The sequence below is a fragment of the Pseudoselenomonas ruminantium genome, from assembly GCF_900142515.1.
Lineage (GTDB): Bacteria > Bacillota > Negativicutes > Selenomonadales > Selenomonadaceae > Selenomonas_A > Selenomonas_A ruminantium_D.
In genome coordinates, this window is sequence record NZ_FRBC01000008.1 from 57,672 (window position 1) to 104,419 (window position 46,748).

The window sequence follows — 46,748 nt, forward strand, 5'->3', positions numbered from 1 at the left end:
CTATCTGGATGCCAATCCCCTGCTGGACGGTATCACCTTCAGTGGCGGCGAACCCTTTCTCCAGCCCTCCCCCCTTATCAAGCTTGCCCGTGAGGCTCACGCCCGCGGGCTTGACGTGTGGAGTTATACGGGCTTTACGCTGGAAGATTTGCTGGCCAGAAAAAATCCAGCCATCGATACCCTTTTGAAAGAAATCGATGTACTGGTAGATGGCCGTTATGAAGAAAAACTTCGGGATCTGACCCTGAACTTCCGCGGCTCCGCCAATCAACGAGTCATTGACATGAATGCCTATCGCAAAACAGGCATCATAAAAACCTTATATTAAAAAATCCGGCCAGTCATTTGGACTGGCCGGATTTTTTCTGTTCATTTCACAACTAAAACCGGGCATTTCGCCTGCTCCACGATATACTGGCTGACGCTGCCCAACAGCACACCTTTCACAATCCCCAGTCCCCGGCTGCCCATAATGATGAGGTCAATGTCATTCGAAGATGCAAAATCCAAAATCACCACCGCAGGTGATCCTGTTTCGGAATAAGCTTCCTTTTCTATCCCTGAGGGCACCATTTCCATGGCACGATCCAAAATCACATTCCCAGCCTTCGTGACCGCCTCCAGAATCGCATCCGACAAGCAGGCATTGATGGCCAGCTGGTTGATGTTAGCGACATAGAGAAAGTTCAGCCTCGCCTCACAGATTTCCGCCATGGCAATAGCCTCCGCTACTGCGCGGTCCGAACCTTCCGAGCCATCTACCGGCACAAGAATATTTTTCATCATCATGATTACCCCCTCAAGATCATTTAACCACCATCACAGCTGTCTGGGCCCGCTCTACTAATTCCTGACTGACACTGCCGGCAAAAAAGCCTTCCACGACTCCTAAGCCCCGGCCTCCGGTCACGATAAGATCCGGCAGGCTTTCCTCAGCAAACTGCAGGATTTCCTCTGCAGGCATCCCCGTGCGACGATGATATTCATATTGGAAATCATCCGGCATGCACCGCTTGATCATGGCTTGTGTCGCCACTTCATCACTGCGCACATCCCCAACAACATCATCTGGCAGCCAGCTTTCGTCCTGCGCATCCGTTTCGCTGGTAAAATACGTCACATGCAAAACATCCAGTTTCGCACCCATTTCTTCAGCCAGATTGGCCGCAAACTTCAACGCACGGCTAGACGTATCTGACGCATCCACAGGCACCAAAATACGGGATAACTTCATCTGAACATACCTCCCCGTAATACGATATACCTAATATTTCGCGCCCGCCCCAACAAAATCCTGCCCCGGACGCAGAAAATACATTGACATTCCCCAACGGATAATGATACACTAAATAGAACATTTTATTAGAAATAAATGCATAAAAATCAACTATGTGTAAACTGAGAGTATAAAAGGAGGCCCCCTCATGTCCAAGGAAAAAGCCAGCCGCCCCAATAATGCCGAAATCGTTGCCCAGACCACCATCGCGGGCGTCTATCAAGCCGCCCGCAATCTCGAAGGCATCGCCAGAAAAACCCGCCTGATTGAAAGTGATTTTTTCTCAGAACTGTCCGGCAACAAAGTCTTCCTGAAACCAGAAAACCTCCAGCACACAGGCGCATTCAAGCTGCGCGGTGCTTACAATAAGATCAGCCAGCTCTCCCCTGAAGAACGTGCCAAAGGCGTTATCACCTCCTCGGCCGGCAACCATGCCCAAGGCGTGGCCTTCGCCGCCCAAAAACTCGGCGTAAAGGCCGTCATCTGCATGCCTGCCACCACGCCAATCCTGAAAGTCGAAGGCACCAAAGCCTTGGGGGCCGAAGTGGTACTGCATGGCGACGGCTTTGACGATGCTTATGCCTACAGCCTCGAACTGCAGAAGCAGCATGGCTATGTCTACATCCATCCCTTCAACGATTTGCAGGTGCTCTTGGGGCAGGGCACTACGGCCCTTGAAATCATCGATGCCTGCAAGGACATTGATGCCATCCTCGTGCCCATCGGCGGCGGCGGCTTTGCTTCCGGCGTGGCACTGGCTACCAAACTCGTCAATCCCGATATCAAGGTCATCGGCGTGGAACCAGAAAACGCTGCCTGCATGAAGGCCGCCCTCACCAAAGGAAAAATCACCACGCTCAAATCTGCCGACACCGTAGCAGACGGCTGCGCCGTAAAGACGGCAGGTACGCTGACCTACGAATTCTGCAAGAAATACCTCGACGATATCATCACCGTATCCGAAATGGAAATCATGGGTGCCCTGCTGTCCCTGATCGAAAAGCATAAACTGATTGCTGAAGGCGCCGGCGTGCTTTCCCTCGCCGCCCTGTCCAAACTGCCCTTCAAGGGCAAAAAAGTAGCCGCCATCGTCAGCGGCGGCAATATCGATATCTCCACGATCTCGGCCTTGATTGAAAAAGCCAAGATTGCCCGTGGCCGGGTATTCTGCTTCGGCATCCTCCTGCCGGACAAACCAGGTCAGCTCCTGAACGTCTCCCGCATCCTAGCCGAGGAAAACGCCAACGTCATCGAGCTCAACCACAACCAGTCCAAAGTCACCAACAGCTTCAAAAAGGTCGTCCTCGAAGTCACCTGCGAAACCAACAACGAAGAACACGTGCAACGCATCATCAAGGCACTGCATGACAACGGATATGAGCTGGAACGAATCTACTAAAACTCCGATTCGTATTACGCCTCACCCCATGAAAAAGCACTGCACCAGCCCAGCCACACCAAACACAATGAATATCGCCGCCGACACTTTCTGCATGGTCGGGGGCGATATTTTTTTCTGCAGGTAATTGCCAGCCACCAGCCCCATGCCGTCCGCCACAATCATACCGACTACGGCACCAATGAAGACCATGAGCCAGCTATTCATCTCCGAAGCCAGCGCCACTGCCGCCAGCTGGGTCTTATCCCCCATTTCTCCAATGATAAAGGTCAATGCTACGGTCATCACCGGGCCGAAACGGCTGGTCTGGCATTCTTCCTCTTCATCATCGGTTTCACCTTTCAGCGACCAAAGACCAAAGCAAATGAAAAGGATAGAGGCCACAATCGCCATCTTCTCCGCAGGCAGGAAACTGCCAATGGTGGCCCCCAGCAGTACCGCCAGCGCATGCACCACGATAATCCCCAGCGTCATGCCCACAAACACCCGGCGGCTGTCATATCGCCCCGCCAGTGCCATCACGAGGAACTGTGTCTTATCTCCCATCTCGGCAAAGAATATCAACAAAAACGCCGCCCAAAAAGCCTCCATGAAAATCCACTCCTAAACTTTTACACAATTGATAGGTCTAATTATAGCGCCGTTGCTGAGATTTTGTCGATAGGGTTTTACAGCATTTCGCAGGACTCTAAAGGGGTAACTCTTGAAACGCCAGTTATTTACTGACTTGTCCAAGAGTTACCCCTTTTGTTTTTTACAGGCTCTTATTCTTCTTCGCTATCGCTGTTTTCCACTGGGGAGCCATTAGCCCCCTTACCAGTCTCTGTGTTGTCTGCTGCTACAGACACAGTTGTCACAGCATTTTGTGCACTACTTTCCGTCTTCGTAGCAGCTCCCATCTGCTCGGCAGCCGTCCGGGAAATCTCCTGCTGCTCTGCTTCTGGCATATCCCTGAAGTTTTCAACCATTATATTTTGCACCAGTTCCACCGTAGATTTCTGCTCCGCCTTCACCGGTTCTGCAGCGGGTTCACCCGTCGGCTGGTCAGCAGGACTGTCTACCGGATCGTCAACAGGTTTATCGGCAGGATTCTCCGCGGGGGTATCTGCGGGGGTATCTGCCGGAGTATCCGCAGGATTCCCGCCCGGGTTATCCGTCGGCGTGTCGGTCGGATTATCCACGGGGTTATCCGACGGCGTAACAATCGGCGTATCCGTCGGTTGCTCAGGAACAGGCTCAGAAATCGGTTCAGGCACAGTCACTGCATACTTGGCGCCCCAGATACTTTCCATCGTGGTGCTCAGTTCTGCAGATGTTTTCTCTGTGCCACAAGCTACAATACCATTGACCGTTGTACTACCAGTTTCCGTGTAGACTACATTACTGTAACCACTATTCCCCGTCCCCATAGCATATAGTACATTATTCAATGTAAGGTTCAATTCCTTTCCTGGATGACGATAAACCGTACCTATAATGGCACCATTGTTGCCATAAGGAGCTTCTACCTTACCATTGTTAAAGACATTCGTCAGTACTGTTGCTTTATTGTCATAAGCATCTATCGAGCCAACAATACCACCGGCATCCCCATAATATACCGTTTTCGATGTCTTAGTCTCCATATCGTAATCTTGTCTAGTGGATCCTGTAGCTTTTACTGTTCCCATATTATAGGCATTCTCTATCGTGCAGTCTCCTGCGCCCCACACTATACCAGCAGCATATTCCTGCCCTTCGATATTGCCATAATTCTTCACATTGACCAGCCTGCTCTTCGCAGGAGTAACACTCAAAATTCCCGCAGCATCCACGCCGTATACATTCGCCCTGTTTGTCACATTGCGGATAGTTACGAAATTCTGTACCGAGTCATTATCATAGATAGTCGCATACGGACCTACGCCGATAACACCACCAAGATAGAATGACCCTTTAACCGTACCAGAAACCTCAACATTGGATACCGTACCAGCTACCATATCACCAGCCAAAGCGCCAACTGCCCCACCATTTTCGATATAAACATCGGTCAGATTGAGATTTTTCACCGTTCCATAAAGCATCGTTTGCGTTGCACTATCGCCATTGCCAATCCGGCCAAACAAGCCAACATAAGTCATCACTTTCTGATATGTACTACCATCCATAGGCGACGTAGCATTCATCTTTAAATTGGTCATATTTAAATTAGCAATGCGATATCCCAGACCATTGAAATATCCTGTGAATATGCCATTATCTTTGCTACTATTATCCCCCAGGGGTACCATATCTACCCCCTGCAAGTCAATGTCTTCACTAAGCAGATAATTACCTGTCCCTCCTACCTCAGACAGATTCGCTTTTTTTAGCAAGGTTGCCCCAGCAACAGTTGCGCCCGTATTAATTTTATTGGATGTAAAATTATCTGCCACGCCGCCGATAATGACTTTTTCTGCGCCAGTGATGGTATTGACGCTTTTATCCAATACATCCGTGTTTTGCAGCACCACTTCCCCAGCGTTGACGGTCAGAGAGTTGGCCGAGCTCACCGTACAGAGTGCCACGGAGATATCGCTGCCGTCAGTAACGCCGTTAGCCTTGAGTATGCCCGTGCTGACAAAATCGCTTTTCACGGCATCCGTGATATTGTCCAATGGGGTAGTCGAAGCAGTCATAGAAGCCGCATTGACGGTGGCAGAAGCACCGAACACAACGCCATTGGGGTTGACGAGGAAGATATTCCCCCCCACATTATTGATGGTACCCATGATATTGGAGATATCCGGCCCGGAGACCAGATTCAGATAATTCTTGCCGTCAAAGTTGACCACTTCGCCCTTGTCGATACTGAAGGACTTCCAATTAATGATATTATTAGCTGCCGTGCCCGTGATATCCATGTTCGTCTCAGCAGTCAGAGCAATCCTGGCCGTGTCGCTGACGCCACCCTGCGGCATTGCCTGCACTAGGGGAATGATGGAGAACATGCCCACACCCAGTGTCAGGGCAATCTTATATCCCAGTTTTTTCATCGATACTGACTTCTTCATAAATAAACCGTATCCTTTCATCTTGCATTTCCTTTATTACCAAAGTTTTCCCAACATGAACCAGACCCGCTGTTTTGCCTGCGCATCCCGGCTGACATTGTCCCCCAAACCAATCCGGCGAGCATAATCCACGCGGACAAAGAAATCATTGGGGCGTGTCCAGGCCAGTCCCAGACCCCAACCTTTGAGCGTGGTATCACGCAAGGCAGCGGCATCTTCCTTGCTGCTGACATGTCCGATATCAAAATAAGTGGACAAAGCCAGCCCCTGCACACCGGGAATATGGTACCGTACTTCTGCTGTGGCCTGATAGCCATTATCCCCGGAGCCTTCCCCCTGCGGATAGGCTCTTACGCCTGTGGCACCGCCCAAGTACATCTCTTCACTGGAATCCAAGTCTTTGCCAGCCAGCTGCGCCGTGCCCTTGAGCAGGATATCCCATTCCTTGCTGAGCTTCTGCACCACAGACAGGTCGGCTACGCCCTTACTGTAATGGCCTTTCTGCGCTAGTTCACCAATCCGCACGCCATTTATCTTGTGCCGTCCTGCGATATGTCCGGCATAACCGGTCACACCATAGGTCACGTTGGTATTCTTTCCTTTCTTGAAGCCGCTGACTCCCAGATGTCCGGCACTGCTCTCCTTATCCGTGCGGAAGCTAAAGCGATTCAGCTTATCCGTCATATCCCGATAGTCATAACCGTAGTTCAGGAACAAGGCCTCCTGACTGGTATGGAACAAAGGTGTGGTCGCATAGAGGCTATATGTCGTAGCCGTGCCTTTGGCACCGAGGATTTCCAGCGCCTTACCCAGCTGATAGTTGGCATGGGACACGCCCAGACCTACACGGGTACCGCTACGGCCAGTGGACAGGTCATAGCGCAGACCGATATTCTTCTGGTGGGCATTGGAAACCATGCCATTGATGCCCAGATGGTCGCCATTACCTGACAGTTCATACCAATCTGCCGTCAGCCCGTAACGATAACGGCCTGCAGATTTACTGCCGTAATTGTTGGCGTAGAGCACATAGGTTTCGGCCTTGCCATCCTCCACCTTGATAGTCAGGTTGCTTTCCCCTTTTTGTGCGCCTGGTTGCAACAGACCGCCGGCCTTCACCCCGCCCAAACCAATGATGTTATAGAGGGCGGTTTCCAGCTTCTTCCCTTCTACGATTTCGCCAGTCTTAAGTCCCTTGACCAGACGCTTGATGGCTGCATCCTTCACCTTGCTCTGATTGTCAATGATGATGTTGCCAAATTTACCGGGTTCTACCGCAATGACAATCCGCCCATCCGTTGTCCGTTGAGCAGGCAGATAGGCCGTAGCCGCCGGATAGCCATGAGCACGGAAATAGCGGGTGACTTCTGCCGCCGCTGCATTTAGCTCCTTGAGTGTGACCGTTTGCCCCTGATATTTGGCCGCAATCTTAGCGAGATCTTCGTCCTTGAAGCGGATGCCATCCTCCGGTTCGATGGACAGCGTGTTCAACGTAAAGCTTGCCCCATTGCTCAGTTCGGTGGCCTCAACATTGCTGCTCTCAATTCCTGCCTGCGCCTGATTGCGTTCCAAATTCTCCCGCGCCACACCGGGATTTTCCGGCACAGCCGGAGCAGCCATTGCCGTCCCCGCCCACAAAAAGCCTGTGGCCATTGCCCAAGCCGCACATTTCTTATGACTAACGTGAATTCCCATGTTCCTAAATCCTTTCTTACTTTATCCTCTTTACCAATATTCTACAGTGATATTGGCTGAATTACGGATATATATTAGCACTTTCGTCCCACCTCGTAAAGATTTTTATTTACTAATTTTAGCAAAATCTTTTCCACCTAAGATTTCAACGACTGCACTCCTGACAGACGGGGGTCAGCTTGTATGACCTCGGCTGACTTCTCACGATAAATCTTATTTCAACCATGACCGCCAATATTCTATGGCGTCGGCCATGTCCGTGAGACCTCCCCGCTACCGGGCGGTCTAGGGACTTTCACCCATTAGAGTGCGCCCATGCCGGGCGCACATAAAAACCGGCCCGCATATTTACATCTGCGAGCCGATTTTATAATTTTCATTTATTTTCAACAGAAGAAAACAGTACTATATTTTCTCCTGTCTTAATGTTTATCTTTTCTTTATGCAAAATTGTAAATCTGTGTTGGCCTGATGTATAATCCCGTGCATCCCTGAACAATGAGCGTGTAACATAACAGGATTCACCATCTTTCGCTAAAAACACATATATGGCTATGCTACGCGCGCCATCCGTAATAACATAGTCTGCCGGTATCGCTGAAAACCTTGCCTGACCATAACGGGCATCAAAGCTGAACAGCAGATTATCTTCATCCAGAATGTTTTCCAACTGTCCGGCCAACTTTATTCGTTCTATCAGCTGGCTGCTCAGAAAATCACTTCGCTCGATAGTAGCTAATGAAATTTTCCCTCTTAGAATTTCATCAAAAATTACTGAAGTTGAGCGCCTACGTCTTAACCGCAATTGGTCAATATCCTTTAACTTATGAAGCCCTGCAATATGATGATAATGCGCGTTATCAAACCCCAGCGACAAATTTACCAGCTTTCCCGCATGAGCTATCTTCAAACCATACCTTATGTTTTTCAATCTTGCAAATGCCTTCGCTGATTCACGCAACCAATCAGTCTCTTGTTTCATAAAAGTCTCCGAAAAAAAATAGCAAAGGCCCTGCCGTGGCAGAGCCTTTTTGCACATTTTCTGTCAGCCAACTATTTCATGGCCTAAGCTAGGTCGTGGCAACGTGCAAGCCCGGAAACGTGGCTCATCATGGCAACGCATCCTAGCACGCCCCCATGAGTCAACACCAATTAACAGACAATCCAGTCATCTGTTGTTATACTATAATTATAGGTCAACATAGAAATACCGTCAAGGGCAAAAAAAGGCCTGCAGATTGCTCTGCAAGCCATTTCTATTGCTTATTTCAGATCCTCGAACTCCGTTCCCGTAGCCCGCAAGCGAGCGATTGCTCGGCGCAGGGCCAGCTGGGCACGTTCGATATCGATATTTCTGGCTTCGTCGCCTCCCTGATGGAAAGCGGCGATACGCTCTTTGGCGCGGTCCATGGCGCGCTGGGCACGATTGATGTCGATATCAATCGGCTGTTCAGCGGCGGTAGCCAGCACCGTGATTTTTTCCGGCGTGACTTCCATGAAGCCGCCGGATACAGCGATAAGCTGTTCGTCCCTGTCAGAACTGTTGAGGCGCACGCGCATGGCATGGGGCAGAAGGCCCGTCACCAGAGGAGCGTGCTTGGGCAGGATACCGAGCTCGCCGCCCGTAGAACGGACGATAAGCATGTTGATATCTGCGGCATAAACCACTTTATCCGGGGAGACAATCTCTAGCTGGATCGTAGCCATAGATTATCCCTCCTTTTCCAAGGTCTTTGCTTTCTCCACAGCCTCGTCGATGTTGCCTACCATATAGAAGGCAGCTTCCGGCAGGTCATCATATTTACCTTCGAGAATTTCCTTGAAGCCGCGCACCGTTTCTTTGAGCGGCACGTATTTACCCGGCGAACCGGTGAATACTTCGGCCACGAAGAACGGCTGGGACAGGAAACGCTGAATCTTACGCGCACGGGATACGGTGAGCTTATCTTCATCGGAAAGTTCTTCCATACCCAGGATGGCGATGATATCCTGCAGTTCCTTGTACTTCTGGAGCACAGCCTGCACGCCGCGGGCCACCTGATAGTGTTCCTCGCCGAGGACTTCGGCATTCAGGATACGGCTGGTGGAATCCAGCGGGTCAACGGCGGGATAGATGCCCAGCTCGGCAATCTGACGGGAAAGTACCGTCGTTGCATCGAGGTGGGTGAATGTGCCAGCCGGTGCCGGGTCAGTGAGGTCATCGGCGGGCACGTATACGGCCTGTACGGAGGTGATGGAACCTTCCTTGGTGGACGTGATACGTTCCTGCAGCGCACCGATATCGGTGGTCAGGGTCGGCTGATAACCTACTGCAGACGGCATACGACCGAGCAGTGCGGACACTTCGGAACCTGCCTGGATGAAACGGAAGATGTTATCGATGAAGAGCAGCACGTCCTGATGCTGGACATCACGGAAGTATTCTGCCATGGTGAGGCCCGTCAGACCTACACGCATACGAGCTCCGGGAGGTTCGTTCATCTGACCGTATACGAGAGCGGTCTTGCCGATAACCCCGGATTCCTTCATTTCGCCCCAAAGGTCATTACCTTCACGGGTACGTTCGCCTACGCCGGCGAATACGGAGTAACCGCCATGCTCAGTAGCGATGTTATGGATAAGTTCCATGATGAGCACGGTTTTGCCTACGCCGGCACCGCCGAACAGACCGATTTTACCGCCGCGGGCATACGGAGCAATCAGGTCAACGACCTTGATGCCCGTTTCCAGTACCTGTGCACTGGTTTCCTGGTCTTCGAACTCAGGAGCCGGACGATGGATGGGCCAATACTCAGCGGCTTTGACCGGAGCAGGGTCCTTGTCAACAGTCTGGCCCAGTACGTTGAAGATACGGCCCAGAGTGCCTTCACCAACGGGAACGCTGATGGGCGCGCCGGTATCTTCGGCTTCCATCCCGCGGGTGAGACCATCCGTGGAGCTCATGGCGATGCAGCGGGTTACGCTGTCGCCCAGGTGCTGCATGACTTCGACCACGAGGTCGATGTCCACTTCACCAGCTTTGCCCTTGATGGTGATTGCGTTCAATATTTCCGGCAGTTCGCCCGCCGGGAATTCAATATCTACGACAGGTCCGATAACCTGTACGACTTTACCTTTTGCCAATGGTAAACCTCCTTACGATGCCCTTATTTCAGAGCTTCGGCACCGCCAACAATCTCGGTGATTTCGTTGGTGATACCTGCCTGACGTACCTTGTTGTAGTAGAGGTCCAGTTTGCTGATAAGCTCTTCTGCGTTGTCCGTTGCATTGCTCATGGCGTTCATGCGGGAGCTGAGTTCGCTTGCCGCAGACTGCAGGAGCGCTGCATAGATGGTGGTGTAGAGATACTGCGGCAGCAGGCTCCCCAACACCGTTGCTGCATCCGGTTCATAGATGTACTCGGTAACCGGGCCATCGGATGCCTCTGCCTCGAAAGGCAGGAGCTTCAACACCTGCGGTTCGCAGTTGATGGCCGAGATGAACTTCGTATAAACCATCTGCACTTCGCGGATCTCGCCGGTCTTGAAGCGTTCCACCAGATCATCAGCCAATTTCTTGGCCAGATCGAAGCTGGGGCGCTCGCTGACGCCGATGACGCTTTTCACTACGTCATAGCCGCGATTCTTGAAGTGGCTGGTACCCTTGCGGCCGACGATGACCATGGGGGTGTTGGCCTTATCCTCTACCAGTGCTTCCGCTGCCTTGCAGGCATTGGATGAATAAGCACCGGCGAGGCCCTTGTCACTGGTGACAAGCAAAATGAGCTTTTTGCCATCCTCATGCTTAGCCAGAAGCGGGTGGGAAAAATCATTTCCCGCGGTGGCAGCAATCTGCTGCACCACCTGCACGACTTTTTCCGCATAAGGTTTGTTGGCCAGGGCGGCCTCTTTCGCATGGCGCAATCTGGAAGTTGCAACCATGTTCATGGCACTGGTTATCTGCTTGGTACTCTTTACGCTCTTGATGCGATGGCGGATGTCCTGTAAACTAGCCAAAAAGAATCACCTCGCTAACCTTATGCCATTTTGTATGTTACAGTTTCCTTGAATTCCTCGATAGCTTTCTTCAGATCTGCTTCGATGGCATCGTCAAGTTTCTTCTGTTCGGCAATCTTAGCACCGATATCCGGATGCTGAGCACGCATGAACTTCAGGAAGTCATTATGGAACTCAACGACTCTTTCCACCGGAATGTCAGCCAGGAACCCGCGGACAGCCGTGAAGATCACCATGACCTGTTCCTGTACGAGGAGCGGGCTGTACTGTGCCTGTTTCAGTGTTTCAACCATGCGGGCACCGCGGTCGAGCTGTGCCTTGGTGGCCTTATCCAGGTCAGATGCGAACTGGGCGAATGCCGCAAGTTCACGATACTGCGCCAAATCCAGACGCATGGTACCAGCAACCTGTTTCATAGCCTTGATCTGCGCAGAACCACCTACACGGGATACGGACAGACCTACGTTGATAGCCGGGCGGATACCGGAATAGAAGGCATCGGATTCCAGCATGATCTGACCATCGGTAATGGAGATAACGTTGGTCGGAATGTAGGCGGAAACGTCGCCGGCCTGCGTTTCGATGATCGGCAGAGCCGTGATGGAACCGCCGCCCAATTCATCATTGAGCTTTGCTGCACGTTCGAGCAGACGGGAATGTAAGTAGAATACATCACCGGGATATGCTTCACGTCCGGGCGGTCTGCGGAGCAGCAGGGACATGGCACGATATGCAGCAGCGTGCTTGGTAAGGTCATCATACACGCAGAGGCAGGCCTTGCCCTGATACATGAAGTGCTCAGCCATAGCAACACCGGCATACGGAGCCAGATACTGCAGCGGTGCACTGTCAGCTGCCGTTGCGGCAACGACGATCGTATACTTCATTGCACCGGCTTCTTCGAGAGTCTTGACCACGCGGGCTACGGTGGAAGCCTTCTGGCCGATGGCTACATAGACGCAGATACAGTTCTGGTCATGCTGGTTGAGGATGGTATCTACAGCGATAGCCGTCTTACCGATACCACGGTCACCGATGATGAGTTCGCGCTGGCCACGGCCGATAGGTACGAGGGCATCGATAGCCTTCAGACCAGTCTGCAGCGGTTCCTTAACGGGCTTGCGGTCCGCAATGCCCGGTGCACGGTACTCAACAGGACGGAAGGTGTCGGCTTTGATTTCGCCTTTGCCATCGATAGGACGGCCAATGGCGTCAACAACACGGCCAATCATGGCTTCGCCTACGGGCACCTGCATAATCTTGCCCGTACGCTTGACCTGCGCACCTTCTTTGATCTGGGTTTCGCCGCCCAGGATAACGGCACCTACGTTGTCCTGTTCAAGGTTCAGGACCAAACCAAATATATCATTACCAAAATCCAACAGCTCACCGGCCATGGCTTTTTCGAGGCCATGGATATGGGCGATACCGTCACCGATTTCGATAACCGTGCCAACTTCATCGACGTTCAAGTCTACTTCGTAGTTCTTGATTTGGTCTTTGATGATGGCCGTTATTTCTTCCGGATTCATTTTCATAACTTAGCTGTCACCCCAGTTTCTCACTTGCTCGTCAGTAATTCTTTTTGCAGCGCCTGGAGGCGTCCGGCCACACTGCCGTCGATACGGCGGTCGCCAATCTTGACCACCACGCCGCCCAAAAGGGCTGGATTCTCGTGGAGGCGCAATTCCACCTTTTTCCCGGTAACCTGCTGCAGTTTCTGAGCGATTTTTTCCTGCTGTGCCTTAGTTGCGGGCTGAGCCGTAGTCACATCGGCAATGACAATGCCGCGTGCGGCGTTGGCCATTTCCCGATACTGTTCGGCAATAACCCCGAGAAGAGCAAAGCGGCGCTTGTCCACCAGGAGCAGCAAGAAGTGGTAGATGCTCGGAGAAAGCTCCCCTTCATACATCTTCGTCACCAGTTCTTTTTTCGCTTTGCGCTCCACCTGCGGATTGGCAAAGAAAGCCTTGGCTTCCGGAACAGCTTCGAGGTCTTTCTTGACTTCAAGCAACTCCTCGCCATATTTTTCCAACTTGCCTTCTTCTTCAGCCAGCTCAAAAATCGCGCGGGAATATTTATGTGCAAGCTGTAAGTTTAGCATGGCAAATCACCAATCTTATCCTTGTCCAGCTTATCCACAAATTCCGTGATAAGCGCTTCATTCTCAGCCGAATCCAGATTCTTGGCGATGATCTTGCCAGCAGCTGCCATGGAAAGCGACACCATTTCAACGCGCAGCTTTTCAACAGCCTTGGCTCTATCGCGCTCAATATCGGCCTGAGCAGCTTTCTTCATCTGCTCGATATCGGCTTTCACCTTCTGCTCCTCTGCCTCACGGAACTCAGCAGCACGCTTTTCCGCATTCTTCTGAATTTCTTCAGCTTTCTTGGTAGCAGCAGCAAGTTTTTCCTTGTACTGCGCCAGCAGCTTGTCGGCCTCTGCCGCATCGGCATCGGCTTTGTCAAGGCTTTCCTGAATCTTATCCTGACGGGCTTTGAGCATATTCACCACGGGCTTATACGCAAATGCACGGAGCAGAACTACCAAAATCAGGAAGTTGATGATCTGTGCAAAAAACGTCCCATTTAATTCGATCAATTCCTATGCCCCCTTTTCGTAAAATTCATCAAAGAAAATTATTTGATGAGCGGGTTTGCATAGAGCATGATGAGGGCAACAACCGTTGCAATGATAGCCATGGACTCGATCAGACCAACGGAGATCAAGGTGTTGGTGAAGAGCGTGCTCTTTGCTTCCGGCTGACGGGTGATACCTTCGATGAAGCGGCTCGTCACGAGACCATCACCGATACCAGCGCCGATTGCGGCCAGACCCATCGTAATACCTGCGCCAACGAGAGCAGCGGCTACCATAATTGCGTTTTCCATGAAAAAATCCTCCTTAAATCTTCAATCAAAAATTCCCAGTTTGTCTTAACCTTCCTCTTCGCTCTTCACTGCATTGGCAAGATATGCCATGGACAGCATGGTGAAGATGAAGGCCTGTACTCCGCCGATAAAGATACTGAACGCCAGCCAGATAACTGACGGGATCGGCATCCAGATTGGCATGAGCTGCAGCAGGATGATGATAAGGATCTCACCTGCCAGAATGTTGCCGAATAGACGGAAGGCCAGCGTGATTGGCTTAGCGACTTCCTCTATGGCGTTGATGATGACAAAGACCGGCGTGGGCTGGAAGAAATGGGCGATATAGTGACCGCCTTTCATGTAAAGCCCCAGTCCATGCACCATCACGATGACCAAGAGTGCAAGGCCTAAAGTGGTGTTCAAGTCATTCGTCGGCGATGCCATCTTTGGGATAAGTCCCAGCCAGTTGGAAACCAGCAGGAACATAAAGAGCGACACGACAAAGGGCGCCAGGAAGCGTCCGTTCTTGCCCATGGTCGCATCAATCTGTTCATGGAGCCAGACCACGATTGCCTCCACCACATTCTGCCAGCCGGTTGGTACCAGTTGCAGATTGCGGGTTGCCAGCACTGCGATGAGCAGTACGATAGCCATCGTAATCCAGGTCATGACCAGAGTTTCCCAATTGAAGGTAAAGCCGGCAAACTGCACTACTTCGCGAACACCGATTTCATGCATATACCTCAACCTCCTCCCAGGAATTCCTGAGTTACTATTTGACGCTATTCATGTGAATCATAAGAACCATAGCCCAGGCATAACAGAGGACAAAGCCCAACGCCACCATGCTGAACACCTGCGTAGAAATCTGGACGGCTGCGAACAGGACAATAAATAATACCATCAATCGCAAAACCAGCCCCCAAAGCATCTGCCGCTTCGCATTGCCAGCCGAAAGCTGCGCGGCTCTCCACAGCCGCATGGACATGTTTCCTAAAAATACCAGGCCCGTAATGAAGCCAATGATAAGCGCCCCGATAAGCTCTGCCGTGCCATTTGCCACAAGCATGCTGCCTATCGCGAGAGTGATTACCCCCAACCCCATTATAAACCTTTTCATGAATACCGGCAAAATTTCTTTCATATTCCTCCCTCGGCTAAAAGCCTTACAGTTGAATATCCGGGCTAATGCCCACTTTGTATTATTCAACATAAAGGTAAAAATTCCTTTAGAAATAATGAATTTTTTTCACTTTTTTTGTAAAAATTTTTTTAGCCTTGAAAGATTTTTTATGGACCAAAGCAATGTGATTATTTTCATTTATACTACGATAACCCATTTGTCGTGCTTTATCGCGTTTGGTCGCAATGACTATTATAGGCAAATTATTGCTAAAAGGCAAGCAGTAATGAAAAATATAAATAAATTTATTTACATATGATAAATATCATATATCTTAGCATAATAAAAAAACCTCCCCCTTCGGGGGGAGGCTTGGATTTACCGGATATTGATGGTGGTGCTATGCTGCACCTCTGCCGCTTTCGGCATGTTCACATGGAGAACGCCATCCTTGAATTCCGCATCAATCCTTGTCTCATCGATATTATCGATATAGAAGGAACGGCTTACGGAACCCATGCGGCGTTCACGGCGGATGTAATTGCCCTTATCGTCCTTGTCGCCCGACTCGCTCTGCTGTTGGGCGGCAATGGTCAGATAACCGTTCTGATAGCTGAGGTTTACGTCCTCCTTCTTCATTCCCGGCAAATCTGCGGTGAGTTCATAATGATCGCCATTATCCTTCACATCGACCCGCATACCGCCGCCGGCACTGAAGTCAGACAGGGTGGGGAAGAAATCATCATGGAAGAACGGTTCATTGAACACATCCCAGATACTGCGCGGAGCATTACCTGCTGCCAAATCCTTGCGACCGCCAAATGGAACCAGACCAAACATAATCAGCAACCCCTTTCTCAATATATACCGGTCAAGGGAGTTTGCTGTGCCTCTCTTGACTATCTGTAACATTTCGGTAATCAGGTTTCCTTGTTTCTCTCTTTCCTGATTACAAGTATATAATAGCACAAATAGTCAAAAAGTCAATAGGTCAAAAAGAAAAATCTTTACTTTATTCCACAAGTTTTTGAATCTGTTCCCAATCGCCTTCCTTCGCTGCGGTCTGCAGCTCCAACAGCATCCTGGCCGGCTGCTCTGGCAGGATATAGCCCTCAAGGGTTTCCAGCATATACTCCAGACTGTCTCCGTCCCTGGCTTCGGCAATCTCCCGCAGTGCTTCAATGGTTTCCAAGAGTTCCTCATCCGTGATTGGCAGCTTTTCTTCCTTCTCAATCAGCGGCATGTTTTTTTCACTCTTGACAGGTACCCAGTTCAACACACGCTGATTGATGGCAAACGAGCACTCCGTCCCCTTGCCTGCTTCCGATTCCATCTGCAGTTCACTGCCAAAGAGATGCAGCAGGCGCTGGGTGACATTTAGGCCCAAACCTGTTTCATTCAGCATATTGAGCGTTTTGTCCTCATTCAGGGACAACATCTCCTGCATCGCAGCCATATTCTCTGCCGTAATGCCGATCCCCGTGTCCTTGACTGTCACATATATCCGTATATCAGCCGGGCCGGTTTTTTCCACGCGGAATTGCAGCTGGATGGTGCCCGCCACCGTAAACTTCACGGAATTGCTCAGGATATTGAGCAGGATCTGCCGCAAGCGCAGTTCATCGCCATAAAGGACACTAGGCATGTCCGCTGGCATTTCCACCACAAAGTCCAGCCCCTTCGCCTCGGCTTCTTCGCCAATCTCACTCTTCAGATTGCGCACCAGATCGATGATCTTATACTCCCCTTCATTGATGGCAAATTCTCCGGCCTCCATCTGCAAATAATCGAAGATGCGCTGGATGATGTTATAGACCTTTTCCCCAGCAATATAGCAATCCTTGGCGTATTCCTTGATTTTCGCTTCCGTACTCTCTCGACGTATCTTTCGCTCCAATTCGATGACAGTCTTCAAAGGCTGGGCAATATCCCGCCCCACCCCTGCCAGGAATTTATACTTGGCAATACTGTTTTCCTCATTCTTGCGCGCCAAATCATGCAATTCCTGGTTGCTTTCGGCCAATTCCCTCGTTATGGCATCCAGGAATGCCGCCATGCGGGTAGATAACAGCATCTTGGTATTTTCCTGCTCCTCTTCCGGCTCATCAAAGATATTGAGCGCAGATTTGTTGCCCCCCTCCCGGAAGCCTACAGCCACCAGTGCACAGTTCAGCAGGCCGCCATGTCCCTGATAACAGTAGATCTCGCCGGTACCGCTGGAGCAGAACAATTGATTGGCAATGCGCTGATAATAGCGGATTTCCTCACTTTCCTGCATCTGCAGGAAGAGACTGCGGGTACCGCAGGCGCTGATATACATGCCTTCCGGAGCAAACTGGCTCATCTTCTCACTGGCCAACTCCGTCTCATGCAGGAAATCCTCCCGCACGGCATAGGTGAGGCGCACACGCTCACCGACCTTCACATCACCATTGAAGAAAATCCGGCCTTCTTCGTCAAAGCCTGGCGGCACCCGGGCTATCAGGCAGTCATTCCGATTGATTGTCAGGGGGAACTCCGCAATATTGTAGACGAAATTCTCATCCGGCTTTACTTTCAGATAATGCCGGTAAATATCGACAGCTGGCATATTATCCAGCCTGCTGATCACATTTGGCCCCATGGTTTCCGTAATCACCATTTCCTTGCCAATCGGTTTCCAGCTCAGCACATAATCTGCCCGCACGCTGAGGTTTTTTCCGCAGAACATGACCACAACTATCCCCTGCTCCATCACCTCACTGCCCAGCAGGAAATACTTTTGCCGGTGATCGCTCAATATGTCACTGCTGGTAATGGACACTTCCTCACCAACATGCCCAACAGAACCGGTCATATTACCAAAGACCACCACATTCTCATTCCCACAGACAAAAGCCTCCAGGAAACGGCCAAAATCCGCATCCATGGTTCCCAGCACCAAAGCTGCCCGCACATCCTGCATGGCTGCCATCTTTTGCCCCAGCTCCAGTCCTGTCCGCCCATAATCTTCTGGCACACCAGCTATCTCCGCCAGCCGAATCTTGGCATTCTGGAAGAAACTGCAATTGATGCGCATATAACCACCAGCGTTACCGAAGAACAAGGTTTCCGTCATACCGACTACCACAGCCCGGGGCAGGAAAACACGGATCTTTTCCCGTACCTTCATCGCCTCTTCCAGCGGCATCTTATGGAACGACAATTGCATGAAAATCGCATTAGCCTGCTTGCTGGCCGGCCGCATGGAAAGGGTCTGCAAAACCTTCTCCAGCTTGTCCCAAAAGCCCTGATCGCCGGCACTCCAATTGAGTGTATAATTATACTGAATCATTCAATCCTCCTTATGGCAAAAAATCCCTTACGAGGAAACGCAAGGGATTGTAAACATATCAACGACCATCATTTGTTTGTACTATTCGCCATAAGGGAAAATTTTCCCTTCATCCTAAGCAAGAAATTTCCGCACATCAGCAGCAGTCTTCCCGCAGACCAACATCAACTGCAATAACAACCGCGCCTTGCGGGGATTCAGCATGCCACTGGCAATGAAACCTGCCTGCTCATAAGATTCTTCGGCTTTGGTCACCATGCCAGCGGGACTGCTGCTAGACCGAACCACGATGATACCGTTTGTCACGGCTGCAGCCAGTTCTTTCTCCACACGTTCGGGGATACTGCCATTCCCCATACCTGCATAGACAATCGCCTTAGCACCAGTTTCGGCCACAGCCTTTACCAGACGTCCATCATCATCACCATGCCCATAGAGAATGGGCACATAGGGGAGTTCATCCTGACGAGTCAAGATTTCGCTGGCCCCCAGGGCATTCGGCAGATGATGACAATCCGGACAATGGAAGAACACCACCTGTCCATCATTCACCACACCAATGGCCCCGCCATTCGGAGACTGGAACGTTTCTACAGCCATAGACGATAACTTCGTCACCTGACGAGCACTATGGATTTCATTATTGAGCACCACCATCACACCCCGGTCCCGGGCATCGTCAGCTGCCGCTACCCGTACCGCATCCAAGATATTCAAAGGCCCATCCGCACTAAGTGCCGTAGCCGGACGCATAGCACCAGTCAATACTACAGGCTTATCGACAAAGTGCACCAAATCCAACAAATAGGCACTTTCCTCCAACGTATCCGTGCCATGGGTAATCACAACGCCGTCCACTTCATTCGACAAAAGCAGTTCCCGCACCCTTTTGACAAGCCGCAACTGATCCGCCGCTGTTATATCCTTGCTATCAATGGCTGCCAGCTGTTCACCGGTAACCCTGGCCACAGACGGAAGCCCAGGCACAGCGGCGAGCAGATCATCCACCCCCACAGCTCCCGCCTGATAACCGGTAGTTGCAGCACTGTCTCCCGCCCTGCCAGCAATCGTACCGCCCATGGCCACAATATATATTTTCTTACCCATAGAGATTCCCCCTCATTATTCATCATCTATTATTATACGAATAATGAAAAAGACACGCAATTACTTATGCCGTACAACAGCTTCCTTTTTCCGCCAGCCATGCCGGGTGCGCCACTCGATAAAAATATGCCGCAAAGTCATCCACGGATGATACCATAACATCCGCGGTCCGCCAAAAGCCATGATTTCCCGGATCTTCGCCGCTTCCTCCTTGCCGTAACAATGAATCGGACACACACTGCAAAAAGTCTTGATATCCATACGTGGGCACTTTTCCAGTTTTCCCAACGCATAATCTGCCATCTTCTGGCATTCAGGACAAAGCTCACACTCCGCCTCGCGCAAATGCTTATGACCATGACAGTAAATCTTGATGATCTCACGTACAGTCCGTAACTCCTCCTGCCGCCTTTTATCCACATCTATCGACAAATCCATCCCTCATTTCTCGCAAATTTGCAACATTTTACCATAAAAATCAACATAAAACAGGTACAATTGTTACAAACCTGTGGAAAACAGGTAAATCTGTGGATAATTTTCATTTTTAGACACAGATTATCCACAGATTATATATCGTTATGCACATATCATCTGTGGATAACTGCTTTACGTCCTAATTCCCCTCAACTTACTGATAAAAAAAGTTTGACACCGCTATGTTTTTTCGCTATAATAGACAAGTGATTTGCGGGATGTAGCGCAGTTTGGTAGCGCGCCTGCTTTGGGAGCAGGATGTCGCAGGTTCGAATCCTGTCATCCCGACCATCCAAATCGCGTCAGTAGCTCAGTTGGATAGAGCAACGGCCTTCTAAGCCGTGGGTCGGGGGTTCGAATCCCTCCTGACGCACCAGGAAATTCAAGGGTTCCAGCGTTTTGCTGGGACCCTTTTTTGTGTTTAGTGGGGCATCAGGTGGGGCATTAACAAAAATGCTCCCTGAAAAACATGAAAAAACACCTCTAAGCTAGACGTATAATTATGCACGTATATCGATACATTATTCATATATTTTTTCTTCCATAATAATGAGCTTAGCCAAACAACTTTCCCAGTGCCTCCACAGCCTGCTTCTGCATATCCGGCAGCACATGACTGTAGGTATCCATAGTCACCTTTATAGAGCTATGCCCCAGTCGTTCCTGCACTATTTTGGGATTAACCCCTTGCTGCAAAAGCAAGGTTGCATGAGTATGTCGTAAACAATGGAAGGTAAAACCATCCGCAATTCTACACTTCTTAATCAGAGGCTTAAAATATCGCCTGCTAAAATTCGTGGGGCTGATGGGGGCACCAAATGGGCTGGTGAACACCAAGTTGTGCCATTCAAACACGTCCCCTAATTCGTCCGCATATGTTCTCTGCCACTCCCGGTACCGTTTCAATGCTTCTACATCCTCAGGCATAAGCAAAACGCGCCGACAGCCACCTCTGCTTTCATCCGCCGATTGATGACCTTCAGGTACAAATGCGCATCCGTAATTTCACAGGACTCAATTACTGCCCCCTTCATATCCTTGATAATCGGCAACACCGCAGCACAAAGCTCCAGATTATCCAAACGCCGATATCTGTCTGATAGAAAAGCCCGTACATTACCATCCATAATTCACAGCATGCGTCTGTCCTTGGTCTGCTGCAACCAGTTATTGACATTAGCATCGAGTAAAGCCGTTGCTTCCTTCTGCATGCGCTGATAATATTTCAGCGGTATTCCCAGCCGGGTAGAAATCTGTTGGTGAGCTAATGGATTTACCCCAAACTCGAGCATTTTTTCGCCCATATTCAAGGCCAGCTTCGAATTCCCTTCCTCTGTTCTGAATGACAGGCTACGACTATCCGCTACATAATCCTGCCTGACACTACGCTGTCTTTGAAGTTCCAGCCCTAATTCTTGTAATGTTCTGCCCGTTTTCACGTTGATTACCTCCTCAATTTTCCGCATAAGAAAAAGCACAGGCAATATTACCTGTGCTGGCTTCATGTTTATAATATGCAGTTGAAATCTGTTATTTGGGCACGAACTGAAATCGATCAATAAATGGACACATCGTACACCGTCACCGTAAATACATCTTCCTCGCGGTGTAGTCTGAGGACAATGCCTAAGCCCTCTGTCCCAGTATACAGGTGCGCATCTTTTTTACGCTCTAAGATCTCTGGATAATTCGCCATCCATTCAAGAACTTCACTTAAGCTCAAGTAAGGACGGATTTTCTCCAACAGGTCGTTTTTAAGGATAAACTTCAGACAAGCAGCGTCAAAATTCATTTGGATGTTCATAAAAATATACCCCTTTCCACAAAAGCATTTAAGCTGGCATATAGGCAGACTTCTCCCCTGCCTATATGCCAATCCTAGTGCCATTATCCATGTGAAAAGAGGTTTTCTCTTGGTAAGAATTATACAACCTTTATCTTCGATTGTCCAGACAATCATTACCCATTATTCAAACAGCCGACTGATAAATTTCGCCACTCAATAAATCTGCGCAGGAAATTTTCCCCGGACCTAAATGGCTGAGGGAATCCAGATAACTGCCAGTATCCATGAGTACCAGCCTGCCATTTTGTAACCACTGGGGCTTAGCCTCGTATCCTAACGCCTGCACGGGCGTATGCCCCAACACAATAATCTGCTCCCCATTATGCAGGTTAGGTCTTTCTGCTAAAGTTCTCCTCCACAACAAATCAACATCATCCTGCTCGGAGAGTGGCAGGCCAGGATTACAATTCGCATGCATAAACCAGTATGTCTGGTTATTTACCACAATCTCTGTACAAAGTGGTAATTTTGCGACCAGACTTAGCCAGTCAGCTATTAACTCCTCTTTTTTTCCTGTTTTCCGTATTCCCTCATAAGTAATCTGACCGCCATTTCCCAGCCACAAAGACAGAGACGAATCCAGCGAAAAAACTCTATGACCTTCACTGCTTGGTGACTCCAAAAATGCGTCATAAAACATCTGTTCATGATTACCGCGCAGAAATACCATGTTCTTCTGCCCATAATGCTCCATAACCCATTCCATAACAGGAACAGGGGCATCTCCGCGGTCAAGATAATCACCCAAAAACACAATTAAATCGGTCTCCGCATTAAAGCTAACCTTATCGTATACAGACTTGAATCTTTCCCATTTACCATGAATATCGCCTATAACCAGCAACCGATCAATTTTCTCCATTGTACGACATCTCCCCGTATATCCCCCTCTTATGTACATTCGCTCCAATAATATTTATTTTAGAAAAGTATCCTGTCAGGCTACCGCTCCCCCATGATATGTGTTATAATATGACCAACACTTGAAGAAACAACCCTTTTTAAAAGAGACATTGTTGTTCAGTAAATAACAGGCTGCTATCAGTCTGTCTATTTGCAGGACGATTTATTTGTCTATTTTAGAAAGGGATTTTTTTATGAACATTCAAATGGTATTTGATGAAGAAGTTCTGAAATTCATCTTGAAGAACAACCTGATTGATAAGTGCAGATCGCTTATCAATCTTTCGGAAGTGCTGCCCAGCCTTACCGAAGACCAGGAGGTGATGGATGTTCTGGAGAAGGGCGAGCCCTGCTTTCTCTGGTCTTGCTCCAGCGAAGTCGGCTTAGGCGTGACTTTTAAAATTCACAAAACCGATGGTACTTACCGCATAACCATTTACGATTTGGTTCCTCTCGACTGATAAGTCAAGGGAATATAGGCCGGTTCCTGTATGAATATATAGGAGCCGGCTTTATTTTGTACTCTCATCGATTCGTAGAAACGGGTGCGGACTCATATTTACGATTATCCCCAATCCTGCTAACCTCTTTTGCTCTTCAGTCAATTTGATATTACTGACTTTCGCTTCACTAACCGCATTGCCAGATTTCTTTTTATACTTGCTATACTTAGTATGTTTTTTCCTTATAGCCATGACCAGCCCTCCTCTTCCTACCTGCAATACTACATGTTCAACATCTTAATACACTTAATTGCCTCCTTCTCTTGCAGGCCAACATTTGTATCCGTCTGTACCAAATTTTTCTCTGTAAACTCTGCCATATTGGCCTCATCATCCATAATAACAAAATTCTCCACAGTATAATCCGTATCATTCAGCCATTTACGAATTTCATCGCCACGACACGCACCGGACAGTTCAGGCGTGCAATCCATAAGCTCCAGCCCATATTCCTTAAACCGCGCCAGTAGATTTTTACTTGCAGGAGTAAAACCTATTCGCCATGAGGATGACAGAACTATTTTAGCACCTGTTTCCTTTACGATATACTGCAATAGTTTCAAATGCGAATCTGTCTTCAATCTTATCGAATAGCCATCCTGCGCGGAATTCAGCACGCCATCCACGTCCAAGAATATCACTTTCAACTGTGGCCACCTCCTGCTATCACTCATTAAGCACTTCTACTAACGTATCCACGACTTCTTTTCTCAAATCTCCGTTTCTTAAACACATCTCTCCATATTCTAATGCATATATTGACTCCTTCGAATGTGCAGCTTTCTTATAGTTATTATAGGCTTCCTGCCGTCTTTCGCCCCAGCGCCCATAACCGTAATAACAAATATTACCTTTGGTAAAAGCAGCCCAGCCGTCACCGGATTCTATAGCCTGATTAAGCCATCTAATCACCTTCTTAAGCTTAACGTCCTTATTCTTTTTGGCCGACACTGCAAAAGTACCGTCTATATATTCACGCCCCAACTGCCCCAGCATTTCCAAACCGCTATCCTGTACCGCCTTATCCAGCCAAACCTTGTATTTTTTTGTTAAGTCACCAGCCAATGTTTCCTTGGCCATCTGCAAATACGCGCGTACCTTTTCTCTGTCACGGTCGCAAAGATGTCCTGTTTCATATGCTTCTGCCAAAAAGAACATTGCCTCCAAATCACCAGCAGATGCTAACTGCTCTTTTCCGTTGATGATTTCCGCATAATGTCGAACCTGCTCTATTTTCCTATTTAACCGCTCACACTGCTCTCGATAATAATCACACATTCGTTCTATTCTTTTTGCCGTGATATCTATAGGTCCTGATTCCTGTAAAAAATAATCAAAGATTTCATCGCTGTTCCAAGGATAATTATTCTGTCTTTGTTTCTCTTCCCATTCTGGCAGTTTCTTATCAATTTCATTGATTCCCTGCTCCGTACAACCTGCCAACACCAAAGCCGCCTCACGTTCTACTAAATGGATTTTTTCAGCTCGTCTTAACGTCTCTTCATCTAAATTACAGTCCTTACGAATATCCGCAAATTTTTGCATGCATTGACTTAGGAACCTTGCTTCCTCAAACTCTATACTTTTTTTGTTATAGAGCCATTCCACTATACTCCTTACTATTCTTTTTGCCCCTGTTCCTTCCGCACATATCTTCAGCTTTGTTCCTTGTTCCCAATCCAGTTGTGTTATCGATTTGGAATTTTTACGCCTTCTATTGTCACGATATACATAAGCCGTTGTCCAAGCACAATTATCCTCACATATAATTTCCGGCCTGCGTTCATCCACCACTACATCATAATTTTTCAACCGATAGGCTCTTCCAGCTTTACATAAATTACCTTTCGCCATATCTCTATCCCCTCAATATAATGTGTACTTAATGATAGCCGCCTTTATTCCCCAATCAAAATAGACACCCTAATCACATCATCCAATGATTCATCAATAGATGCGCCCCAAATAATCGCAGTCTGCTTATCATCCAGCCAATCGTATATTGTTTCACTAACTTCTTGAATTTCATACATACTTAAATTAGCTTCACTACCAGTAACATTCAACAGAACAGTCGTGCCTACACTTTGAGCTTTTCCATTCTGCTTTGTCAGTTTATTTATGGCCTCCATAGCAGCAATTTTACATGCTTTTTCACCTTCAGCTTCTCCCGTAGCTAACAACAACTTCTTTTTGTCGTTACACACGGCTTGAACATCACACAAATCCAGATTTACCAATCCCGGAATACACGCGACATCATATATAGACTTAACAGCTTGGTATATATTCTTGTAAATATCAGACTCTCCTGCATATTTTTCAGGATTTATGGTCAGTAAGGGTGCTGGTACTTCTATCTGTTCTACAGAAATCAATATTGGTATCAATACAGATATACAAGTATTCTTAGCTACCTCTACCGCTTTTTTTAGATTATTTACATCTTCCTTTTCCCTGCCATCAGCAATCAAAAAGCCTATATCTACACCTCGCCAAGATACTGACTCTAATGGATTTCCCTCCAGTAATTTAAACTCTTTAGCGAATCCTTGTTTATTCCATATTTCAGCTGTTTTACCAATATAACCCACGCTTAGATTACAAAATTTATCATCCATATTTTTAACTGTTTCAAACATTATAATTCCTCCCATGTTTCCTAAGGCATATTATAGACAGCAGCACAGGCAATACTGCCTGTGCTGAATTACTAGACTGCAATGAGTAAATATTAAGCTTCCGCCGTTTTAGGCTTCAAATCCGATAAAGCCTGATTCAACGAGTCCGACAAGTTATCCATCTTCTCTTTGAACTCCTGCACCCTGCTTTCCACGGAATCTGCCACTTCTTCCTTACTGGGTGCATCTGCCACCTGCGCTCGCAAGTCGGCAATGATTTCTTCGCCCTTTTCCTGCAGCGTAAGCTGAATCTTTTGCACCGATTCTTTTACCTGTGCATAGACCATTTCGCGCTCCTCATCCGTGGTGCACTCCTCCATTGCCCATTCTGCTTCATCGCGGATGTCCTTTACCAGCACTTCCAAAGCCTCCTCCGGGGTAACTTCGGCTTTTTCCACCGGCTTATCCTCTTCCATCAAATTTGCCAATAACCAACCGACAGCGCCACCAACGACAAAATTCCAGATCATAGCAATCTCCTCCTTACAAACTCCAATACTACTTGATTACTTAGATTATACAGAGCGTACACTTCTAAGTGGTATCCAAGCAGGCAACCTTGCAAATTTTTTATCATTTGCCTTCTTTGTACCCCGATAATACAGTAGTGCTATGACATCTCATGTCGTTTTGCAATTCGCCAAATAATTTTTTTCGAAAAAACCGATTCCATTACAGAATCGGCTGTTTTCTATCTATGAAGACATTTGTATTTTATTTGTTGCCTCGCCAATTGGTCAGTGTCTTGCAATCGTGCGTATACAGCGCCTCATTAATTTCATCTATATTGTATCGCTTCATTTCCAAGAAAAACTTCACAATCATATCCCCAAGACGGCTTTCCGACAAAGCATAGCCTGCCCGCTTCAATAAATCAGCAGCCTCATCCATAGACAGGTGCAAAGCAACCACGAAAGCCAGCACCGTCTCCTTAGTTGGATGATATTGCACATTATTGCGGATTTTGGCAAAATGCGCCTTAGTCACGCCTGCCGCGCTGTATATCTCCACCGGCTTGCGCTTCCGTTCCTTTATCCACCACATAAGTTTCTCCGAAAAAGACATTTCCAACTTGGCGGCCAATGACTCTATTCCTGTCAGGAATTCCGGCAATGCGATACAAGCAGCGAAAGGCGCTCCTATACCAAGGACACCACCAGTGGAAGCCTTCTTTTTAGGCTCCTCTGCAAAAGCCTTTTCTTCTGTCCCATCCGGGCGATAGTTCAGCAGTATATATTGTTCTAACTCTTCATTTAGCCCTTGCTCCAGCATACGCCATCCCTCCATCCTAATAACATTATTCGCCAGCCTGCAGTGAAAACCTGCCATCGTCTATCTCATAATCTTAATCTTCCATCAGCCCCCCTGATTCATGATATAATCGCAATATAAAGCAGTTCTTCGTCAAACAGTAACAGAGTAGGTTTTCGATATGGTAAGCTTCAAATGGGATTGGAATAGAGCTATGGAAGTACGAGCTGAAGAAGCTGCTGACGCAAAAACTACCGAATTCGTCCTCAATATGTTACGCGAGCATGAACCCTATGAAAAAATTTCCCGTCTCGCCTCAACATCCATGGAGAATGTCCAGCGCATTGCCCAGAAGAATAATATTGCTTACAGCTAACACATACACTCTTGCGCAACATGAAAAGCACAAGCTCAATCGGCCTGTGCTTTTCAATAACCAGTAAATCATTCCTAAGCAAATTTATGCCCCATCAGAGAATGCCTCAACTATCTCCTGATAATACTTTACACCGTCTTCATCATTATTCTGCATGCTTTGTTCCCATCTTCTCTGAGCAAAATTTAATAACCGCCCATCAATGCCAATAGGGATTTTGTACTCACGGGCAATTTGTAAAATTTCTTCTTCACTTGGTTCTTCAATTTCCTTCCCTGTCGTTTCCTCAATGTATCCCAATTCACCATTAGCTCGTTCAATGTCATCATCATCAACGGCAAAAGCTAAACTTAGAAAATAGCTCGCTATCGCAGCATCCCATTTTTCCTCTTCTATGAACCCATATCCCCTGTCACGATAAATTCTTGTCAAATGTTGTGGCCGAAACACATATTTATAGGCCTCCTTAGCTTCACGATGCAGGTTTTCTATATCTTCCTGATTTCTGAAAATATTAATTCGCTCAAATCGCAAATCCATTGAACATGGATTCCATTCCAGCCCCATCCGCAAAGTATTTAAAGCCTGCTCAAATTCCCCCAGCTCTACCAAAGCATAGCCACAATAATAATAGAGATCTGTTATTGGTTCAGTACGCCAAATTACATTTGGCGCTGTCTTGACACGTTTTTTATTCTTTTTACTCTTTGTGTTAATCCCCGACAGAAAGTTTATAAATATTTCAAACTGAAACATTTCATCAAAAGCATAGTATTCTTCAAATCCATATACTTTAAATTTCTTGACCTTTTTAATTTCTTCTTTCAGCAACGCTACAGCTTCACTATATTCTTTCTTATCAAGCAAATCTTTCGCCTTATCACAAACATTCTCAACATTCGAAAAGGCATTTGCTACTTCCTGATTAGCATATAACATAACTGTTATCCCCACAATTCTAATATATTTTTATTATTGTTCCCCAAAACGATTTATAATCAACTTAGCCAAACTTCTGACAGCTTCTTCAGCATCTTCTCCGCTTGCCCATATCTCGATTTCCGTCCCTTTACTCATACCTAAAGCCTCAATCATCAAGACATGCTTTGCATTCACTTTATGATTTCCCCTATGAATCTCTATATTAGAATCAAATCTATTTGCCATCCCTGCTAATATGGAAGCTGACCTTTCACATATTCCTGTGTAGTTTTTCACACGAACTGTAGATTTAGCTGTTTCTCCTTCCACAATGACCTCTGGTTCTTCTTCCATATTTTCTATATCAAGATTCCATTTGCCCTCTTTGACCATTTTGACCAGCATACGTTCTCCATCAAGCGAAGTGTTCAAACCGTTCCCAGAAAACATCGTCCTTTGTGCCAATCTCCATGCGGTTTCATAATCACCTTCATTACATGCTGCCTCAGCCTCAGCCAGAAAATCCCTTTTCCTATTTTCTTCAAACCAAGTCCTTGAATAATCCTTCCCTATATTGAAGAAGTCTACACTATCTTCCATTTCTCTCCCAAACCAATTTCTATGCTTCCAGCGACAGATATCTTCCAGTTCTCTATCTATCCCCCCAGGCTCATCAAAGCACAAATTTCCCATCTCCAACGCATAGATAGCATCTTTGGAGGACTCAGCCAAGGAATAATTATCATATGCCTCCCTCATACGCGCTCTACACTGACCGTAACCATAGTAGTATATATGTCCCAAAGTAAAAGCTGCCCATCCATCACCGGTCTTGGTCGCACTTCTCAGCCATCTCATTTCCTTTCTCAGCTTAAGTTCTCTGTTTTTCTTGCCCTCTTCTACTAAAGTACCCGCCATGTATTCCCTGCCAATGCGTCCAATCAATTCCATCCCACTTCTCTGCACAATCCTGTCCAGCCAGAGCGTATACCTCTTGTTTAAGTCATCTGCATATGCCTCCCTGGCCTGCTTCATATAGGAGCGCGCTTTTTCTTCGTCTTTTGCCGAACAAAGCGTGCCTTTTTCATAGACCTTTCCCAGAAAGACCATCGCTTTCACATCACCAGCAGCTGCCTTTTTCTCTTTTTCTCTGATTATCTGGGGAAACTCCTTAAAAAGCCCTATCTTTCCATACAGTTCTTTACATTTTTTGTCATACACACGCTTCATCCTTTTAATCCAGTCATCCGTCTTTGATGATACGACAACCTCTGACTTTAGCGAAAAACCTTTCCGCCACCACCGATAGGGCACTTTGCGAACTGTCCATTCCGGCTCCCTACTTGCCATCTCCAATATCCCCTGCTGCGTACAGCCCTCTCCCACTTCCGCAGCAAGCTGCCCCATTTGTGGATTCTGCTGTGCCTTTTCCAGCGCCTCATCAAGATTATATTTTTGGCGAATATCTGCAAAGCCCTGCATACATTCGCTGACAAATCGGTCCTCGTCAAAAGCCGTATCTTTATCAGACTGGAAAGGCGGTTGCATAGTAGCTGTCATAATCTTCACCCCTCTTACGTAGCAGGAAAAGCACAGACTCAATCGTCCTGTGCTTTTCAGTTATATAATATGCATCTAATAGATGCGGATCTTGACATTCGATTACGACAAATCTGCCAAACGCTGTTCAGCCTCTTCACTGCCTGCGTCTTTTGCCTTTTCGTACCATTCCTTGCCTTTGGTCAAATCCTGCTTGACATTTCCACCGCCATCACAATAAATATCTCCTAGGGCTAGCATTGCCGTTGCATAGCCATGCGCAGCCGATTTTTCGTACCATTCTACAGCCTTAGCCATATCTTGCTCAACGCCCGAGCCTTCCATATACAAATCGCCAATTCTAGCTTCTGCTATATGCTGATATGTATTTTCGTCATTTGCAGCCTTCAGGTATAGTTCCATCGCCTTGTCAAAATCATCATTGTAATAGTAAATAGTACCTAACGGCATCAACGGCGTTTCATTCCCTGCCGCAATAGCCTTTTCAAACCACTCTTTAGCAATGGAATAATCTTTCTCTACGCCATTGCCGAAATAATAAATATCGCCAATTTCATTCATGGCATCTTCATCACCATAATCTGCTGCACGCATATACCAGGCCAAAGCAGCAACATAATCCTGTTCCACACCTTCTCCATTTCCATAGCAATAACCAATGTTATTCATCGCTATAACATCGCCTAATTGGGCAGCCTGCAATGACCAGTAGGCACTCTGTCCAACATCCTGTTCAACTCCATCCCCACGGCTATACATAGCCCCCAAGGCCCGCATTGCCGCTGCATTACCATTATTGGCAGCTTTTTGATACCACTCTACCGCTTTGCCAAAATTCTCCTCAACACCTTCACCGAATTGATACATCGTACCGATTTTATTTTCTGCCTCCGCTTGAAACTGATTCCCCTCAACAGCCGCTCGCCGGAAACAATCTAACGCTTCACCATACTGTTCTTCATCGTAATAAATTTCTCCATACCAAAATAGGATATTCTCTTCACCGGCTTCCAACGCTTTGTCGTAATATTCTTTAGCTTTATCGTAATTTACTTCCTTACCTAAACCATGATGATAAGCCTCGCCTAAATGCCCAAAAGCAAGATAATTACCATTATAAGAGTTCGCTGCCTTTTCAAACCAATAATTGGCAATGATATAATCTTGTTTAACACCATCTCCATCATAATAAAGTTGCCCTAAGTCAACCATAGCTGCAATTTCACCATTACCAGCTGCCCGTTGATAATAATCCAAAGCTTTAGGAAAATCTTCCTCTTTTCCTAAACCATAGCGGTAAGCCTTAGCCAATCCATAATAGCCATAGTATTTATTATCACCACCTTCTTTTACCTGTTTTTCATAACATTCAACAGCCTTGTCATAATTTTCCATTTCCTCATAAACATCACCTAAGGGATACCAACCATTTACATCCCCAGCATCTATTATTTTTTGATACCAATTGATAGCTTTTTCATAGGATTGTTCCACTCCATGACCACGCTGATACATATATCCCATCTGATACCATCCATCATGATCACCAGCATCCGCAGCCTGCTGATAATATCGGACAGCCTTCTCCATATTCCCCTTTAACTGCTCTTGGCGCCCTAAGCCCATCAAATCTTCCGTTTTTACTTCCTTAGGCATTTTTGACTCCTCCCATCTGTTAATCAGTAATTCGCTAGCTTTTCCTTAGCATTCAACAGCCACCTTCCAACGAACGGTTCCAAAATAACAAAGGCATAGCATCCAACTATATCCTGACACATATTTTTGCACATATCGATGAACATGTCAGTTTCACAATTATAGTGTCTTCTAAAACGGTCAGCATGATCATCTACTATTTTATTGTTATCTTCAACTTTTTCATCGAGGCCTGTAATTTCCATGCCAGTATCACCTTCCATCCAGCACTAAATAGCTAAAAAAATTTTTCCAAACGCTTCAACGCTAAGCCATTACCATTTATCAACGACATATAATAACATTTTATAGCGCTATTTCTTCTTTGAACACATGGAATCTTTTTTTGCCAGTACATATCTCCCAATTCTATTGAGTATACAGGATTAACAGAATCCGATGCTAATTTATAATATTCATACGCTTTACTGATACGAACACCCCAAGCGCCATATCCATAATAGCAAATATTACCCAAAGTAAAGGCTGCCCATCCATCACTGGCTTTGGCTTTTTCATTCAACCATTTAAACTCTGCCTTAATTTTATTCTTCTTATCTTCTTGCTTTTCAGTAACCAAACTACCTTCTATGTATTTAGCTCCAATAATGCCGATAGTTTTCAAGCCACTCTCTTCTACCACATTATCCAACCATCTCTTATATTTTTGCATAAAATCATCATCTAATGATTCTGCGATATCATATATACGCAACAAATCCAACATTGACCCAACATTTCCTAAGTCAGCAGCTTTTCTATGATACTCCTCTGCTATGTTACTCAATTCATCCTTATTTTTAGAATACTGAATATCAGCAGCTATGCGATGATAGCACAAAGCCAACGCTTCTTTATCATCACCACATGCAACTATAGCCTTATCATACCAGAACTTTACTTTAGAAAAATCGTATTCTCTATCAAAACTAACATTTCCAATATATACTTTATCAGTTTTATCACTAGCACCTCCACCTAAATAAGTGCTCCCCAGCAATAGCATCGCCTTACAATTGCCATTGCTAGCTGCTTTTTCATATAGCGTTATCGCTTTTTCAGCATTGGTTTCTACACATTCTCCCAGCGAATAACATCTTGCCATACCGAACCAACCATCGGCACTGTTGCTCTCTGCCGCCATTTGATAGTATTTAAATGATTTCTTCACATCACGACGGCACAACATACCTTCGTGATAGGCATCACCTAAAAAAACCATCGCCCCCACATCACCACTTGAAGCCATTTTTTCTTTCTCAGCCAACATTTCTTCAATACTTTTCAATTCATCGATTTTCTTACACAACTCCTTACATTTTTTGTCATAATACTGACAAGCCTTTTTAAGCATATAAACCAAAGTACCACAAGGTATCATTTCACTAATTTCATGAAATCCAGAAAAAGGATTTGATATAAATTGATCGAATATCCCCCCAAATCCATCATCATCTAACCATTTTTCTCTATATCGCATAATTCCTTCTTTTGTCATCCCATCTATAACAGGTATGCTATAGTGATTTAACATTGGTTTTGACTTCACCCAGTTTAACGTTTCCGAATCAAGATGATTCCAAGAACGGATACTATCAAATAAGGGCAAGCATTCCTCAATAAATATTTTTTCATCAAATTCGAGATTTAAGTATTTAACTGCTCGCTGATAAAATCGAACCCAAGGGGACTCATAATTAATTTGCATATTAACTGTCTCCTATTATTATTGATTGTAACACGTAACAATACAAAAAAGGTTGCCACACAGGCAACCTTAATTTTTTCTTAACTAAGACTCAAATCAGCCTGTGCCTATCTTTACAGCATCATCAAGACCGTCCACTTTCTAAGCGCAATATTTCTTTAGTTTTCATACGAATATATGCAACTTGTACGACCGCTGGTATTGTGACCCTGTATGCAGGCCCAGCAATATCTACCAAAGTCCATAAAGCAGTCAAAGCAATTCCCAAAGGTCCAGCCAATGCCCCCATGGCTCTTGTTATTGTTGCATTTGCTGTTAAAGATAATCCTCTACCAAGAAGCGCCTTTGCTACAGCATTAGCTACTATTACTGCTATCTGATACGCGAAGAATCCCCCTTTAAATATACCAGCTTGTAATGCCGCAATCAAAGCTTCTTTGGTAAAATCAGTTGTCTTCAAATCCAACTCATCTATTATCTTTTTTAATTCTTCACTATTCATTTTATCAATAGCGTCTATTATAATTTTTTGCAATAAATTCATCTCTATTATTTCAATAGAAGCTTTAGAATTATAATTTACTTTCATCTTATCGCAAACATCACATAGAATTTCTCTATACAGGACTCCTTCACCATTACCAAATATATTTCTAACTAAATTGGCAATACTATTTCCACCAAAATGCTGTAATTCACCAGCAATTTCTTGCCAGTATTTACTTGGTTTATCAGGACATTTTTTATAACCTTCTGTCAAAGTTAACTCTTCTGTCAGCCTTGGGCTGCCATCTTTGTCTTTAATTAGATAATCCACTAATATCTGTAAATCCTCATCACTAGCAGATGCTAAAATTTCTAAATCTTTATCCTTACAATAAGCCATAACCCCACTCCTCTGCATAAATATACGATTTTTAAAGTGCCCACAAAACAGATTTTCCTTCCAAATTGTTCAGTCTAACATTACTAAGTTGTATTCGTTCTTGTATTGAAAAAACATGTTTCCCCTCAATCAACAACTGCCCATCATCAATCCATTCATGAGTAATATTAGCTGCAACTAACAAAAATAAGCGTAAGCGTTTTTCTTCTAGAATTTGTATCCATTCATCACCATTAGGAACCTCAAAAATACTACCACCATGATGCATTATCAATAAATCACTTTCATTAACTTTTACATCTTCTATTAATTTATACCATATCCCATTTTCTTCACCATTTTCATCTTGTATATATATAGCCTCATCCGTAAATATAAAATATTCATTAGCACCAAAATGATTATTTTTGACTGTATATCCTATAACATCTTGATTATTAGATAAGATTTCTTCCTTAATCGTTGAATTGAGCTCCTGTAGGCACAATAATTTTTCATTCACAACGCCATAATCAATAACTGTTTTCGAAATATCCCTTATTCCATCTCGCCAAATCCTATCACCTTTCAACAACTTACCATGCATAATTACACCCAATAACTCTGCCATATTATTTGGCGATGAAATCACCGCTCTTTTTCCATTTCTATGCTCTAGATTTGCAGATTTTTCAAACCAATATAAAGCCTTATATTTATCTCTATCTTCCTTTTTTATAAATTTACCTAAATGATACATACCTTCCGGATCAACCAACTCAGCAGCAGCCATAAAACATGCTTTTGCTTTTCTTAGTTCCTCTAACTTCCAATGAATATTTCCCATACGGATAAAACCATCCGTCTTATCCAATTCGGTAGCTTTCTCATACCACTTTAACGCTGTATTATAGTTTTTCTTCTCTAATTCGTAATCTCCCAAATCCAGTGCAGCATCGCCACTTCCGTATTCACAAGCCTTCTCTAACAACATTAGATATTTTGAAGTATTCGTATATCTGTATTTCAAAGCTTGAAGGTAAATATCCCATGCAGTTTCTTCTGGAACAACCTCTGAATAATTTGATTTAACTTTAGCATAATTATCATCCTTTATTATCATCTAAATTCCCCTCCACAAACATCAAATTCTCTTCCCTAAATTGTGAAAAGCATTCTTTTACACACAAGATGTACGTAAGAAATCTGTCACATTGATATTGACCTTAGCCATTGCTTCATCAAAAGCATCGACACCATGCTTTTCAATGAAATCTTTCTCGTCATCTCGAATTGGAACGGCTAAAAGCCAAGTAACACAAGTGTCATCAGTAAGCAAGGGCTTATATTTATCCCAAAAGACTGGTGACATCAGTATTACATGGCGCAAATTAGTCTGCGTCACATAGGGGCTAATTACATTTTCGACAATCATGCCAAAATAGCAGTCTCCCATATCCTGTATCTCAAACGCAACTTGAGATAATATCTGCCCAAACACATCTGTACCAGCCAAACCGGCCATCAACAGTTCTACTCTTAAATCCTTACCATCTTCCGTTGTCTTAGCAATATCGAATGCCGATAATCCAATCGTTGCAATAGTTGTATCTTCAGAATTATTTTCTTTGCACTCCATGATATCAATAGATTTTGATTCATCTTCATTATAGTAAGCATTTACGGTTGGCTGTCCACCAATAAATTCTAATGCATGTTGAGCAATTTTCTTTGCTTCCATAAATCAATCACCTCATATATTTAGGTTCCAAAATATTCACCTGTTTTGTTTTCACCACGGTGGGAACGATTGGAACTCGGTAATTCCGGGCGAAGGTTGTCTGGATTGTTATATTCCTTGATAAACTGTTCCCTTGAAATTCCGCGTTCCATGGCGCTTTTTTGATGTTTGCTGAATTCATGACCTGGCTTATGCCCCATATCCCAAGGCTTATCCTTTGACATATATTTACCTGTTACCGGATCTCTTACCCTGCCATGAGCATCTTTTGCTTTATTCCATACTTCGTCCCGAATCCCCTTTTTCCAACCTGGACGTGAATAATCAACATTTCTTCCCGGCACATCTGCCTTGCTGCGGCCTATATCCCTTACATTATTCCGTTGCGGTATATCACGAGATTTTGGAAATTCTATACGATTCGCACGTCGGGCATCAGGATTTCTAACTGTATTGATATCTCTGTTATACTGCCTCATGCAAAGGACACCTCCTTTTGCAGATACTCGGTACAAATATTTTTCAGTTCCCGATTGTCTGGATAGTGTTCCTGTTCGACACGGCAGATACACAGTAATATCTTATGTAATTCATCTGTATCAAATTCTTGAAATTCTGGTTTAATATTATTCAGCATTATATCTGCCAATTCCTGCCAGTCATTCCAAGGAAGGCTCCCCGTACCACGCAAAGCATCACTACAATCATAAGTTGTGCTAATAAAATCAGCCAACGCCCACTGAAAAACTTGATTTCTATCTGTAATATGCAAAAATAAGTCTTTACGAATTTTTGCTGCCACGTTCGTATGTAAAATTTTATCTTTCACCTGTGCCATTTCTTCTTCATTCAGCTTATTTTTCAACAGAAGATGCAACAATACATTATGTCCACTTTCCGTAACAACATCTTGAGAGGAACTAATTTCTCGAACGCACTGCTGACGTTCAAACCTGGGCAGCTTGACTAAAACAGCTTCCTGCCAGTTATTCTGATACACTACCGCCACACCTGTAGGCAGTTTTGACACTTCGTTAATTTGCTTAGTATTAAGTGCCATAGATGTCCCTATACTCTCACGATCACCGCCTTCTGGCAATCTGAGTATAATTTTTGTGTTGGTATTGCGTATTGCCGCTGTATCCAGCAAATTCGGTGCTTGATCAACAATCACAAATCCCTCACCAAAAGTTCTCATTTCAGCAATGGCATTGGTTATCATTTCCACGGATTTACCAGTCACGTTAGAAGATTCCGAACTTTGTTCCGTTGATGTTTTCTTCAGCAAATTATGTGCTTCCTCCAAAATAGTCAAATGGCGTAGTCCAGCATTCATTTCTATCCCCTGCGTCATTCGATACTCTTGTAATTTCAATACTATAAGCCCCATCAACAGTGACTTTGTTTCCGTTGCCCCCACCCTGCTCAGATCCAAAATAGCTGATTGGTCAAACAGATTTTCTGCTGGTGTCTCTATGCCAGAAAAAATTTGTCCATTTAGTCCCGATGTGAGTGAGGCTAATCGTGTAGATAGCGCCCCAACATAATCCCCTTTTGTATCGTTTGAATAAGCGGATTCGTTGACAAAACTATCTAATTCTCTAAGCACATCCTCGAAAGTAGGGAAAAGGAACGGCGAAACACTATTGACGGACGTTCCTATATCCCACCCAGCTGAACGATACGCACGCTCAACAGCCTGTTTCAGAACAGCTGGCATAGCCGCATACAATGGCCAGCAGACACTAAAAATTTCTACTAAGCGGTCAATATGTTCCAATACGTGTATTTGCTTTGGAAAAGAAAAAGGATTTATGTGCAGAATATTTCCTTGCTGTGGATTTGTTCCATAGCAGGCAACATCTGTAAACACTTTTCGATATTCACCTTTGGCTGGCTCAACTACTAAAAATGGAATTTTTCGATCTTGCATGGCTGCCAACAGACTATATACAGCATTAGATTTACCTGCTCCCGTGGAACCAGACACAAAGGTATGCATAGTAAGGCTGTCCAAGTCAATTCCAATGTCGTTATTCGGCAATTCTCGTCCTAAATGATAAAGACTGCCTATTTTCACCTGTGCATGACTCTCTCCATGACGAATAACCTCCTGCCCAAAAACAGCATGAGTTACCACTGGTAACCCACATACCGAATGGTTAGGAAGCCCCATATGAATAGATAGTTCCTTAGTACTTACAGGCACAGCCGGAGAAACAAACAAGGTCAGCCCTTCTTGCGCAACAGGCTGATAACCAAACCAAGGATGCAAAAAATTCTTAACATAGGGCATTAGTTGTGCTAACTGTTCTTCTGTTTGCCATGTGTTAATTGCTGTATACTGAACACCTGTTCCCTGCCCTGATACTACTGAACGATAAATATTGGCCGCTAGTTCTGTATCCGCTGCCCCTTCTCCAGTAAAATAGGCCGCAAAATTCCACATGCCTAAACTTTCACAGGCATCAATGCGTTCTAACTGCTTTTCCAATCGATCTATTATCGACTGTAAGGCGCGATTTTTACTCGTTAAAGTAATCCCCTTAGACGTACCAATGGTTTCGCCTAATGTATCTGTATCAACAAAACTAATGCTGGTGGACATACCTTGTGTTACGCTTCTATTCGTATTTTTTCCTACATTCTGAGAAAAACTCTTGCTGTCAGATTTACTTGAGCTATCCGAGCGTGAAATCCCTCTTGACAGCATCTCTGAAATAGCTTTGGATTCTGAATATGTATGTGATGTAGAGTTAGTAATACCTGACGATTTACCGGTGGTTTTTGATAGTGAACCTAAGATTGCTCCGCCTATCTGAGCGCCTATCATTGTTCCCATCGGTCCAGCTGCGCTACCTATAACGCCACCTGCAACAGCTCCTATAACAGCTCCTACACCGGCACCATTTATGCTTGTACTGTCATTTTTTCCTTCAGTCCTCGCTTCGCTTTTGCCCTGTGTAGTTCCCTCAACATCAGTTGTTCCCTGAGTTTTTGTTTCGCTACTACCTTCAGTATGCGTTAAGCCCTCTGTATGTGATACACTGCTGCCCAAAGTCTGTGACACACCTTCAGTCACTCCATTTGAGACATTTACCCCTTCAATTTTACCTTTACTTGTACCACTTGTTTTGCTTTCGGAGCGTGAATCATTAAAACTAAGATTCATTGTGACAAAAGGTGATAACTGAGTGCTAATATTTTCATATTCCCGACGTTCATGCATCAACTGTTCACGCATTATATTATCAGCTATAAAAAAAGCATCAAAAGCCTTCCCAGTCATTGCCACAATAAACTTTTCTAATCCCTGAATAAACTTTTCATTACTTAGTTGATCTTCATTCTGCCGAAAATCGGCGACACAGGTTACGCTGGAAAGTGCCTGCGGATTAAGATTTGACATATCATGATTAAGGTCTTCGACATAGTATGCCTGTGACTGACTACCCGGAAATAATCCTTCTAAACCTTGCTGTAACATGACCTTCATCGCATTAGTCGAGTAATATTCAGACCGTGAACGGACACCTAGATATATCTTTTGTCTTACACCATCACTGCTGATGCGAAGAACAAGTGTGCAGGGCTTATCACAAAAAGAGCTGTATAATGTTGCAAGCTTGGAAACAGATAACTCTCCTTCCTGACAGACCAGTTCTGTTATCTGGAAAAACTGAATATCAGGCAACTGCGTAATAATGTTATTATCCAGTGGAACTACAGGCATTCTGTCAATTTTTTCTAAATATCCCTTTAAGACTTCATCTTCAATTTTATCAAGACAACTTACAAGATTTTGACGCAATAGTTGTAAATTATCATTGTATGTATCTATAACCAATTGTCTGTATTGTTTGGAGGTTTCCATTGTTTTTACTGGTAAAGAACTATCATCACTTATTATATCAACCCTTGTTTTATTATTTACAGCACGCTTAGGATTGAAATTAGATAATTTGCCATAATTCTCGCTAAATTCCTTATAATCGGCCATATTATCACCCTTTATGAAAAATACAAGACTTCATCACCAATAACAACTATAAATTTATTCCAATAGGCATTACACCAAAGTTTAACATTAGGAAAATCATCGCTTACTGATTCCAATTTCACAGGATTAAATAGATTTAAATTTATATAATTTAATTGCTCTTCTCTTTTTTTATAGTAATAGGTAGATAAGTCACGATTTGGTATACAATCATCTCTTCTCTTAACCACCCGTAACTGATATTTATTTTCTAATGCAAATGAAAATTCAAAATGGTAATAAATTGGCTCTTTGAAAAAAATTCTATTTTTTAATTCTGATTTCCGTATACTATTACCTATCCAAGCAAATGCTATACTTTGACTTTGTCGTGGGGATACCATTGTCATTTTAATAGAAGCAGCAGTACAACTATTACCAATGCTATTATTATGCTTATCGGTAACAACGGTATCCCCTGAGATTTTTTTACATTTTGTCCTCCAACATACTTGTTAGGCACATTAGGACGTGCTAATGCTTTCTTTTTTGCTTCCTCCTGCCTTGCAAACTCCTCACGAGCTTTTTTCAACTCAGCTTCTTGTTTAAGTTCTGGGTCATCCTGCGGTAGTATCTTCTCAATACGATATTTCTTATTGTCTTCGTAAGTGTTACTGAAAATATTCTCTTTTTTCTGCTCTAATACATTATTTTGCTTATTGCTATTTATTCTTTGTTTGTAGATAACCTTAGCTACATTTATCATATGTAGCATTCGCTCTTCTGAAAAATTATCCTGCAAATCTGCTTTTAAGTTCAACCAATACTCCTTATCCCAAGAACGTTCATCCGTTCTAAAAGGAGTGAGACGTCGTTGTGGCTCAAAAACATCATGTTGCCGACAGTACTCAAAATCATCATGATAAGATGCGAACGTAGGGTCAATATTGAAGCTATCAACAAAGAAATATCGTAAATTAGATCCTTTTCCTTGCGCAATACTTTTTTTTACTTCATCATGCACGATACTCCCCCCCCATATCCAAAAGCTCATCAATTTCTCTTTGATTAATTTCGATCCATGCTAAGGTTTTCTGATTTTCTTTTACAGCAGCTTCTTTAGTCGTTTGGTCACTAGCATAATTTTCAAGTTCTTTATACTTTTCTTCTATCTTTCTATCTACTTCTGTAAAGCTGTCGGTGAAATTCTGTTTTAATTTACTTATACGTTCATCTGCTTCATCTGTTGCTGCTTTAATCCCTTCATCTACACTCTGTCGGAATTTACTAACAAGGCCTCGTTGGATTACCCCCTTATCTACAGAAAAATGCTCTATGCGCTGTGTGCGCTGTTCAAAAATATCTCGCATAACTGTTTTATATTCATTTACCGTTTTATACACATCCTTTTCTTCGTATTGGGGCACATCTTCATAAATATCTTTGTCTATTGTGCTAGAATCAAACCACGAGAACGGATTCCACCATTTTTTATTAGGATTACTAACCTTTTCTGTCCTCACCTTAATCCTTTTATAACCTTTAAATACTTTTTCTTTACCTATTGAAACTTGCTTAGTTCCAGTAATAATTTTTTCTTCTTTTTCACCGACCTTTTCGTAATAAGTTTTTTGTTCGACAGTAGTTTCCCCTAATTCCTCCGTCATATCATTAGCAAAATCTTCACCTTGCCATTCTTCAATATTTGCTTTAATCCGGCTCAATGCTCCCTTAACTAAATCAGACGTACTAAAATCCAAGCCTTCCACATTAGCTTGTGCATCAAACCGCTCTAATCGCTCTTGGTATTCCATCAATAATTTATCACCCACATCAATAATTTCATGTTGAATGATACTTCCTAATTCCGTTGCCAATCTGGCTGTAGCGTCAGAACTGATATCCCCAAAATGTTTTATCATTTGCTGCGCTTCATTTTTGCTGGTTATGGTATCCGGATACTTACCAAAAACTTGTTCTACACGGTCCTCAATTTTAATACGTATTGCTCGTGTTTTTTCAGCCATAGAGGCTTTCGGATTCAATTCTTCAATTTTCTTTTTAAATGCCCCTGCTTCTTCACCGTTGGCTATTTGCTTCATAACAGCTTCAGCTCGCATTCTACAAGCCTCAGCTGCATCATCATTTTCAGCCATAATCGCCTTCGTCTTAGCTAGTATTTGCGTACTTTCCATTACCGCCTGGAAAGAATCGACCAAATCCTTTACTTTTTTCGTTTTAGCATATTTCTTGACATACGCCTTAATAGCTTCTTCTATTGAATATATTCCACAGTGGATAAGAGCCTCTTCCTTGCGATTCCCCGTTTTCTTTGCCTCTTCCAAATGATATTCAAGCTTCTGCTTAGCACTTGGAGCCAATGTCGTATATTGTTCCAAATGCAGGTCCTCATAGTCAATAAAATTATCCATATTGCTTAGTGCATCACGCGCTGACTTAGGCAATGCACGTTCTTCATTACGAGTTAGGTTATTGACATCAACATTGCACAATTCCGTTCTAATATTTAATGCAGTATAAGCTGAACATGGAAATATTTGCGGATCATCAATACCATGTTTTTGCAAATATTCTTTTGCTTCATTTATAACTGCTTCAATACTCTCTTCTTCCGGATTAAAGCCATCCATTTTATTGATAACAAACAGGAATCTATCTCGTCCCAATTTCCCAGTCTTACGAATTATATCTGACACATAATCCAAAAGTTCAGCATCATCATTAACGCCTAGATTAGTACCGTTCAAAACATAAAGTATCAAATTATTCGAATCGCTATTAATCGCTTGATACGTTGTATTCTTATGCCCACTATTTTGTGAATTATTTGGACCCGGAGTGTCTACTAACGACAATGCCATATCACGTGCATCTAAAAATGGTATATTCCCCTTTACAACTACACGGAAGATTTTATCATCTTCATTTAGCTGTTTAGCCGCCTCCAATGTAAAATCTGAAACATCAGCTAAACAGTTGTCCTCGTTATCATACGCCTTTGCGACAAAGTCATCCTGATCATTATCAATTATTTCAGTAAGCATTGCCGTACATGCCTGATTTTTAGCCGGCATAAGTTTACGCTGCAACAAAGCATTTATTAACGTAGATTTACCGGAGCTCATAGTTGCAATAACATGCACAGGGAAAATTGCACTTTTTATATTTTCAAATGCTCTAGTCAATTCCTTGGACTTGAATTCCTCTACAGGGCCTTCCTGTAAATCCTTAAATATTTTACTAATTTTTTCTGTCACATCATAATCATCTACAGCTTTTTTGAATTTGATGCTTAACTTCTTAAATTTATTTGCAGCATTTGCCTGTTGAAATGCGGCTTCAAAATCATCCCAATCTACATCCATACCACAAAATGTTATATCAAATTCCAAAGCATTTGCAGCTTCTTTTAATTTGTCCGGGAAGTCACCTACCCACTCCTGCAATCTATGATTGCGGACATGCTTATATAATGGGCTATCTACTTCTATAGGATTCCCATTAATCTCAATTGCCGTAGTTAAACGATACGGATTGTAAACAACATATACCTGCACCATGTTCATCTCTCCCTTTTTGTATTAATTATTTCCTTTTCTATTGGCAATATACCTGATACCTTCACCAAATCACTATAAATTCTAACATCATCCTCATCATATACCTCGTAATTTATACTTTCTAAATCACTCTTATGTGCCTCTAAATCTGCTAACAGGAATTCTAGATTTCGTCTTTCCTGACGACTAATATCTCTGCTTGACATAACTCTGCCTGAAAGTGCTGCCTCAGCAGATACTGCGTATATAATAGGCGTTTCAAAGCCTATTGATATTACAAATTTTCTTACATTTTTTATTATATCTTCTAAACTCTCATCCTCCGTATCCAATTCATCAATCTTGTTAATTACAAAAATAATTTTTTTCTTTTTTATTTTATCTTTTATAAATTTAAGATATTCAACTTCATTGTCAGTCATTAGTTGAGTTGCATTCATTAGATAGATATATAGGTCAAACACCTGTTTTTTTATAATGTTATACGTGATATCTCTATGTTCTATATTAAGGCTAGAATTTACTCCTGGTGAATCATAAATTTCAATTCTTCGTCCAGCTAATGAACTATGAAAATATGAAGATACTGAAATTTTACTTTCTTTATTTCTCTCATCGTCATCAAAAAGTATATCTTGTGATGCATGAAGACGTAAAATATGATCATCCTCATATACAAAACAATCATCATACGCTTTCCCAGTTATAACATGTATTTTGCTGGTGCAAGCAACATTTTGTGACCAACAAATCTTGCTACCTACTAAAGCATTGATAAATGTAGATTTTCCAGCACTCATCAATGCTGTAACCATAACTTTAATTGGCTCTACTTGTAAGAAATCCTGATTGATTTTTATAAGATTTAAATATTTACGTAATCCCTCCGAGCAACGAAATAAACTTACTTTTTCCCAAGCATTCTTATTTCTCCCCCAAACCGCATCGGCATAATTCTTAAAATCTTTTTCGCTTCCCCATTTATTTTTTTTACGCAGTAAATACTGAATTTTCTTCCCGCCTACCGAATCCTTCATCCTAGGATTATATCCTGTTATTGCTGCTATATCTGCTAATAGAAACAAACATTTTTCTTCTGGTAATACTTTTTCTCGGGATTCCCCTTTTGCATACATCATATCCCTATACAAATTACTTTCTGCTTTTATCCATCGATTTCTCCATTTAGCTATACGCAAATAATCCATAAGCATGTCAAAGTATTCTGTTCTCTCTGTTGCTTCACCACACCCCAATATCGGATTCGACTGTATTATCTGAGCCAGTGCCATATTTTTCTGATGATACATCTTGATCCCCTCCCAATTTCCCATGTTACTACGCTACAAGGCCATTAAATATGTTTTATTTTGAATTATCTGTTATTTTGTTTTAAAAATTAACTCATCCTGTTTTATTTCTCTTTTACCTCCTGCATATATATTTCAGCCACTTTTGTGAACCACTGTCCCATCCGCTGTCTCAATTCCTGTGGGGCAAGGATTTCTACAGACTCGCCCTGCATAGCTGCCCAGCGAATGAAGCCTTCACCAAAGGCCGTTACTTTTAGTAAAACACTTTCATCTTTTTCTTGTATAATCTCATACTTCGGTACTCTGTCCACCACAGCTTCCAGTGCCGATTTTTTGCATCGCAGCTTAATTTCCAAGAGTTCTCCAGCATACATGAATTGGACTGCCGGACGCATATCACTATAGCGGAAATTCGTATAAAGCGGATTTTCTCCCACCTTACCAAGCACCTTGATGGATTCTATACGATCCAATCGGAAAAATGCCGGATACTCATACTCGGATTCATCGCGAAATGCAACCAGATAAAAGTAGAACTCGGCAAATACGATATTTACAGGCAATACATCCCGTTCGATTCGCTTGCCATCTGCTTTTGTGTAAATAATCTGTATTTTTTGTTTATCGATTATGGATTTATTGATTCTCCACTGCAATTCCAATATAGCTTTCCCATGCATGGGCTCGATATAATTTTTCAGTTCATCCTCTATGGCATAGTAAAGGGCTTTCCTATCTTCGTAAGGGAGGAGTGAGCGAATGGCATCCACCATGCCCATCATTTCATCATGGCACAGGGCACGGCTCCCCAACAGCACTTTCAAAATTGCCATGACATCCATACCGGTAAAATCCTGCAGGCCACCTCTCGACAGGTAATAACATTTGTCGTTGCGGTCATAAATAAGTTCGTCCCGAGCGTGCAGCTCCGACAGCACATTGCGAATATCGCTGATATCGCGGTCAAAAGTACGACTATTGATTTTGTACTCCTCGATAACATTTTCCCGATTCAATCGTTCCCGTTGCAACAGCCTACAAAACAAGTGCACAATGCGCAGCATTGGTTTCATTTGCTCACACCTCCTTTCTCATAAACTTATCAACATAATACAACATCACTACGACACCACATGTCGTTTTACGATTTAGCATAAAATTTTTTCATGAAAATAAGCCCATTATAATGGGCCCCTTGTCAAGACCACATTCTAAAATTTTAAGAGTGTCAGTGAACAGAGTTATCCTACGCAGCGAAGCAACCAAAATAGAATTCGTTAGGAACCTTGTAGCCTAATGCTTCGTGGGGCCGTATGTTGTTGTAATCATCTACATATTGGTTAATCAGACGGCGAAGCTCTCTTGGCGTTCGGTATTCGTTCGGATAGAGCTGCTCCGTTTTGAGACTGCGGAACCAGCGTTCAATCATGATGTTGTCAGCCCAGCGGCTCCGGCCATCCATGCTTTGACGGATGTTGAGTTTACGAAGCAGTTCTTTGTAGTCATCACTGGTAAACTGGCTGCCCTGATCT

The 46,748-nt window shown here is 44.4% G+C and carries 49 protein-coding genes and 2 tRNA genes (1 of these 51 only partly in view); 6 read left to right on the forward strand and 45 right to left on the reverse strand.

Annotated elements, in window-relative coordinates; translation table 11 throughout:
* Window positions 1-328, forward strand: partial view of an anaerobic ribonucleoside-triphosphate reductase activating protein gene (nrdG, locus tag BUB68_RS05690; protein ID WP_073088918.1) — the 3' portion only. 167 nt of this gene lie to the left of the window's left edge; the window shows 328 of its 495 coding nt (coding positions 168-495); its start codon lies beyond the left edge, outside the window; the stop codon is at window positions 326-328.
* A gap of 41 nt (window positions 329-369) precedes the next feature.
* Here nrdG and BUB68_RS05695 read toward each other — a convergent pair whose 3' ends face one another.
* Both BUB68_RS05695 and BUB68_RS05700 read right to left on the reverse strand, forming a co-directional pair.
* On the reverse strand, window positions 370-786 hold the full coding sequence (locus BUB68_RS05695) for a universal stress protein (RefSeq protein ID WP_073088920.1): 417 nt from the start codon (window positions 784-786) through the stop codon (window positions 370-372).
* Between the two features lie 19 nt (window positions 787-805).
* Window positions 806-1,234, reverse strand: coding sequence for a universal stress protein (locus BUB68_RS05700; RefSeq protein WP_073088923.1), 429 nt, complete (start codon window positions 1,232-1,234; stop codon window positions 806-808).
* A 190-nt stretch (window positions 1,235-1,424) separates the two neighbouring features.
* Here BUB68_RS05700 and ilvA point away from each other — a divergent pair, with 190 nt between their 5' ends.
* Window positions 1,425-2,675 carry a threonine ammonia-lyase gene (ilvA, locus tag BUB68_RS05705; RefSeq protein ID WP_073088925.1) on the forward strand — a complete coding sequence of 417 codons (1,251 nt, stop codon included), beginning with the start codon at window positions 1,425-1,427 and terminating at the stop codon, window positions 2,673-2,675.
* A gap of 21 nt (window positions 2,676-2,696) precedes the next feature.
* Here ilvA and BUB68_RS05710 read toward each other — a convergent pair whose 3' ends face one another.
* The 17 genes from BUB68_RS05710 to BUB68_RS05795 all read right to left on the reverse strand — a co-directional run bounded on the left by BUB68_RS05710 (window position 2,697) and on the right by BUB68_RS05795 (window position 20,254).
* The gene (locus tag BUB68_RS05710; RefSeq protein ID WP_073088928.1) at window positions 2,697-3,266 is read right to left on the reverse strand and encodes a TMEM165/GDT1 family protein; all 570 of its coding nucleotides are present in this window, start codon (window positions 3,264-3,266) and stop codon (window positions 2,697-2,699) included.
* A 173-nt stretch (window positions 3,267-3,439) separates the two neighbouring features.
* Complete coding sequence (locus BUB68_RS05715) at window positions 3,440-5,710, reverse strand: two-partner secretion domain-containing protein (RefSeq protein WP_178139472.1); 2,271 nt, start codon at window positions 5,708-5,710, stop codon at window positions 3,440-3,442.
* 36 nt (window positions 5,711-5,746) lie between these two features.
* Entirely contained in the window at window positions 5,747-7,405 is a 1,659-nt protein-coding gene (locus BUB68_RS05720; RefSeq protein WP_073088933.1) for a ShlB/FhaC/HecB family hemolysin secretion/activation protein, read from the reverse strand.
* A gap of 376 nt (window positions 7,406-7,781) precedes the next feature.
* Window positions 7,782-8,387 (reverse strand): PBECR4 domain-containing protein, encoded by a 606-nt coding sequence (locus BUB68_RS05725; protein WP_073088936.1) that lies wholly within the window; start codon window positions 8,385-8,387, stop codon window positions 7,782-7,784.
* A 281-nt stretch (window positions 8,388-8,668) separates the two neighbouring features.
* Window positions 8,669-9,112: a F0F1 ATP synthase subunit epsilon gene (locus tag BUB68_RS05730; RefSeq protein WP_073088938.1), complete on the reverse strand. Its 444-nt coding sequence runs from the start codon at window positions 9,110-9,112 to the stop codon at window positions 8,669-8,671.
* Window positions 9,113-9,115: 3 nt separating this feature from the next.
* A complete protein-coding gene (atpD, locus tag BUB68_RS05735; protein ID WP_073088940.1) occupies window positions 9,116-10,528 on the reverse strand; it encodes a F0F1 ATP synthase subunit beta in 1,413 nt (470 codons plus the stop codon).
* 23 nt (window positions 10,529-10,551) lie between these two features.
* Window positions 10,552-11,400, reverse strand: a complete 849-nt coding sequence (gene atpG, locus BUB68_RS05740) for an ATP synthase F1 subunit gamma (protein WP_073088942.1) — start codon at window positions 11,398-11,400, stop codon at window positions 10,552-10,554.
* 20 nt (window positions 11,401-11,420) lie between these two features.
* Window positions 11,421-12,938, reverse strand: a complete 1,518-nt coding sequence (atpA, locus tag BUB68_RS05745) for a F0F1 ATP synthase subunit alpha (protein ID WP_073088944.1) — start codon at window positions 12,936-12,938, stop codon at window positions 11,421-11,423.
* 23 nt (window positions 12,939-12,961) lie between these two features.
* On the reverse strand, window positions 12,962-13,504 hold the full coding sequence (gene atpH / locus BUB68_RS05750) for an ATP synthase F1 subunit delta (RefSeq protein WP_073088946.1): 543 nt from the start codon (window positions 13,502-13,504) through the stop codon (window positions 12,962-12,964).
* Window positions 13,498-14,001 carry a F0F1 ATP synthase subunit B gene (gene atpF / locus BUB68_RS05755; RefSeq protein ID WP_073088948.1) on the reverse strand — a complete coding sequence of 168 codons (504 nt, stop codon included), beginning with the start codon at window positions 13,999-14,001 and terminating at the stop codon, window positions 13,498-13,500. Before atpF ends, atpH begins: the two co-directional genes overlap by 7 nt.
* Before the next feature lie 38 nt (window positions 14,002-14,039).
* A complete protein-coding gene (atpE, locus tag BUB68_RS05760; protein WP_014423513.1) occupies window positions 14,040-14,291 on the reverse strand; it encodes a F0F1 ATP synthase subunit C in 252 nt (83 codons plus the stop codon).
* A gap of 45 nt (window positions 14,292-14,336) precedes the next feature.
* The gene (atpB, locus tag BUB68_RS05765) at window positions 14,337-15,011 is read right to left on the reverse strand and encodes a F0F1 ATP synthase subunit A (protein WP_073088950.1); all 675 of its coding nucleotides are present in this window, start codon (window positions 15,009-15,011) and stop codon (window positions 14,337-14,339) included.
* Between the two features lie 34 nt (window positions 15,012-15,045).
* Window positions 15,046-15,417: a hypothetical protein gene (locus BUB68_RS05770; RefSeq protein ID WP_073088952.1), complete on the reverse strand. Its 372-nt coding sequence runs from the start codon at window positions 15,415-15,417 to the stop codon at window positions 15,046-15,048.
* A 357-nt stretch (window positions 15,418-15,774) separates the two neighbouring features.
* Window positions 15,775-16,236 carry an Hsp20/alpha crystallin family protein gene (locus tag BUB68_RS05780; protein ID WP_073088957.1) on the reverse strand — a complete coding sequence of 154 codons (462 nt, stop codon included), beginning with the start codon at window positions 16,234-16,236 and terminating at the stop codon, window positions 15,775-15,777.
* Between the two features lie 172 nt (window positions 16,237-16,408).
* Complete coding sequence (locus BUB68_RS05785; protein ID WP_073088959.1) at window positions 16,409-18,709, reverse strand: ATP-binding protein; 2,301 nt, start codon at window positions 18,707-18,709, stop codon at window positions 16,409-16,411.
* A 114-nt stretch (window positions 18,710-18,823) separates the two neighbouring features.
* Window positions 18,824-19,816: an asparaginase gene (locus tag BUB68_RS05790; protein WP_073088961.1), complete on the reverse strand. Its 993-nt coding sequence runs from the start codon at window positions 19,814-19,816 to the stop codon at window positions 18,824-18,826.
* Window positions 19,817-19,876: 60 nt separating this feature from the next.
* Complete coding sequence (locus tag BUB68_RS05795) at window positions 19,877-20,254, reverse strand: nitrous oxide-stimulated promoter family protein (RefSeq protein WP_256625793.1); 378 nt, start codon at window positions 20,252-20,254, stop codon at window positions 19,877-19,879.
* Between the two features lie 253 nt (window positions 20,255-20,507).
* On the opposite strand from BUB68_RS05795, the gene BUB68_RS05800 reads away from it, so the two are divergent.
* Both BUB68_RS05800 and BUB68_RS05805 read left to right on the forward strand, forming a co-directional pair.
* Window positions 20,508-20,584, forward strand: a tRNA-Pro gene (locus BUB68_RS05800).
* Between the two features lie 8 nt (window positions 20,585-20,592).
* Window positions 20,593-20,669 (forward strand) — tRNA-Arg (locus tag BUB68_RS05805).
* Window positions 20,670-20,848: 179 nt separating this feature from the next.
* Here BUB68_RS05805 and BUB68_RS05810 read toward each other — a convergent pair.
* The 4 genes from BUB68_RS05810 to BUB68_RS05830 all read right to left on the reverse strand — a co-directional run bounded on the left by BUB68_RS05810 (window position 20,849) and on the right by BUB68_RS05830 (window position 23,001).
* The gene (locus BUB68_RS05810) at window positions 20,849-21,220 is read right to left on the reverse strand and encodes a tyrosine-type recombinase/integrase (RefSeq protein WP_073088962.1); all 372 of its coding nucleotides are present in this window, start codon (window positions 21,218-21,220) and stop codon (window positions 20,849-20,851) included.
* 203 nt (window positions 21,221-21,423) lie between these two features.
* A complete protein-coding gene (locus BUB68_RS05820) occupies window positions 21,424-21,732 on the reverse strand; it encodes a hypothetical protein (RefSeq protein ID WP_073088967.1) in 309 nt (102 codons plus the stop codon).
* A 116-nt stretch (window positions 21,733-21,848) separates the two neighbouring features.
* Window positions 21,849-22,097 (reverse strand): hypothetical protein, encoded by a 249-nt coding sequence (locus tag BUB68_RS15000; protein WP_143188098.1) that lies wholly within the window; start codon window positions 22,095-22,097, stop codon window positions 21,849-21,851.
* A 166-nt stretch (window positions 22,098-22,263) separates the two neighbouring features.
* On the reverse strand, window positions 22,264-23,001 hold the full coding sequence (locus BUB68_RS05830) for a metallophosphoesterase (RefSeq protein WP_073088972.1): 738 nt from the start codon (window positions 22,999-23,001) through the stop codon (window positions 22,264-22,266).
* A gap of 235 nt (window positions 23,002-23,236) precedes the next feature.
* On the opposite strand from BUB68_RS05830, the gene BUB68_RS05835 reads away from it, so the two are divergent.
* On the forward strand, window positions 23,237-23,503 hold the full coding sequence (locus BUB68_RS05835) for a hypothetical protein (protein ID WP_073088974.1): 267 nt from the start codon (window positions 23,237-23,239) through the stop codon (window positions 23,501-23,503).
* Between the two features lie 51 nt (window positions 23,504-23,554).
* Here BUB68_RS05835 and BUB68_RS05840 read toward each other — a convergent pair whose 3' ends face one another.
* The 6 genes from BUB68_RS05840 to BUB68_RS05865 all read right to left on the reverse strand — a co-directional run bounded on the left by BUB68_RS05840 (window position 23,555) and on the right by BUB68_RS05865 (window position 27,498).
* Complete coding sequence (locus BUB68_RS05840; RefSeq protein WP_073088977.1) at window positions 23,555-23,737, reverse strand: hypothetical protein; 183 nt, start codon at window positions 23,735-23,737, stop codon at window positions 23,555-23,557.
* Window positions 23,738-23,766: 29 nt separating this feature from the next.
* Window positions 23,767-24,186, reverse strand: coding sequence for an HAD domain-containing protein (locus BUB68_RS05845; RefSeq protein ID WP_256625796.1), 420 nt, complete (start codon window positions 24,184-24,186; stop codon window positions 23,767-23,769).
* A gap of 25 nt (window positions 24,187-24,211) precedes the next feature.
* Window positions 24,212-25,399, reverse strand: coding sequence for an SEL1-like repeat protein (locus BUB68_RS05850; protein ID WP_073088981.1), 1,188 nt, complete (start codon window positions 25,397-25,399; stop codon window positions 24,212-24,214).
* 44 nt (window positions 25,400-25,443) lie between these two features.
* Window positions 25,444-26,187, reverse strand: coding sequence for an FtsZ/tubulin family protein (locus BUB68_RS05855; RefSeq protein WP_073088982.1), 744 nt, complete (start codon window positions 26,185-26,187; stop codon window positions 25,444-25,446).
* Window positions 26,188-26,279: 92 nt separating this feature from the next.
* On the reverse strand, window positions 26,280-26,696 hold the full coding sequence (locus tag BUB68_RS05860; protein ID WP_073088983.1) for a hypothetical protein: 417 nt from the start codon (window positions 26,694-26,696) through the stop codon (window positions 26,280-26,282).
* Window positions 26,697-26,940: 244 nt separating this feature from the next.
* On the reverse strand, window positions 26,941-27,498 hold the full coding sequence (locus tag BUB68_RS05865) for an Appr-1-p processing protein (protein ID WP_073088984.1): 558 nt from the start codon (window positions 27,496-27,498) through the stop codon (window positions 26,941-26,943).
* A gap of 160 nt (window positions 27,499-27,658) precedes the next feature.
* Between BUB68_RS05865 and BUB68_RS15210 the strand changes: the two genes are divergently transcribed.
* Complete coding sequence (locus BUB68_RS15210; protein WP_218587679.1) at window positions 27,659-27,853, forward strand: hypothetical protein; 195 nt, start codon at window positions 27,659-27,661, stop codon at window positions 27,851-27,853.
* Between the two features lie 84 nt (window positions 27,854-27,937).
* On the opposite strand, the gene BUB68_RS05870 is transcribed toward BUB68_RS15210, so the two are convergent.
* The 16 genes from BUB68_RS05870 to BUB68_RS15785 all read right to left on the reverse strand — a co-directional run bounded on the left by BUB68_RS05870 (window position 27,938) and on the right by BUB68_RS15785 (window position 46,678).
* Window positions 27,938-28,792, reverse strand: coding sequence for a hypothetical protein (locus tag BUB68_RS05870; RefSeq protein ID WP_073088985.1), 855 nt, complete (start codon window positions 28,790-28,792; stop codon window positions 27,938-27,940).
* A 33-nt stretch (window positions 28,793-28,825) separates the two neighbouring features.
* Window positions 28,826-30,334 (reverse strand): HPr family phosphocarrier protein, encoded by a 1,509-nt coding sequence (locus BUB68_RS14840; protein ID WP_081371876.1) that lies wholly within the window; start codon window positions 30,332-30,334, stop codon window positions 28,826-28,828.
* Window positions 30,335-30,436: 102 nt separating this feature from the next.
* Window positions 30,437-31,990 carry a tetratricopeptide repeat protein gene (locus tag BUB68_RS05880; RefSeq protein ID WP_073088986.1) on the reverse strand — a complete coding sequence of 518 codons (1,554 nt, stop codon included), beginning with the start codon at window positions 31,988-31,990 and terminating at the stop codon, window positions 30,437-30,439.
* Window positions 31,991-32,013: 23 nt separating this feature from the next.
* Window positions 32,014-32,235, reverse strand: a complete 222-nt coding sequence (locus BUB68_RS05885; protein ID WP_073088987.1) for a hypothetical protein — start codon at window positions 32,233-32,235, stop codon at window positions 32,014-32,016.
* Window positions 32,236-32,267: 32 nt separating this feature from the next.
* The gene (locus tag BUB68_RS05890) at window positions 32,268-33,737 is read right to left on the reverse strand and encodes a tetratricopeptide repeat protein (RefSeq protein ID WP_073088988.1); all 1,470 of its coding nucleotides are present in this window, start codon (window positions 33,735-33,737) and stop codon (window positions 32,268-32,270) included.
* A 124-nt stretch (window positions 33,738-33,861) separates the two neighbouring features.
* A complete protein-coding gene (locus tag BUB68_RS05895) occupies window positions 33,862-34,623 on the reverse strand; it encodes a YaaW family protein (protein ID WP_073088989.1) in 762 nt (253 codons plus the stop codon).
* A gap of 31 nt (window positions 34,624-34,654) precedes the next feature.
* On the reverse strand, window positions 34,655-35,725 hold the full coding sequence (locus tag BUB68_RS05900) for a tetratricopeptide repeat protein (RefSeq protein ID WP_073088991.1): 1,071 nt from the start codon (window positions 35,723-35,725) through the stop codon (window positions 34,655-34,657).
* 57 nt (window positions 35,726-35,782) lie between these two features.
* Window positions 35,783-36,343 (reverse strand): suppressor of fused domain protein, encoded by a 561-nt coding sequence (locus tag BUB68_RS05905; protein ID WP_073088993.1) that lies wholly within the window; start codon window positions 36,341-36,343, stop codon window positions 35,783-35,785.
* 20 nt (window positions 36,344-36,363) lie between these two features.
* Entirely contained in the window at window positions 36,364-36,822 is a 459-nt protein-coding gene (locus tag BUB68_RS14845; RefSeq protein ID WP_081371877.1) for an HNH/ENDO VII family nuclease, read from the reverse strand.
* Window positions 36,819-40,343, reverse strand: a complete 3,525-nt coding sequence (locus BUB68_RS05915) for an ATP-binding protein (protein WP_073088995.1) — start codon at window positions 40,341-40,343, stop codon at window positions 36,819-36,821. Before BUB68_RS05915 ends, BUB68_RS14845 begins: the two co-directional genes overlap by 4 nt.
* An 11-nt stretch (window positions 40,344-40,354) precedes the next feature.
* The gene (locus tag BUB68_RS15005) at window positions 40,355-40,732 is read right to left on the reverse strand and encodes a hypothetical protein (protein WP_143188099.1); all 378 of its coding nucleotides are present in this window, start codon (window positions 40,730-40,732) and stop codon (window positions 40,355-40,357) included.
* The gene (locus tag BUB68_RS05920; RefSeq protein WP_073088997.1) at window positions 40,729-41,346 is read right to left on the reverse strand and encodes a hypothetical protein; all 618 of its coding nucleotides are present in this window, start codon (window positions 41,344-41,346) and stop codon (window positions 40,729-40,731) included. Before BUB68_RS05920 ends, BUB68_RS15005 begins: the two co-directional genes overlap by 4 nt.
* Entirely contained in the window at window positions 41,339-43,903 is a 2,565-nt protein-coding gene (locus BUB68_RS05925; RefSeq protein WP_073088999.1) for a dynamin family protein, read from the reverse strand. Before BUB68_RS05925 ends, BUB68_RS05920 begins: the two co-directional genes overlap by 8 nt.
* Window positions 43,904-43,905: 2 nt before the next feature.
* Window positions 43,906-45,213 (reverse strand): dynamin family protein, encoded by a 1,308-nt coding sequence (locus tag BUB68_RS05930; RefSeq protein ID WP_073089002.1) that lies wholly within the window; start codon window positions 45,211-45,213, stop codon window positions 43,906-43,908.
* A gap of 104 nt (window positions 45,214-45,317) precedes the next feature.
* The gene (locus tag BUB68_RS05935; RefSeq protein ID WP_073089005.1) at window positions 45,318-46,289 is read right to left on the reverse strand and encodes a helix-turn-helix transcriptional regulator; all 972 of its coding nucleotides are present in this window, start codon (window positions 46,287-46,289) and stop codon (window positions 45,318-45,320) included.
* 173 nt (window positions 46,290-46,462) lie between these two features.
* Window positions 46,463-46,678, reverse strand: coding sequence for an integrase core domain-containing protein (locus BUB68_RS15785; protein WP_371914848.1), 216 nt, complete (start codon window positions 46,676-46,678; stop codon window positions 46,463-46,465).
* Window positions 46,679-46,748: the final 70 nt, after the last annotated feature.

Excerpts from the sequence above, each read along its gene's own strand:
- BUB68_RS05905 (WP_073088993.1), bottom strand. The coding sequence starts at position 36,343 with ATGGAAGCAAAGAAAATTGCTCAACATGCATTAGAATTTATTGGTGGA.
- BUB68_RS05770 (WP_073088952.1), bottom strand. The coding sequence starts at position 15,417 with ATGAAAGAAATTTTGCCGGTATTCATGAAAAGGTTTATAATGGGGTTG.
- BUB68_RS05870 (WP_073088985.1), bottom strand. The coding sequence starts at position 28,792 with ATGTTATATGCTAATCAGGAAGTAGCAAATGCCTTTTCGAATGTTGAG.
- BUB68_RS05795 (WP_256625793.1), bottom strand. The coding sequence starts at position 20,254 with ATGGATTTGTCGATAGATGTGGATAAAAGGCGGCAGGAGGAGTTACGG.
- BUB68_RS05695 (WP_073088920.1), bottom strand. The coding sequence starts at position 786 with ATGATGAAAAATATTCTTGTGCCGGTAGATGGCTCGGAAGGTTCGGAC.
- BUB68_RS05895 (WP_073088989.1), bottom strand. The coding sequence starts at position 34,623 with ATGGCTTATTGTAAGGATAAAGATTTAGAAATTTTAGCATCTGCTAGT.
- BUB68_RS05780 (WP_073088957.1), bottom strand. The coding sequence starts at position 16,236 with ATGTTTGGTCTGGTTCCATTTGGCGGTCGCAAGGATTTGGCAGCAGGT.
- BUB68_RS05855 (WP_073088982.1), bottom strand. The coding sequence starts at position 26,187 with ATGTTTGAAACAGTTAAAAATATGGATGATAAATTTTGTAATCTAAGC.
- BUB68_RS05810 (WP_073088962.1), bottom strand. The coding sequence starts at position 21,220 with ATGCCTGAGGATGTAGAAGCATTGAAACGGTACCGGGAGTGGCAGAGA.
- BUB68_RS05790 (WP_073088961.1), bottom strand. The coding sequence starts at position 19,816 with ATGGGTAAGAAAATATATATTGTGGCCATGGGCGGTACGATTGCTGGC.
- BUB68_RS15000 (WP_143188098.1), bottom strand. The coding sequence starts at position 22,097 with ATGAACATCCAAATGAATTTTGACGCTGCTTGTCTGAAGTTTATCCTT.
- BUB68_RS15005 (WP_143188099.1), bottom strand. The coding sequence starts at position 40,732 with ATGACAATGGTATCCCCACGACAAAGTCAAAGTATAGCATTTGCTTGG.
- atpE (WP_014423513.1), bottom strand. The coding sequence starts at position 14,291 with ATGGAAAACGCAATTATGGTAGCCGCTGCTCTCGTTGGCGCAGGTATT.
- atpB (WP_073088950.1), bottom strand. The coding sequence starts at position 15,011 with ATGCATGAAATCGGTGTTCGCGAAGTAGTGCAGTTTGCCGGCTTTACC.
- BUB68_RS05885 (WP_073088987.1), bottom strand. The coding sequence starts at position 32,235 with ATGGAAATTACAGGCCTCGATGAAAAAGTTGAAGATAACAATAAAATA.
- BUB68_RS05925 (WP_073088999.1), bottom strand. The coding sequence starts at position 43,903 with ATGGTGCAGGTATATGTTGTTTACAATCCGTATCGTTTAACTACGGCA.
- BUB68_RS05900 (WP_073088991.1), bottom strand. The coding sequence starts at position 35,725 with ATGATAATAAAGGATGATAATTATGCTAAAGTTAAATCAAATTATTCA.
- BUB68_RS05785 (WP_073088959.1), bottom strand. The coding sequence starts at position 18,709 with ATGATTCAGTATAATTATACACTCAATTGGAGTGCCGGCGATCAGGGC.
- BUB68_RS05700 (WP_073088923.1), bottom strand. The coding sequence starts at position 1,234 with ATGAAGTTATCCCGTATTTTGGTGCCTGTGGATGCGTCAGATACGTCT.
- BUB68_RS05835 (WP_073088974.1), top strand. The coding sequence starts at position 23,237 with ATGAACATTCAAATGGTATTTGATGAAGAAGTTCTGAAATTCATCTTG.
- BUB68_RS14845 (WP_081371877.1), bottom strand. The coding sequence starts at position 36,822 with ATGAGGCAGTATAACAGAGATATCAATACAGTTAGAAATCCTGATGCC.
- BUB68_RS15210 (WP_218587679.1), top strand. The coding sequence starts at position 27,659 with ATGGTAAGCTTCAAATGGGATTGGAATAGAGCTATGGAAGTACGAGCT.
- BUB68_RS05865 (WP_073088984.1), bottom strand. The coding sequence starts at position 27,498 with ATGCTGGAGCAAGGGCTAAATGAAGAGTTAGAACAATATATACTGCTG.
- BUB68_RS05915 (WP_073088995.1), bottom strand. The coding sequence starts at position 40,343 with ATGGCCGATTATAAGGAATTTAGCGAGAATTATGGCAAATTATCTAAT.
- BUB68_RS05935 (WP_073089005.1), bottom strand. The coding sequence starts at position 46,289 with ATGAAACCAATGCTGCGCATTGTGCACTTGTTTTGTAGGCTGTTGCAA.
- BUB68_RS05890 (WP_073088988.1), bottom strand. The coding sequence starts at position 33,737 with ATGCAAATTAATTATGAGTCCCCTTGGGTTCGATTTTATCAGCGAGCA.
- BUB68_RS05715 (WP_178139472.1), bottom strand. The coding sequence starts at position 5,710 with ATGAAGAAGTCAGTATCGATGAAAAAACTGGGATATAAGATTGCCCTG.
- atpH (WP_073088946.1), bottom strand. The coding sequence starts at position 13,504 with ATGCTAAACTTACAGCTTGCACATAAATATTCCCGCGCGATTTTTGAG.
- BUB68_RS05720 (WP_073088933.1), bottom strand. The coding sequence starts at position 7,405 with ATGGGAATTCACGTTAGTCATAAGAAATGTGCGGCTTGGGCAATGGCC.
- BUB68_RS05725 (WP_073088936.1), bottom strand. The coding sequence starts at position 8,387 with ATGAAACAAGAGACTGATTGGTTGCGTGAATCAGCGAAGGCATTTGCA.
- BUB68_RS05930 (WP_073089002.1), bottom strand. The coding sequence starts at position 45,213 with ATGTATCATCAGAAAAATATGGCACTGGCTCAGATAATACAGTCGAAT.
- BUB68_RS14840 (WP_081371876.1), bottom strand. The coding sequence starts at position 30,334 with ATGACAGCTACTATGCAACCGCCTTTCCAGTCTGATAAAGATACGGCT.
- BUB68_RS05850 (WP_073088981.1), bottom strand. The coding sequence starts at position 25,399 with ATGGCGAAAGGTAATTTATGTAAAGCTGGAAGAGCCTATCGGTTGAAA.
- BUB68_RS05730 (WP_073088938.1), bottom strand. The coding sequence starts at position 9,112 with ATGGCTACGATCCAGCTAGAGATTGTCTCCCCGGATAAAGTGGTTTAT.
- BUB68_RS05880 (WP_073088986.1), bottom strand. The coding sequence starts at position 31,990 with ATGCCTAAGGAAGTAAAAACGGAAGATTTGATGGGCTTAGGGCGCCAA.
- BUB68_RS05840 (WP_073088977.1), bottom strand. The coding sequence starts at position 23,737 with ATGGCTATAAGGAAAAAACATACTAAGTATAGCAAGTATAAAAAGAAA.
- BUB68_RS05830 (WP_073088972.1), bottom strand. The coding sequence starts at position 23,001 with ATGGAGAAAATTGATCGGTTGCTGGTTATAGGCGATATTCATGGTAAA.
- BUB68_RS15785 (WP_371914848.1), bottom strand. The coding sequence starts at position 46,678 with ATGGATGGCCGGAGCCGCTGGGCTGACAACATCATGATTGAACGCTGG.
- ilvA (WP_073088925.1), top strand. The coding sequence starts at position 1,425 with ATGTCCAAGGAAAAAGCCAGCCGCCCCAATAATGCCGAAATCGTTGCC.
- atpA (WP_073088944.1), bottom strand. The coding sequence starts at position 12,938 with ATGAAAATGAATCCGGAAGAAATAACGGCCATCATCAAAGACCAAATC.
- BUB68_RS05860 (WP_073088983.1), bottom strand. The coding sequence starts at position 26,696 with ATGATCTGGAATTTTGTCGTTGGTGGCGCTGTCGGTTGGTTATTGGCA.
- BUB68_RS05710 (WP_073088928.1), bottom strand. The coding sequence starts at position 3,266 with ATGGAGGCTTTTTGGGCGGCGTTTTTGTTGATATTCTTTGCCGAGATG.